The organism is Pseudomonas sp. JAI111 (assembly GCF_024809425.1).
GTDB lineage: Bacteria > Pseudomonadota > Gammaproteobacteria > Pseudomonadales > Pseudomonadaceae > Aquipseudomonas.
In genome coordinates this window covers 57672-115342 of the sequence record NZ_JANUCB010000005.1, presented here as the reverse complement: position 1 = coordinate 115342, position 57671 = coordinate 57672, and the positions used below count along the sequence as shown (strand labels likewise).

44 protein-coding genes and 2 pseudogenes (2 of these 46 cut by a window edge) are annotated in these 57671 nt (G+C 58.8%); 32 read left to right on the top strand and 14 right to left on the bottom strand.

All coding sequences use genetic code 11. The annotated features are described in order from the left end of the window. The 6 genes from HNR03_RS17295 to ppk2 form a co-directional block, all read left to right on the top strand. Positions 1–835: the 3' portion of a DUF1329 domain-containing protein gene (locus HNR03_RS17295; RefSeq protein WP_259154810.1), read on the top strand. 524 nt of this gene lie to the left of the window's left edge; 835 of the gene's 1359 nt are visible here — the last part of the coding sequence; its start codon lies beyond the left edge, outside the window; its stop codon occupies positions 833–835. A 68-nt stretch (positions 836–903) separates the two neighbouring features. Continuing rightward, positions 904–1974: a YCF48-related protein gene (locus tag HNR03_RS17290; protein ID WP_259154809.1), complete on the top strand. Its 1071-nt coding sequence runs from the start codon at positions 904–906 to the stop codon at positions 1972–1974. A gap of 31 nt (positions 1975–2005) precedes the next feature. Beyond that, a complete protein-coding gene (locus HNR03_RS17285) occupies positions 2006–4492 on the top strand; it encodes an RND family transporter (RefSeq protein WP_259154808.1) in 2487 nt (828 codons plus the stop codon). 66 nt (positions 4493–4558) lie between these two features. After that, positions 4559–6337, top strand: coding sequence for an acyl-CoA dehydrogenase C-terminal domain-containing protein (locus HNR03_RS17280; RefSeq protein ID WP_259154807.1), 1779 nt, complete (start codon positions 4559–4561; stop codon positions 6335–6337). A gap of 37 nt (positions 6338–6374) precedes the next feature. After that, positions 6375–8039: a fatty acid--CoA ligase gene (locus HNR03_RS17275; protein ID WP_259155164.1), complete on the top strand. Its 1665-nt coding sequence runs from the start codon at positions 6375–6377 to the stop codon at positions 8037–8039. A gap of 56 nt (positions 8040–8095) precedes the next feature. Then, positions 8096–8917, top strand: a complete 822-nt coding sequence (ppk2, locus tag HNR03_RS17270; RefSeq protein WP_259154806.1) for a polyphosphate kinase 2 — start codon at positions 8096–8098, stop codon at positions 8915–8917. Positions 8918–8927: 10 nt separating this feature from the next. Here the strand turns inward: ppk2 and HNR03_RS17265 are convergent, their stop codons facing one another. The 4 genes from HNR03_RS17265 to HNR03_RS17250 form a co-directional block, all read right to left on the bottom strand. Then, positions 8928–9575: an MliC family protein gene (locus HNR03_RS17265; RefSeq protein WP_259154805.1), complete on the bottom strand. Its 648-nt coding sequence runs from the start codon at positions 9573–9575 to the stop codon at positions 8928–8930. Positions 9576–9719: 144 nt separating this feature from the next. Beyond that, positions 9720–11057, bottom strand: coding sequence for an FAD-binding oxidoreductase (locus HNR03_RS17260; RefSeq protein WP_259154804.1), 1338 nt, complete (start codon positions 11055–11057; stop codon positions 9720–9722). Positions 11058–11132: 75 nt separating this feature from the next. Continuing rightward, positions 11133–12080 (bottom strand): dihydrodipicolinate synthase family protein, encoded by a 948-nt coding sequence (locus HNR03_RS17255; RefSeq protein WP_259154803.1) that lies wholly within the window; start codon positions 12078–12080, stop codon positions 11133–11135. Positions 12081–12140: 60 nt separating this feature from the next. Beyond that, positions 12141–13067, bottom strand: a complete 927-nt coding sequence (locus HNR03_RS17250; RefSeq protein ID WP_259154802.1) for a 4-hydroxyproline epimerase — start codon at positions 13065–13067, stop codon at positions 12141–12143. A 251-nt stretch (positions 13068–13318) separates the two neighbouring features. On the opposite strand from HNR03_RS17250, the gene HNR03_RS17245 reads away from it, so the two are divergent. The 5 genes from HNR03_RS17245 to HNR03_RS17225 all read left to right on the top strand — a co-directional run bounded on the left by HNR03_RS17245 (position 13319) and on the right by HNR03_RS17225 (position 18835). After that, entirely contained in the window at positions 13319–14122 is an 804-nt protein-coding gene (locus HNR03_RS17245) for an AraC family transcriptional regulator (RefSeq protein ID WP_259154801.1), read from the top strand. Between the two features lie 44 nt (positions 14123–14166). Continuing rightward, positions 14167–15093 (top strand): Gfo/Idh/MocA family protein, encoded by a 927-nt coding sequence (locus HNR03_RS17240; protein WP_259154800.1) that lies wholly within the window; start codon positions 14167–14169, stop codon positions 15091–15093. Positions 15094–15346: 253 nt separating this feature from the next. Next, positions 15347–16723, top strand: a complete 1377-nt coding sequence (locus HNR03_RS17235; RefSeq protein WP_259154799.1) for a cytochrome ubiquinol oxidase subunit I — start codon at positions 15347–15349, stop codon at positions 16721–16723. Between the two features lie 11 nt (positions 16724–16734). Next, a complete protein-coding gene (gene cydB / locus HNR03_RS17230; protein WP_259154798.1) occupies positions 16735–17736 on the top strand; it encodes a cytochrome d ubiquinol oxidase subunit II in 1002 nt (333 codons plus the stop codon). 70 nt (positions 17737–17806) lie between these two features. Then, the gene (locus tag HNR03_RS17225) at positions 17807–18835 is read left to right on the top strand and encodes a chemotaxis protein CheB (protein ID WP_259154797.1); all 1029 of its coding nucleotides are present in this window, start codon (positions 17807–17809) and stop codon (positions 18833–18835) included. Between the two features lie 90 nt (positions 18836–18925). Here the strand turns inward: HNR03_RS17225 and HNR03_RS17220 are convergent, their stop codons facing one another. Further along, positions 18926–20827, bottom strand: a complete 1902-nt coding sequence (locus HNR03_RS17220; RefSeq protein ID WP_259154795.1) for a sigma 54-interacting transcriptional regulator — start codon at positions 20825–20827, stop codon at positions 18926–18928. Between the two features lie 242 nt (positions 20828–21069). On the opposite strand from HNR03_RS17220, the gene HNR03_RS17215 reads away from it, so the two are divergent. From HNR03_RS17215 to HNR03_RS17185, 7 genes are all read left to right on the top strand, one after another. Beyond that, positions 21070–21552 carry an MSMEG_0572/Sll0783 family nitrogen starvation response protein gene (locus HNR03_RS17215; RefSeq protein ID WP_007969977.1) on the top strand — a complete coding sequence of 161 codons (483 nt, stop codon included), beginning with the start codon at positions 21070–21072 and terminating at the stop codon, positions 21550–21552. A gap of 137 nt (positions 21553–21689) precedes the next feature. Further along, a complete protein-coding gene (locus HNR03_RS17210; protein WP_259154794.1) occupies positions 21690–22667 on the top strand; it encodes a Nit6803 family nitrilase in 978 nt (325 codons plus the stop codon). Next, positions 22654–23736: an MSMEG_0568 family radical SAM protein gene (locus tag HNR03_RS17205; RefSeq protein WP_259154793.1), complete on the top strand. Its 1083-nt coding sequence runs from the start codon at positions 22654–22656 to the stop codon at positions 23734–23736. The genes HNR03_RS17210 and HNR03_RS17205 overlap by 14 nt, the downstream gene beginning before the upstream one ends. Before the next feature lie 14 nt (positions 23737–23750). Continuing rightward, positions 23751–24311 carry an MSMEG_0567/Sll0786 family nitrogen starvation N-acetyltransferase gene (locus tag HNR03_RS17200; protein WP_259154792.1) on the top strand — a complete coding sequence of 187 codons (561 nt, stop codon included), beginning with the start codon at positions 23751–23753 and terminating at the stop codon, positions 24309–24311. Then, positions 24304–25335, top strand: a complete 1032-nt coding sequence (locus tag HNR03_RS17195; RefSeq protein ID WP_259154791.1) for a sll0787 family AIR synthase-like protein — start codon at positions 24304–24306, stop codon at positions 25333–25335. The genes HNR03_RS17200 and HNR03_RS17195 overlap by 8 nt, the downstream gene beginning before the upstream one ends. A gap of 1 nt (position 25336) precedes the next feature. Then, positions 25337–25672 (top strand): MSMEG_0570 family nitrogen starvation response protein, encoded by a 336-nt coding sequence (locus HNR03_RS17190; protein ID WP_259154790.1) that lies wholly within the window; start codon positions 25337–25339, stop codon positions 25670–25672. A 52-nt stretch (positions 25673–25724) separates the two neighbouring features. Continuing rightward, entirely contained in the window at positions 25725–27026 is a 1302-nt protein-coding gene (locus HNR03_RS17185; RefSeq protein WP_259154789.1) for an MSMEG_0569 family flavin-dependent oxidoreductase, read from the top strand. 90 nt (positions 27027–27116) lie between these two features. On the opposite strand, the gene HNR03_RS17180 is transcribed toward HNR03_RS17185, so the two are convergent. Continuing rightward, positions 27117–28814, bottom strand: a complete 1698-nt coding sequence (locus HNR03_RS17180; RefSeq protein ID WP_259154788.1) for a sigma-54-dependent Fis family transcriptional regulator — start codon at positions 28812–28814, stop codon at positions 27117–27119. 456 nt (positions 28815–29270) lie between these two features. On the opposite strand from HNR03_RS17180, the gene HNR03_RS17175 reads away from it, so the two are divergent. The 10 genes from HNR03_RS17175 (at position 29271) to HNR03_RS17130 (ending at position 39656) form a co-directional block, all read left to right on the top strand. Further along, the gene (locus HNR03_RS17175; RefSeq protein ID WP_259154787.1) at positions 29271–29546 is read left to right on the top strand and encodes a phenol hydroxylase subunit; all 276 of its coding nucleotides are present in this window, start codon (positions 29271–29273) and stop codon (positions 29544–29546) included. A gap of 17 nt (positions 29547–29563) precedes the next feature. Next, positions 29564–30559 carry an aromatic/alkene monooxygenase hydroxylase subunit beta gene (locus tag HNR03_RS17170; protein ID WP_259154786.1) on the top strand — a complete coding sequence of 332 codons (996 nt, stop codon included), beginning with the start codon at positions 29564–29566 and terminating at the stop codon, positions 30557–30559. Further along, a complete protein-coding gene (locus HNR03_RS17165) occupies positions 30556–30828 on the top strand; it encodes an MmoB/DmpM family protein (protein WP_222586627.1) in 273 nt (90 codons plus the stop codon). Before HNR03_RS17170 ends, HNR03_RS17165 begins: the two co-directional genes overlap by 4 nt. 53 nt (positions 30829–30881) lie before the next feature. After that, entirely contained in the window at positions 30882–32438 is a 1557-nt protein-coding gene (locus HNR03_RS17160; protein ID WP_222586628.1) for an aromatic/alkene/methane monooxygenase hydroxylase/oxygenase subunit alpha, read from the top strand. A 66-nt stretch (positions 32439–32504) separates the two neighbouring features. Next, on the top strand, positions 32505–32864 hold the full coding sequence (locus HNR03_RS17155; RefSeq protein ID WP_090183821.1) for a phenol hydroxylase subunit P4: 360 nt from the start codon (positions 32505–32507) through the stop codon (positions 32862–32864). Between the two features lie 10 nt (positions 32865–32874). Next, positions 32875–33936, top strand: a complete 1062-nt coding sequence (locus HNR03_RS17150; protein WP_259154784.1) for an NADH:ubiquinone reductase (Na(+)-transporting) subunit F — start codon at positions 32875–32877, stop codon at positions 33934–33936. Between the two features lie 113 nt (positions 33937–34049). Next, positions 34050–34940, top strand: a complete 891-nt coding sequence (locus HNR03_RS17145) for a transporter (protein ID WP_405046059.1) — start codon at positions 34050–34052, stop codon at positions 34938–34940. Between the two features lie 279 nt (positions 34941–35219). After that, a complete protein-coding gene (locus HNR03_RS17140; RefSeq protein WP_259154781.1) occupies positions 35220–36941 on the top strand; it encodes a type I secretion system permease/ATPase in 1722 nt (573 codons plus the stop codon). Further along, complete coding sequence (locus tag HNR03_RS17135; protein WP_259154780.1) at positions 36934–38304, top strand: HlyD family type I secretion periplasmic adaptor subunit; 1371 nt, start codon at positions 36934–36936, stop codon at positions 38302–38304. The genes HNR03_RS17140 and HNR03_RS17135 overlap by 8 nt, the downstream gene beginning before the upstream one ends. Positions 38305–38306: 2 nt before the next feature. Next, positions 38307–39656, top strand: coding sequence for a TolC family outer membrane protein (locus tag HNR03_RS17130; protein ID WP_259154779.1), 1350 nt, complete (start codon positions 38307–38309; stop codon positions 39654–39656). A 421-nt stretch (positions 39657–40077) separates the two neighbouring features. Here HNR03_RS17130 and HNR03_RS17125 read toward each other — a convergent pair whose 3' ends face one another. Continuing rightward, positions 40078–45696 (bottom strand): putative Ig domain-containing protein, encoded by a 5619-nt coding sequence (locus HNR03_RS17125; RefSeq protein WP_259154778.1) that lies wholly within the window; start codon positions 45694–45696, stop codon positions 40078–40080. Between the two features lie 398 nt (positions 45697–46094). Next, positions 46095–47126 (bottom strand): hypothetical protein, encoded by a 1032-nt coding sequence (locus HNR03_RS17120; RefSeq protein WP_259154777.1) that lies wholly within the window; start codon positions 47124–47126, stop codon positions 46095–46097. A 1115-nt stretch (positions 47127–48241) separates the two neighbouring features. On the opposite strand from HNR03_RS17120, the pseudogene HNR03_RS17115 reads away from it, so the two are divergent. Both HNR03_RS17115 and HNR03_RS17110 read left to right on the top strand, forming a co-directional pair. Further along, positions 48242–48475, top strand: a pseudogene (locus tag HNR03_RS17115) (sulfatase-like hydrolase/transferase); the annotation flags it as partial. A 231-nt stretch (positions 48476–48706) separates the two neighbouring features. After that, on the top strand, positions 48707–49042 hold the full coding sequence (locus HNR03_RS17110; RefSeq protein ID WP_259154776.1) for a cytochrome c: 336 nt from the start codon (positions 48707–48709) through the stop codon (positions 49040–49042). A gap of 357 nt (positions 49043–49399) precedes the next feature. On the opposite strand, the gene HNR03_RS17105 is transcribed toward HNR03_RS17110, so the two are convergent. The 4 genes from HNR03_RS17105 to HNR03_RS17090 form a co-directional block, all read right to left on the bottom strand. Further along, on the bottom strand, positions 49400–50785 hold the full coding sequence (locus HNR03_RS17105; RefSeq protein WP_259154775.1) for a GntP family permease: 1386 nt from the start codon (positions 50783–50785) through the stop codon (positions 49400–49402). A gap of 296 nt (positions 50786–51081) precedes the next feature. Beyond that, positions 51082–51927 carry an amidohydrolase gene (locus tag HNR03_RS17100; RefSeq protein WP_259154774.1) on the bottom strand — a complete coding sequence of 282 codons (846 nt, stop codon included), beginning with the start codon at positions 51925–51927 and terminating at the stop codon, positions 51082–51084. A 28-nt stretch (positions 51928–51955) separates the two neighbouring features. Then, the gene (locus HNR03_RS17095; RefSeq protein ID WP_259154773.1) at positions 51956–53245 is read right to left on the bottom strand and encodes an MFS transporter; all 1290 of its coding nucleotides are present in this window, start codon (positions 53243–53245) and stop codon (positions 51956–51958) included. A gap of 134 nt (positions 53246–53379) precedes the next feature. Next, positions 53380–54111, bottom strand: a complete 732-nt coding sequence (locus HNR03_RS17090) for a GntR family transcriptional regulator (protein ID WP_259154772.1) — start codon at positions 54109–54111, stop codon at positions 53380–53382. 619 nt (positions 54112–54730) lie between these two features. Here HNR03_RS17090 and HNR03_RS17085 point away from each other — a divergent pair. Next, positions 54731–54829 (top strand): annotated as a pseudogene (locus tag HNR03_RS17085) (aldehyde dehydrogenase family protein); the annotation flags it as partial. Positions 54830–54894: 65 nt separating this feature from the next. On the opposite strand, the gene HNR03_RS17080 reads toward HNR03_RS17085, so the two are convergent. Together HNR03_RS17080 and HNR03_RS17075 are read right to left on the bottom strand one after the other, a co-directional pair. After that, positions 54895–55353, bottom strand: coding sequence for a MarR family winged helix-turn-helix transcriptional regulator (locus HNR03_RS17080; RefSeq protein ID WP_222586827.1), 459 nt, complete (start codon positions 55351–55353; stop codon positions 54895–54897). A 51-nt stretch (positions 55354–55404) separates the two neighbouring features. Further along, complete coding sequence (locus HNR03_RS17075; RefSeq protein WP_222586828.1) at positions 55405–56286, bottom strand: NmrA family NAD(P)-binding protein; 882 nt, start codon at positions 56284–56286, stop codon at positions 55405–55407. 485 nt (positions 56287–56771) lie between these two features. On the opposite strand from HNR03_RS17075, the gene HNR03_RS17070 reads away from it, so the two are divergent. Then, on the top strand, positions 56772–57671 hold the 5' portion of the coding sequence (locus HNR03_RS17070; protein WP_259154771.1) for a PAS domain-containing methyl-accepting chemotaxis protein. Its footprint extends 666 nt past the window's final position; the window shows 900 of its 1566 coding nt (coding positions 1–900); the start codon lies at positions 56772–56774; the stop codon falls past the right edge of the window.

The window sequence follows — 57671 nt, the reverse complement described above, 5'->3', positions numbered from 1 at the left end:
GGGCGTCAACATCAACTCCAAGTACGATTCCTGGAACGTCGATTCGGCCGGTGTGCCAAGCCTGGCCACCACGGGGCAGGCGTTCATTACCTACCCGATCTACGAAAACATGGCGCAGCCCATCAGCAGCGCCGACGTGTACTACCAGATGAAGCTGTATTACACCGGCCCGGCACGTCGTGCCGGCGAGGCGATCATGCTCAAGGACGCCGCCAACCCGCTGGCTCAGCCACGCCGCGCCTGGCAATACTTGCCGGGCCAGCGTCGCGTCAAACTGGCGCCGAACCTGGCCTACGACACGCCAAATCCGGGAACCGCGGGTGCGGGCACTTACGATGATGTGTTCGTGTTCAACGGCGCACTGGATCGCTACGACTGGAAGCTGGTCGGCAAGCAAGAAATGATCGTGCCATACAACACCTACAAACTGACCTACGCCCAGGATCCGAAAAGCCTGACCACCCCCAATCACCTGTCGCCGGACTTTGTGCGCTGGGAGAAACACCGCGTGTGGGTTGTGGAGGGAAACCTCAAGCCGGGGGCGCGTCACGTCTACCAGAAGCGTCGCTTCTACCTCGATGAAGACAGCTGGGCCGCGCTGGCCTCTGACCAATACGACGCCCGTGGTCAGCTCTACCGTGGTTCCTTCGCGTTCCTCAGCCAGAGCTATGACAAGCAGGTGCCGGACTCCACGCCGTTCATGATCTACGACCTGGTCGGCGGCTCCTACAACATCAACGGCGTGGTGGGCCCGTACGGCGGCATCCGTTACATCGACTCCCTGTCGAAGGCGCAATGGTCGCCGGAGTCCCTGGCGGGGGCCGGCATTCGCTAAAGCGCCGTGTTTCAACGCCGGGTTGCACACGATGTGCTCCCGGCGCAGCTTTTTCATGAGGACGCCGTATGTGTTCGTACAAAAAGTACCGGCAGTTGGCGCTGGGCATGGCCCTTGCCCTGTTGCACGGCTTCACCCAGGCAGCCAGCTACATCGACGTGCTGGACTTGCCGGCCAAGACCAGCGCCCTGGCAGTGCGCAGTCCGTTGCTGGGCGTGGCCCGCGCCGGGGCACGTCTGGTTGCTGTCGGACAGCGTGGCCACATTCTCTATTCCGATGATGGCGGCAAAGACTGGCAGCAGGCTGCCGTGCCGGTCAGTGCCGACCTCAATGCCGTGAGTTTTCCCACGGCGGCGCAAGGTTGGGCGGTCGGCAATGACGGTGTGGTGTTGCACACCAGTGATGCCGGCCGGACATGGAACAAACAACTGGACGGTCGCCAGATCGGCGCCTTGCTGGTCAAACACTACGGTGCGTTGGCCAGTGCCGAACCGGCCAATGAACAATGGGCCACCCGCGTCGAGGAGGGCCAGCGGCTGATCGAAGAGGGCGCCGATAAGCCGCTGCTCGACGTGTGGTTCGCCAATGAAAAAACCGGTTACGTGGTCGGCGCATTCAACCTGATTTTGCGCACCGACGACGGCGGCCAGCACTGGACACCGTTCCAGGACCGCACCGATAACCCGCAAAGCCTGCACCTCAATGCCATCGCGTCCACCGGCGATGCGCTTTACATCGTTGGCGAACAAGGGCTGCTGCTCAAGTGGAATGAATCCGCGCAGCGTTTCGTGGCGCTCGATTCGCCGTATCAGGGCAGCTTTTTCGGGGTGATCGGCAAGCCTGGCGAAGTGTTGGTCTACGGCCTGCGCGGGCATGTGTTCCGCAGCGTTGACGGTGGCGCGAGCTGGGCCGCGCTCAACACCGGTCTGCAGGTCAGCATCACGGCCGCCACGGTGGACGCCAAGGGTCGCTACCTGTTGTTTAGCCAGGCAGGACAAATGCTGGTTGATGCAGGCGATTCGCGACTGACGTCAATACCTCAGCAAAATCCGGCCCCGTCAGCCGGCGCCATCAGCACCTCCGACGGCACGCTGGTGTTGGTCGGCAGCCGTGGTGCCCGCGCACTGAACGTCAAATAAGAACTGGATTCATTAGAGCGAGTACCCTGACATGGGCAACCTCAAGCAAGACACCATGCCGGTGATCCGCCACATGCGTGACTTCGATCGGCGCTCGGGCAACCGGCTGGAGCGCTGGGTCTTCAATTACCGTCCGCTGTTCATGCTGTGCATGACCCTGGTCACGCTGCTGCTGGGCTATATGGCGGCCACCCGCCTGGAGCTGCGCCCCAGCTTCGAGAAGATGATTCCGCAGAGCCAGCCCTACATCCAGAATTTTCTGGAGAACCGTAAATCACTGCGTGGCCTGGGCAGTTCGGTGCGGGTGGTGGTGGAGAACACCCAAGGCGATATTTTCGACCCGGATTACCTGACCGTACTCAAGCAGGTCAACGACGACTTGTTTCTCTCCGAAGGCGTTGACCGGGCCTGGATGAAGTCGTTGTGGAGCCCGGCGGTGCGCTGGAACGAAGTGACCGAGGAGGGCTTCCAAGGTGGCCCGGTGATGCCCGATGCATACCGCGGCTCGCCCGAAGACATCGACCAGTTGCGCCAGAATATCAATCGCGCCGGCATCGTCGGCAGCCTGGTGGCCAGCGATTTCAAATCGAGCATGTTGATTGTGCCGTTGCTGGACAAGGCTTCGGCCACCGGTCAAGGCATCGATTACTACGCCTTCGCGCAGCGGCTCGAAACGCAACTGCGCGACAAGATCGAGTTTGCCGGTGACAGCCAGGCACGCAAGGCCGGGGAGGAGGGCAAGGGCAAGTACAAGGTCCGCGTGATCGGTTTCGCCAAGCTGATCGGCGACCTGATCGATGGCCTGATCCAGGTGATGATGTTTTTCGGCCTGGCGGTGGTGACCTCGCTCGTCATCATTTACCTCTACACCCGTTGCCTGCGCAGCACGCTGCTGGTGATTGTCTGTTCGCTGACGGCGGTGGTCTGGCAACTGGGCATCGTCGCCTGGCTGGGGTATGCCATCGATCCGTATTCGGTGCTGGTGCCGTTCCTGATCTTCGCGATCGGTGTGTCCCACGCGGCACAGAAAATGAACGGCATCATGCAGGACATCGCCCGTGGCACCCATAAACTGGTGGCGGCGCGGTACACCTTCCGGCGTCTGTTTATCGCGGGGGGCACGGCCTTGCTGGCGGATGCGGTGGGCTTTGCGGTGTTGATGCTGATCGACATTCCGGTGATCCAGGACCTGGCGATCACCGCCAGCATCGGCGTCGCCGTATTGATCTTCACCTCGCTATTGCTGATGCCGGTGGCGCTGTCGTACATCGGTGTCGGGGCGAAGGCGGCTGAACGGGCGCTGAAGATCGACACTCGCGCGGCGCAGAGCCGAGGCTTCGGCAAGCTCTGGGATTTTCTCGACCGCTTCACCACGCGCAAGTGGGCCACGGGCATCGTGCTCGGGGCCGTGGCGTTGGGCATTGCGGGCTTCATGGTCAGCCAGCAATTGCAAATCGGTGACCTCGACAGTGGCGCCCCGGAGCTGCGCGCGGACTCGCGTTACAACCGTGATAACGCCTACATCACCAGCCACTATGCGCTATCCAGCGACCTGTTCGCGGTGATGATCAAGACGCCGCCTGAAGGCTGCCTTAACTACCAGACACTGATCCTGGCCGATCGTCTGGCCTGGGAACTGCAGCAGTATCCGGGCGTGCAAGCGACTTCATCGCTGGTCAATGCCGTGCGCCAGATCACCGCCGGTTCGTTCGAAGGCAACCCCAAGCTCAACAGCATCCAGCGCAATCAGAACGTGCTGAACTACGCGGCACAACAGGCCTCGGTCAACGCGCCGGAACTGTTCAATACCGACTGTTCGGTGATGCCGGTCATTGCCTTTCTCAAGGACCACAAAGCCCAGACGCTGGACGCCGTGGTGGCCATCGCGGACAAGTTCGCCAAGGACAACAGCACGGCCGATCGCCAGTTTCTGCTGGCCGCTGGCACCGCCGGCATTGAAGCCGCCACCAACATCGTGGTGCGTGAAGCCAACCACACGATGCTGCTTTACGTGTATGCGGCGGTGACGCTGTTTTGCCTGATTACCTTCCGCAGCTGGCGTGCCACGCTGGTGGCTCTGCTGCCGCTGGTGCTGACCTCGATCCTGTGCGAGGCGTTGATGGTGATCATGGGGATTGGCGTGAAGGTGGCGACGTTGCCGGTGATCGCACTGGGGGTGGGGATCGGCGTCGATTACGCCTTGTATTTGCTCAGTGTGCAGCTGCATTACCAGCGCCAGGGCCTGCCATTGGCCCAGGCTTACCGCAACGCGGTGTCCTTCACCGGCCGCGTGGTGGGGCTGGTCGGCATCACCCTGGCGGCGGGCGTGGTGTGCTGGGCCTGGTCGCCGATCAAGTTCCAGGCCGACATGGGCATCCTGCTGACCTTCATGTTCCTCTGGAACATGCTCGGTGCGCTGATCCTGATCCCGGCGCTGTCGCATTTCCTGCTGCGCAACATTCTCCCCATTCCAACGATGTCTACCGAACGTACGGCGGAACTGATCGGCACTCCCTGAACCAGGGGCCACTTCCATTGACCAGGGCAGGTTCAATGCCCTGGCATTTGCCTGAGGATTTCAATCATGTCTGATTACAAAGCACCCTTGCGTGACATGCGTTTCGTACTCAACGAAGTGTTCAACGTTTCCCGATTGTGGTCCGCCATGCCGGGCCTGGCCGACGTGGTGGATGAAGACACCGCCAATGCAGTCCTTGAGGAAGCGGGCAAGATCAGCGCCGAGCTGATCGCACCGCTCAATCGCAGCGGCGACGAGCAGGGCTGTTCCTGGAACGACGGGGAGGTGATTACCCCAGACGGTTTCGGCGTCGCCTATCGGGCCTTTGCCGAAGGGGGCTGGGTTGGCGTGGGCGGTGATCCTGTCTATGGCGGCATGGGCATGCCCAAAGTGATCGGCGCCCAGGTCGAGGAGATGGTCAATGGCGCCAACCTGTCGTTCGGCCTGTACCCGATGTTGACCGCCGGCGCCTGCCTGGCGATCAACGCCCACGCCAGTGACGAACTGAAAGCCACGTACTTGCCCAACCTGTACGCCGGGCTCTGGACCGGTTCCATGTGCCTGACCGAGCCGCACGCCGGCACCGACCTTGGGCTCATTCGCACCAAGGCCGAACCTCAGGCCGACGGTTCCTACAAGGTCAGCGGCACCAAGATTTTCATCACCGGCGGCGAGCATGACCTGACCGAGAACATCATCCACCTGGTCCTGGCCAGGCTGCCCGACGCGCCCCCAGGTCCCAAGGGTATTTCGCTGTTCCTGGTGCCCAAAGTCATGGTCAATGCCGATGGCAGCCTCGGGCAGAAAAACGCACTGTCCTGCGGCTCCATTGAACACAAGATGGGGATCAAGGCCTCGGCCACCTGCGTGATGAACTTCGACGGCGCCACGGGCTGGATCGTCGATGCGCCGAACAAGGGCCTGGCGGCGATGTTCACCATGATGAACTACGAGCGTCTGGGCGTCGGTATTCAGGGCCTGGCCACCGCCGAGCGCTCTTATCAAAATGCGCTGGCCTACGCCCGTGACCGTTTGCAAAGTCGTTCGCCGAGCGGCCCGCAGGCCAGTGACAAGGTGGCTGATCCGATCATCGTCCACCCGGACGTGCGGCGCATGCTGCTGACCATGAAAGCCTGCAATGAAGGCGGCCGGGCCTTCTCCACGTACGTGGCAATGCAACTCGACATCGCCAAGTTCAGTGACAACCCGGACAAACGCAAGCGCGCCGAGGCGCTGGTGGCGTTGCTGACGCCAGTGGCCAAAGCGTTTCTGACCGATCTTGGGCTTGAATCCACCGTGCACGGCCAGCAAGTGTTTGGCGGCCACGGCTACATTCGCGAATGGGGCCAGGAACAACTGGTGCGCGATGTGCGGATCACCCAGATCTACGAAGGCACCAACGGGATTCAGGCGCTGGACCTTGTCGGACGCAAGATCGTCGGCAGCGGCGGGGCGCTCTACAAGCTGTTTACCGACGAGATTCGCCACTTCAGCGCAAACGCCTGTGCCGACCTCGCGCCATTCACCCAACCGCTCAATGCAGCCCTGGACAACCTCGACGAATTGACCGCCTGGGTGCTGGACCGCTGCACATCCAACCCCAATGAAATCGGCGCAGCGTCAGTCGAGTATCTGCACGCCTTCGGCTACACCGCTTATGCCTACATGTGGGCACGGATGGCCAAGGCTGCGATTGGCAAGGAGGCGCAGGACGATTTTTATGCGAGCAAGATGGGCACCGCGCGTTTCTATTTCGCGCGCCTGTTGCCACGCGTCCAGTCATTGGCCGCGTCGGTCAAGGCGGGCAGCGATTCGCTTTACCTGCTCGATGCAACGCAATTCTGACGTGGCCGCCACTCAACAGACTCAGGAAGACCTCACAGTGGTAACGACAAAAATAATCGCTCCCGCGCCAGACGCCTACGCCTATCCGTTGCTGATCAAGAGCCTGCTGCTCTCGGGGGCGCGGTACTCGCCGGATCAGGAGATCGTCTACGCGGACAAGCTGCGCTACAGCTACCGAACGCTGAATCAGCGCATCAAACAACTGGCCAATGCGCTGACCCAGGCGGGCGTCAAGGCCGGGGATACGGTGGCGCTGCTCGATTGGGACAGCCATCGGTACCTGGAGTGTTTTTTTGCCGTGCCGATGCTTGGCGCGGTGTTGCATACGGTCAATATCCGCCTTTCGGACGAGCAGATTCTCTACACCATGAACCATGCCGAGGATGACCTGGTGCTGGTTCATGATGATTTCCTGCCGTTGATGGAGCGGATTCACGATCAGCTGACGACGGTCAAAGGCTACCTTCAGCTGAGCGACGCCGACGTGCCAGCGACCACACTGCCGGTGCTGGGGGAATACGAAAACCTGTTGGCGCAGGTGGAGCCGCACTTCGAATTCCCGGACTTCGATGAACACTCGGTGGCGACCCTCTTCTACACCACTGGCACCACCGGAAATCCCAAGGGCGTTTACTTCAGTCACCGCCAGTTGGTGCTGCATACGCTCAATGCCGTCGGCACGTTGGGGGTGTATCAAGGCGCGCCGCTGTTACGTTCCGACGATGTCTACATGCCCATCACGCCGATGTTTCATGTGCATGCCTGGGGCGTGCCTTATGTCGCGACGCTGATGGGCATCAAGCAGGTGTATCCGGGACGCTACGAGCCCAATCAACTGGTCAGGCTGTACCGCGAAGAAAAGGTCAGTTTTTCCCATTGCGTGCCCACGATCCTGCAAATGATCCTGGGGTGCGACGACGCGACCAGGACCGACTTCAACGGCTGGAAAATGCTCCTGGGCGGCAGCGCCTTGACCCACGGGCTGGCGTCCCAGGCCACAGCGCGGGGCATGTGTGTCCATAGCGGCTACGGGATGTCGGAAACCTGTCCGTTGCTGTGCGTGACCCACCTGCGTGACGCCGAGATTGAACAGCCAGCGCAAGCGCAGGTAGCGTCACGCATCAAGACTGGCGTGGCGGTGCCGATGGTCGACCTGAAAATCATCGATGCCTGCGGCAATGACGCGCCTCAGGATGGCGAGGCATTGGGGGAAATCGTGGTGCGGGCCCCTTGGCTGACCCAAGGCTACCTCAAGGATCCAGAGCAGGGTGCGCAACTGTGGGAGGAGGGCTGGATGCATACCGGTGACATTGCCTCCATCGATGCCTTGGGCGTGATCGAGATCAAGGACCGGATCAAGGACGTCATCAAGACCGGCGGGGAGTGGGTCAGCTCACTGGAACTGGAAAACCTCCTCAGCGAGCATCCCGCCGTGACCTCGGTGGCGGTTGTCGGCATTCCTGATGCCCAGTGGGGTGAACGGCCAATGGCGCTGGTGGTGTGTGCGGCGGGAGAGCGTATTACCCCGGACATGCTGGTGGCGCATCTGCATCAGTACGTTGAGCGCGGCCATATCAACAAGTGGGCGATTCCCAAGCAGATCAGGGTCGTGGCCGATATTCCGAAAACCAGTGTCGGGAAAATCAACAAGCGCCTGATCCGTGAACACGAACTGAGCCAGCAAGCACTGGAAATTGGCTGATCTGGACTAGACTCATGCGAGTTAGCTCAGTGACTTACTCGCGTGAGGCCTTGGACATGGCAAAGGAAAAAAAGCGCAGCAAAAAAAGTGATGCCGACGAACACCCGAAGATGACTAACAAGCAGTACCTGGGTGAACTGCGACGACTGCACGTCGAGCTTGTGAAGTTGCAGGAATGGGTGCAGGACAAAGGCATCAAGGTTTGTATTGTCTTCGAAGGCCGCGATGGCGCCGGCAAGGGCGGGACCATCAAGGCACTGACCGAACGGGTCAGCCCGCGCGTCTTTCGGGTCGTGGCGTTGCCTGCACCGACCGACCGCGAAAAAAGCCAGATGTATGTTCAGCGTTACCTGCCGCATCTGCCTGCGGCGGGCGAAATAGTGATTTTCGACCGCAGTTGGTACAACCGCGCGGGCGTCGAGCGAGTCATGGGGTTTTGCACCAAGGAGCAGGCTGAAAGTTTCCTCAAGGCCATTCCCCTGGTGGAGCGCGCGATTGTCGATTCGGGGGTGATCCTGCTCAAGTATTGGCTGGAAGTGAGCCCCGAGGAGCAAACACGTCGGCTTGAAGAGCGCATCAACGACGGACGCAAAATCTGGAAGCTGTCGCCCATGGACCTGAAGTCTTACAGCCGCTGGTATGACTATTCGCGTGCCCGGGACGACATGTTCAAGGCGAGCGACACCGAACACGCCCCCTGGCTTGTGGCCAATTCCAACGACAAGCGCCGGGCGCGCCTGAACATCATTACCGACATGCTCAGCCGTATCCCGTACAAGAAGGTGCCGCGAGAGAAAGTCACGCTGCCCCCACGGCAGAAACCCGGCAACTATCGCGAACCGGATCATCCGTTGCGGCATGTGCCCGAGAAGTTCTGAGTACCTGCGATCAGCCGGCCGGTTCGGCCGTACAACTCATCGCCACTGAGCCAGGCTTCTGGAAAACTGCAGTATTGTCGGTTTGCCAGAAGCTGTAGCTTCCCAGCGCATCCTTGCCGATGTAACGGATTCCTACATCACTCTGCACCTGGTTCAGGGTGATCGAGGTGTTGGCCCATTTCAGGTACACAACACCGGGCTGGGTGATGAAAAAGGTGGCGGCAACCAACACGTTCAATCCGTTACATCGAAATGCCACGGGGCCTTCAGTCAGTCTATCCGGGTCCTTGGTCCGCACAATGGCCGAACCCTGGCGCAACTGGTACGCACGCTCGGCATAACTGCGGATGACGCACGATTTGGGCACTGGGTCGGAGGCACACCGATTGCGTGTATCGACCCAGAACTGCTGGTCGATGATGACGTTGTCTGGCGGCGGTACTGAACGCTCATCCGTGAGCGCCAGTCGATACAGGCGCATCAGTTCAACGTCCATCTGCGCCAGTAGCGGGTCGCGACAGATCAACTTTTCGACGGTTGCCTTTGCCGTGGCGCAATCGAAACTGGTTTTGAAGGACGCCGCGTTGGCACAGGTGCTCGTCGCCGCGCACAAGCTGGCAGCGAGCAGGCAGGTGAAAAGGGTCGCGACCGTTTTCATGTTGGCTTCACCCGAATCATTGCGTGATGCGCGGATTGCCGTGGGCCTCTCTGTCCGGTGAGCAGTCATTCGTTTGCATAGGGTGTATCGCAGTGTAAGCCAGTGCTCGAAACTTGCCACTCTCGCCCGCCGGCGGGTGTTTTTTCAGAATCGATCCAGCCTGTAGGGTTCAAGGGCCGGCAACCCTAGGGAAGGAGGCACCGTCTCAGGCAAGGCGATTTGCGCGATCAGTTCGGCGGTCACCGCCGCTTGCGTCAGCCCCAGGTGCTGGTGACCGAAAGCCAGCAGGACCTTGCCGTCGCACACCCGGTCGATGATCGGCAGGGAGTCAGGCAAGGAGGGGCGAAACCCCATCCAGGGCGTGGCCGCCTGCGCATTCAAGTCCCGGGTGAACAGGCCGGCACTCAACCGGTGCAATTGCCAGGCGCGCTCCATGGCCGCCGGCCGCTCGAGGCCGGCGAACTCGACGGTGCCGGCCAGTCTCAGTCCATCAGTCATCGGAGTCATGATGAACTTGCGCTCCAGCGAGGTGACGGCGAAAGGCAAACGCTCCTGCTCATGAGGCAACATCAGGTGATACCCGCGCTCGGTGTCGAGCGGCACCTGCTTGCCGGTCAGCGCTGCCGTCAGCTTTGCCGAGTGGGCGCCGCAGGCGATCAGTACGCGACGCGCCGTCAGCGGGCCTTGATCGGTGATCAGTGAGACGCCGTCCGCCTGGAGACGGGCGCTCAGGACCTGTTGCTTGAGGAAATGCACGCCGCTGGTTTTGGCAGCCTCTACCAGTTCACAGACAACCTGGTAGGGGTCGAGAAAATGACCCGTTTGCGGAAAAAACAGTCCGCCCTGAATACGCTCGCTGAGTTGCGGTGCCGTCTCGCGCACCGACGTGGCGGACCAGTAGTCGACTGGCACCTGTTGATGCTGCATCCGCGCCTGCAGCGATTCGATGGCCTGGCGCGAGTCGGGGCGTTCGAATACCAGTAATGAACCGTCCTGACGTAGCAGATCGGGGCGGGCAATGTCCTTCAGCAATCGATGCCAGGCGCCAAGGCTGCTTTCGTTGAGTGCGCGCAGGCCGGACACGGTCCTTTGGAAAGGAGCTGCGCGCAGATTCAATAGCAGGCGCGTGAACCAGGGCAGGGCGCGCGGCAGGTATCTCCAGTCCAGACGCAGCGGGCCCATCGGATCGATGAGCATGCCGGGCAGTCGTTTGAGGATGGACAGGTCGGCGATGGGAAACACCTGTTCGGTCGCCAGGTGCCCGGCATTGCCGAACGAGGCGCCCCGGCCAGGGTCTTGCTGGTCGATGACCACCACTCGCAGACCTTGGCGTGCCAGCCGAAGGGCACAGGCGACGCCGATGATGCCGGCGCCGACCACGGCAATGTCCGGGGGCTCTGTGGCGGGGCCGCTCGTCCGGATCGCTTGGTGGCGAGCGGAGTTGGCGTGCTCGCCGATCAACGTTTGGCCTGTCACAGTCATGGCGCTTTCCTGGCGATAAGGGTGGACCCGGCGGCGAAACCGGGTGCTGACGCAGTGGGCTCGGTCAGGTTGAAATCAGGCGACGTTGTGTTCTGCCGACCAGTGCTTGTACCACTGGCGGAACAACGCGTACTGGTTCTCGGCGTAGTGCCGTTGGGCATCGCTCAACACATCGGTTTCGTTGAAATGCAGGGTGTATTCCTTGTCGCCATTGAGCACCATCAGGTGCTTGTAATAGAGCACCAGGTCGCAGCCCTCGTCGAAGGACGACAGCACCGCCAGCGCCGATTCCAGTTCGGTAGCCAGGCGACGGGCCTTGGCGTCGCCCTTGGCCGCTTGCTTGCTCAGTGTCACCAGTTGCAGCACTTCACGCGGCAGCGCATTGCCGATGCCAGTGATCGCGCCAGTGGCGTTGCAGTTGACGAAACCATGGACCACCTGGGTGTCGACACCCACCATCAGGGTAACGTTGTCGTCCGCTGAGGTGATGTTCTCGGCGGCGTAGCGCAGGTCGGCGGCACCACCAAACTCTTTGAAGCCGATCAGGTTCGGGTGTTCGCGGCGCAATTCGAAGAACAGGTCAGCACGGGTGGCAAAGCCATAGTAAGGGCTGTTGTAGATCACCGCCGGCAACTGCGGGGCCGCCTGCAAAATAGCCGAAAAGTGCGCTTTTTGCGCGGCGGGTGAGGCCCCACGGGAGAGAACGCGTGGGATCACCATCAGGCCATGGGCGCCGACGCTGGCGGCATGGGCCGCGTGGGAAATCGCTTCGCGGCTGTTGACGGCGCCGGTGCCAACGATGGTCGGAACGCCTGCGGCGACCAGACGTGCCACGCCTTCCTGGCGCTCGGCTTCGGTCAGCAGCGGCCAATCACCCATGGACCCGCAATACACCACCGCACTCATGCCGATGTCGACCAGTTCGCGACCCTTGGCCACCAACGCATCGAAATCCGGTTTGCGTTCGGCGGTGCAGGGGGTCATCAGCGCAGGAATGCAGCCAGTGAAAATGCTATCGCTCATTTGTTCAGCTCCTTGACGCGTTTATTCAAATGACGGAAAGGTGAAGTGCCGCGTGGTCGCTCAAATGCCCCACGCGAAGGGATCCTGTTCGTCGATCAGCAGTGTGCTGTCGGCGGTCATGAAGGCCTGGCCGGTAATGAACGGGCGGATGCGCTCGCCTTCCCATTCGTAACTGCCGAAAAACTGACTGCCGGTGATGCTGGCCTGGACCCAACGCTCGCCGGCGGCGAGTTTTCCATCGGCGGCCAAGCAGGCCAGTTTGGCGCTGGTGCCGGTGCCGCAGGCCGAGCGGTCGTAGGCTTTGCCGGGGCACATGACGAAGTTGCGGCTGTCGGCGTGCTTGTCGTCGGCAAACAGTTCGACATGGTCGATCAGCGCGCCGCCTTCGCCATGAACACCTTGGGCCTCCAGCGCCTTGAGCATCGCCCAGGTGTATTCGGTGAGGGCTTCGACATTGTCCAGTTGCAACGCCTGGCCGTGGTCGGACACCAGGTAGAACCAGTTGCCACCCCAGGCGATGTCGCCGAACACGCGTCCGTATCCGGGAACATCGACCGGGACTTGTTTGCGGTAGCGGTAGGCGGGCACGTTGCGCAAAGTCACCGTGCCGTCTTCATGCAGCGTGGCGTCGACCGGGCCGACCGGCGTGTCAATCTTGTGCACACCCGGCGCAATGTGGCCCAGGTAGTGCAATGAGTTGACCAGGCCGATGGTGCCGTGACCGCACATGCCGAGGTAGCCGGCGTTGTTGAAGAAGATCACGCCACACGTGGCATCCGGCGAGACCGGTTCACAATACAGGGCGCCGACCAACACATCGTTGCCGCGGGGCTCCAGCAGGCAGGCCCGACGCCATTGGTCGTGGTGATCGCGCAGGGCATCACGCTTCTCGACCATGGTCTGGCCGGGCAGTTGCGCAAAGCCTTTCATCACCAGGCGGGTCGGTTCGCCGCCGGTGTGGGAATCGATGACGTGGATGCGTTTCATGAACGTGCCTTCGCCTGACATAGCGTCGCCTTTTTGTGGGTTGTTGGATCGGCAGGTGTGCATGCAATGGCCACAGCGTGAGCGTGTCAGGGCATTTGCGATTGATGTTTTGCGTGGGCACGGATGACGAAATCGGCACAATGCGCGTGCACAAGACGACCACATCGCGGACACCTCGACACGGCTCCCGCCTTGGGTCAATCTGCGCGAAGAAGGCTTTTGTCTATTCAGAGAAAGGGGGAACAGGATTCATGACGCAGCACGCCTTAGCGATCCTGTGCCAGGGGAACGAGCTGAATCGTCCCGACACCCTCGATGAATTGCTGGCGGGCGTGGCGTTTCTGTTACCGATGCTGGATGTGATCCCTAACGCCGCGATCTTTATCAAGGACCGTCAGGCGCGCTATGTCATGGCCAACCGCACGCTGGTCCAGCGCTGCGGATTGAAGCAGTTGCAACCGTTGCTGGGGAAAACCAGCGCCGAGGTGTTTCCAGCACAATTGGGGCCTGGTTATACCGAACAGGATCGTCGGGTACTGGAGCAAGGCTTGGTCCTGGAGGACCAGCTGGAATTGCACTTGTACGGCAGTCGGGAACCCGGTTGGTGCCTGACGCATAAACGACCGTTGTACAACCGCAACGGTGAAATCATTGGCCTGGCAGGCATTTCGGTCGACCTGCAGTCCACCAGCGATACCCACCCGGCGTACCAGCGACTGGCAGCGGTCGATCAATACATCCGCGCGCATTTCAATCGCCGTGTCACCTTGGGCGAACTCACGCGCATCGCCGGGATTTCAGTGGCGCAACTGGAAAGGTACTGCAAGCGAGTGTTCCACCTGACACCACGGCAAATGATCCAAAAGGTTCGCCTTGAGCACGCGCATCGTCTGTTGCACACCGATATCCCCATCACCGACGTGGCTTTGCAGTGCGGCTACACCGATCACAGCGCGTTCACCCGTCAATTCAAGGCATCCACCGGATTCACGCCGCGCCAGTATCGGCAGGCAACCCGGCACGTCAGCAATGACTTCCCCGCCGTACAAACGTAATCTTCCCAATCCGCGTCCCCTATAAGAAAAATCAGGAGTCATTGATGCAACCGATCCGTCTCGGTCTGGTGGGCTATGGCAAGATAGCCCAGGACCAACACGTTCCCGCCATCAACGCCAACCCCGCGTTCCAGTTGGTGTCTGTCGCAACCCAAGGGCAGCCCTGCGCCGGGGTCGAGAATTTCCGGTCCTTGAGCGAGCTGCTTGAAAACGGCCCGCAGGTCGATGCGATCGCCTTTTGCACCCCACCGCAAGGTCGATTCGCGCTGGTGCAACAAGCCCTGGCGGCCGGCAAACACGTGCTGGTAGAAAAACCGCCGTGCGCCACGTTGGGGGAAGCGATGGCGTTGGTGAGTCAGGCGCAGGAACAGGGCGTCAGCGGTTTGTTCGCCTGGCATTCACGTTATGCGCCCGGCATCGAAGCCGCCCGTAACTGGCTGGCCACCCGCACCCTGCAAAGCGTACAGATCGACTGGAAGGAAGACGTGCGCAAGTGGCACCCTGGCCAGGCATGGATCTGGCAGCCCGGCGGCCTGGGTGTCTTCGATCCCGGCATCAATGCCTTGTCGATCGCAACCCATCTGCTGGCGCTGCCGCTGTTTGTCGAGTCTGCCGAACTGCGCGTCCCGAGTAATTGCCAGTCGCCGATTGCCGCGTCCATCAAGATGTCTGACGCGCGTCACCTCGATATCCGTGCGGAGTTCGATTTCGACCACGGCCATGAAGAGCTCTGGAGTATCGAGGTTCGCTGCAGCGAAGGCACCTTGCGCCTGGACAACGGTGGCGCACTGTTGAGCATCGACGGCGTACCTCAAGCCGTATCGGAGGAGGGCGAGTACGCCGCGGTGTATCGACATTTTCAACAGCTGATAAGCGATCAAGCCAGTGACCTGGACCTGCAACCGTTGCGCCTGGTTGCCGACAGCTTTTTTGTGGGCAGCCGGGTTTCGGTCGAGCCGTTTTACGATTAGCGCTCGTTCAGGGGCAGTGTTGATGTCACACCGACCGGTCTGCGTGGCCGGTCATTCTCTGGCAGCAGCGACGAAACCTTGAAAGGCCCCCGCGATGTCTACGTGATGGGCACCCTGAGACGGATTGATTCAGTTGGAATGTTTTATTGCCAAGGGAGTCAACCGACCATCACGTTTGCGGAACAGTCCCATGTCTATTCCCGCTCAGACGGTCAAAAACCCATTCAGCGCGCAATGCCAAGAGCCTTAGCACATGAGTGCTATCGACTCGGCATTGATGGCTGCGCGTAGCCAGTTTGCGATCACCATCAGTTTTCACATCGTGCTGGCCGCGCTCACGATAGGGCTGGTCAATTTTCTGATGGTGCTGGAAGGTCTGTGGCTGTGGCGCGGCCGACAAATCTATCTGGATGTCTACCTTTACTGGCTCAAGGTGTTTGCCCTCAACGTGGCGGTCGGGACGGCGTCGGGTCTGATTCTGGAATACCAGTTCGGACTCAACTGGTCGCGACTGTCGACCCAGGCTGGCGATATTCTCGGTCCGTTGATGTTCTATGAAGTATTGGCTGCCTTTTTTCTAGAAGCAGGCTTTCTGGGCATCATGCTGTTCGGTCTGAAGAAGGTCGGCCCCCGCCTGCATTTTTTCGCCACTTGCGCGGTTGCCGTTGGCTCATTGATCAGCGCGTTCTGGATTCTTTCCGCCAATTCCTGGATGCAGACACCCGCCGGTTACGCCATTGGCGCTGACGGCCGTTTCATTGCCGAGAATTGGTGGGCGATCATATTCAATCCGTCGTTTACCTATCGGCTGGCCCACATGACGCTGGCGGCGTTTCTAGGCACGGCGACCCTGGTCGCCGGGACCAGCGCATGGCAACTCTTGCGCTCACCGCAGAACCCGCGAACCCGCCTGCAATTCTCCATGGCGCTGTGGCTGATTGTGGTGTTGGCACCAATGCAAATCCTTGTGGGTGACCTGCACGGTCAGCACAGCCTCAAGTTCCAGCCCCAGAAGATCGCGGCCATCGAAGGCTCATGGACACGTCCGCCACAAGGCGCGGGGGAACCGTTGCGCCTGTTTGCCATTCCCGACATGGCCGAACGACGCAACCATTGGGAAGTGGCGATTCCACGCGTTGCCTCTTTGTATTTGCGGCATGACCTGAACGGCACCATCGCCGCGCTCGATGAATTCCCTGCCGAAAACATCCCACCCGTGCCGATCGTGTTTTTCGCGTTTCGCTTCATGGTCGGGTTGGGGCTGCTGATGGTGGCCCAGGGGCTGACCAGCCTGGTGTTGCGATGGCGACAGCGTTTGTACGAGGCGCGCTGGATGCTGCGAGGCTGTGCGTTGATGGCCCCGGCGGGGTTCCTCGCGATGCTGTGCGGCTGGGTGGTGACCGAGGTCGGCCGCCAGCCTTTTACCGTCTATGGCTTGTTGCGCACAGCCGACAGCCTGTCATCGGTGTCGCGTGAGCAGGTAATCGGCTCAACCTGGACGATCCTGGTGTTTTACCTGCTGATCTTCGGCATCGGCCTTTGGGTGCTATTGCGAGTCTTGCGCGAGCCACCGCACAAGGATGAGGCCGGGCCGCAACCGACGCTGGCGGACGAGACAGGACAGGCCTGAGGAGATGATCGATGTTGGACACTGATTGGATCGTCCTGCTTTCTGCGGCGGCGCTGGCGTTCTCGGTGATGAATTATGTGTTGCTCGATGGCACTGATCTGGGCGTCGGGGTGCTGATGGGGTTGACCCGTAGCGGCGAGGATCGCCGGGCCATGGCGGTGACGATCCTGCCGATCTGGGATGCCAATGAAACGTGGCTCGTGCTCGGCGGTGGCGGCCTCCTGGCGCTGTTTCCGTTGGCCTATGCCATCCTGTTACCGGCGCTTTACGTGCCTTTTATCTTGATGTTCCTGGCATTGATTCTTCGAGCGATGACCTTGGAGTTTCGTGATTACGCACCTACCGATGCCATCAAGCGCGCGGTGGATGGCTTGTTGTTGTGCGGTTCACTGCTCGCCGGCGCAACACAGGGAATCGTGTTGGGGACTCTTGTCCAAGGTGTGCCGAATAACGCCGGGCAGTACAACGGAAATGGCCTGGAATGGCTCAACGTATTCCCACTGTTTTGCGGCGCAGTGCTCGCGCTGGGTTACACCTGGTTAGGGTCTTGCTGGCTCTATTGGCGCACGGTCGGCGAACTGCAGCGCCGATCCGCTCTGCAGGCCAAGACCCTGGGGCTGTTGACCGTGGCACTGTTGATCGTGTTGGTTACCTGGACGGCGACGCTGGACACTCGCTATGCGCAACGGCTTGCAGAACGGATTGTGTGGATGCCGGCGGTCATGCTGTTGATGACGCTGCTGATCGGCTTTGTTCTTGGCTTTCGAAGCCATCGTCAGTCCCTGCCACTGATCGGCGCCTTGGGCGTGTTCGTACTGGCGTTTGCCTTGATGATCGGGGTGCTCTTTCCAATGATCGTTCCGCCGCAACTGACGTTGCAGGCTGCTGCCTCCAGTCCCAACAGCCAGATGTTCATGCTGGTCGGCTTCGCAGTTCTGATCCCGGTAACGCTCATCTACAACACCTACGGCTTCAGCGTCTTTAGCGGGAAGGTTCGGGTGAATCATGACTGACTGGCAGGTACGCCAGTCTCGTCCCAGGGGTGACTGCCTCGACGAACTCAATTTCAACAGGAGGCGCCTTGTGACTGATCAACTTGATGCAGGTGTGCGAAACATTGTCGTGATCGGCACGTCGGCAGGTGGCGTTCAGGCGCTGATCGCCTTGTTTGAAAACCTACCCGCCGACCTGCCTGCGGCCTTTCTTGTCGTACTGCATATTCCCGCCCATGAACCCAGCGTCCTCCACAGCATTCTTGCAAGGGTGACGAGCATGCGGGTCGTGGCGGCCCAGGAGGGACAAAGGATTGAAGCGGGCACAGTCTATGTCGCCATTGCGGATCGGCATCTGATGATCACGGAGGACGGGATACGCCTGACCCGCGGGCCGAAGGAGTGTCGTGCTCGGCCCGCTGTCGATGTGCTGTTCCGTTCAGCCGCGGTCAATTACGGCGCTCGGGTCATTGGCGTCATTCTGTCCGGTGCATTGGATGACGGCACCGCAGGGATGTGGGCGATCAGGGATCGCGGCGGCTTGACCTACGTTCAGGACCCTGGCGAAGCCATGCTGAGCTCAATGCCCGAAAGCGCCATTGCGCATGTTGAGATCGATCTTGTCGGCCCGACGTCAGTGCTCGCCACCGCACTTTCCAAAGCGGTCGGCACCCCCATAGCTGATCAGCCGGCACACGAGGTAAAAATCCGTCATGTGATCGAGAGCGTTATCTCCTTGAAAGGAAACGGTCTCGAAGCCGGTGTCATGGGGTTAGGTAAGGTTTCCCAATTCACCTGTCCTGATTGCCACGGCGTCCTTGTGCAAATCGAAGAAGGCACCATCGTCAGATTTCGTTGCCACACGGGCCATGCCTTTTCGATGAAGTCCTTGATTTGCGAGGTCAACGAAGCCATCGACACGGGACTGTGGGACACATTGAGGGCGGTGGAGGAGAGGATCCTGCTGCTGCGTCAAATGGCTGAACAGGCGGCAACCGTAGGCGCTGCCAATGACGCCGCCGAATGCACTCGACAAGCTGATCTGGCTGAAAAACGCCTGAAGCCGTTGCGCGAATGGGTGCTTGATCCCAAGCTCTTTGGTCACGATGACGATAAATAGCGCTGGCAGCGTTTTTAATTTCTGGCCTGGTCCCGGGGGCGAGTATCAAGGTCAGGCGCCTTGAGTAACGGGCTGCGAGGACCGTTTCGATCATTCCTCCAGCTTGATTTCCAGCCGCTTGAACCTCGAAGCCAATGTCGTGGGTTTGAGGCCCAACAGTTCGGCGGCCCCCCCTTTGCCAAACAGTTTGCCGTCGGTGGCTTTGAGCGCAGCCTGCATGTTGTTGCGCTCGAGCTCGCGAATCTGCGCGTCCGTCATGATCACGGATGAGGGAGAGGGCTTTGGGATAACGCTGAGACTGGGTTCATCGGGCAGGTCGAGGTTCAAGTCGGCGCCGTTGGAGGTGATCAAGGCGCGCTCGATGACGTTTTGCAGTTCACGGATATTCCCCGGCCAGGAGTAACGTTGCAGCCGTTCGATATCGGTGTTGCGCAGGCGCCGCCCGGGCATGTTCAGGCGTTTGCCGGTCTGTTTGAGAAAGTGCGCCGCCAGCGGTGCAATATCCATCGGACGTTCACGCAGTGCCGGCGACTGGATCGGGAAAACGTTGAGGCGGAAATACAGGTCTTCACGAAAATGTTTCGCCGCGATTTCCTGGCGCAGGTCGCGGTTGGTCGCAGCGATGATCCGCACATCAACCTTGCGGGTGCGTTCTTCTCCGACCCGCTCGAACTGGCCCTCCTGCAATACCCGCAGCAGTTTGCTTTGCAGCTCTAGCGGGATTTCGCCGATTTCGTCGAGAAACAGCGTGCCGCCATCGGCCAGCTCGAAGCGGCCGACCCGGTCGCGGACGGCGCCGGTAAAGGCGCCGCGGATATGCCCGAAGAACTCGCTTTCAAACAGTTCGGTCGGAATCGCCGCGCAGTTGACCCGGATCAGCGGACTGGCGTTGCGGCGGCTGGCCTGATGGATCGCGCGGGCGATCAACTCCTTGCCAGTGCCAGATTCACCATTGATCAGCACACTGGCATCGGTGGGGGCGACTACGTCGATCTGCTTGATGATTTTCAGGATCGGTTCGCTCTGACCGACGATCTCGCGATAGTTGTGTTCGATATGAATCTCTTCCTGCAAGTAGGCGTTCTGCTCCTCCAGCCGTTCCTTGAGCACTTTGAGTTCATCGAGCGCATTTTGCAGCTGGGTTTCGGTGCTGCGTCGTTCGGTGATGTCGCGGAACACTACGACGGCACCCACGATACGGCCGTCCGATATCACCGGCGTGCTGGTGAACTCCACCGGAAACGAACTGCCATCGCGCCGCCAGAACACTTCCTGGCGCCCCTCATGGACCACGCCGTCACGCACCGCCTTGTAGATCGGGCAGTCTTCCACCGGGTAATGGCTGCCGTTGGCATGGGTGTGGTGGTGGATGCGGTGGATGTTCTTGCCGATCATGTCCTGCGGCTCCCAGCCCAGCATGCGCGCCCCGGCCGGGTTGACGAAGGTGGCCAGACCTTCGCTGTTGATGCTGTAGATGCCGTCGCCTACCGAACTGAGCAGAAGTTGATTGTCGCGCTCGGTCTCCTGGAACAGGTTGAGAATGTTGCGCCATTCGATCAGCCCGCCGCGCATGGTGCGCTCGGTATGAGCCTGGTCGCGCTGGTATTTCTCATGGCTCAGCTCGCGCAGCACCAGAATAAGATGCTGCTCACCCTTGATCGGCAAGGTCGTGGCGGAAATGGCCAGTTCGATACGCTCGCCGGTCTTGCAGTTGCAGCTCAGTTCTTCGGTCCAGCCGCGACCTTTGTCCATCACCGCTTGGGTAAACACGATCAGGTCCGCCAGTTGATGGCCGAACAACTTGCTTACCGGCAGCTCCAGCAACTCCTGGCGCGGGTAGCCGAGCAACTTGCAGGCCGCGATATTCAAGTCGCCCAGTCGATCGGAAAACGGATTGAGCAGCGCGATCGCCTCGGCGCAATGCTCGAACACCATGTGCCGTGACGAGTAAGCCAGGTCGGCCCAGCCGCTAAGGGAGTCTGCGTCGTTCATGATTACGAAATCTCGTGATTAGCCGCTACGAATATTCGTACTTCTACGGGAATGCGTGATTCCCCGATAGCCTCAGATGCATCAGAAAAAACCGGATCAGAAAAGTATTTGTAATTGAATCAATTACATAGCTTTTGGAGAAAAATAATTTCAAAGCCTGGCACGGCGTTCGCTCTATCTCCTGCAACCCGGCAGCCAACTCAGGCCGCCGTTAACGCACGAAAAAACTGGAGAGCGACGATATGCCAACCGTGGATATCCCCCATTACAAAGACGGCGACTTCCTGGTCAACTATGAAGAGAAAGTCTTCGAGGACATCAAAGCCGAGCCTGGCGAGAAAGTCCTGATCACCTTCCACACCATCGCCTTCGAGGGCTCTATCGGCCTGGTCAATATGCTTCAGGCCAAGCGTCTGCTGCGCAAGGGCTTCGAAACCAAGATCCTGCTCTATGGACCTGGCGTGCAATTGGGCGTGCAGCGGGGTTTCCCTACCCTGGGTGCCGAAGCCTTCCCCGGCCATCTGGCAGTCAACAAGCAGCTCATCCAGTTCATGGAAGAGGGCGGTGAGGTCTACGCCTGCCGCTTTGCCCTGCAAGCCCTGTACGGCCAGACCGAGAAGGCGCTGATCGAAGGCATTCGCCCGATCAACCCGCTGGACGTGATGGACCTGCGCCTGCTGATGCGCCGTGAGGGCGCGATGATTATCGACACCTGGACTGCCTGACCGAACAAACCCTTGTGGGAGCGAGCCTGCTCGCGATCGGTGTCAATGATGCACCGCGTCGTCCGCATCGCAGGCAAGCCCCGCTCCCACAGGATCGATGTCGATCTTCCGAGCACAACTTACTTCAGGACCCCCTCATGGCCATCATTCGCGCAGCCGCCGTACAGATCAGCCCGGTGCTTTACAGCCGCGAAGGCACCGTGGACAAGGTCTGCCAACAGATCATCGCCCTCGGTCGACAAGGCGTGCAGTTCGCCGTGTTCCCGGAAACGGTGGTGCCTTACTACCCCTATTTTTCATTTGTGCAGCCTGCCTTTGCCATGGGCGCACAACACCTCAGGTTGCTGGATCAATCCGTGACGGTTCCGTCCGCCGCGACCCTGGCGATTGGCGAAGCCTGCAAGCAAGCGGGAATGGTCGTCTCCATTGGCGTCAATGAGCGCGATGGCGGCACGATCTACAACGCCCAGTTGTTGTTCGATGCCGACGGCAGCCTGATTCAGCATCGACGCAAAATCACGCCGACCTACCACGAGCGCATGGTCTGGGGGCAGGGCGATGGCTCCGGCCTGCGTGCTATCGACAGCGCGGTCGGACGCATCGGCTCGCTGGCATGCTGGGAACACTACAACCCGCTGGCCCGTTACGCCTTGATGGCGGACGGCGAGCAGATTCATGCCGCGATGTTTCCCGGCTCTCTGGTGGGAGACATCTTTGCCGAGCAGATTGAAGTCACCATCCGTCATCACGCCCTGGAGTCCGGCTGTTTCGTGGTCAACGCCACAGCGTGGCTGGATGCTGATCAGCAGGGCCAGATCATGCAGGACACCGGTTGTGGCCTCGGCCCGATTTCGGGCGGCTGCTTCAGCGCGATCGTGTCGCCCGAGGGCAAGTTGCTCGGCGAACCGCTGCGTTCGGGGGAAGGCGTGGTGATTGCCGACCTCGATCTGGCCTTGATCGACAAGCGCAAGCGGATGATGGATTCGGTCGGTCATTACAGCCGTCCGGAACTGCTCAGCCTGTTGATCGACCGCACACCCGCGGCGCATGTGCATGAACGCAGCCCGCACCTGGCGGCGATTGTCACTGAGGAGTTTGATCATGCAAACCAGTGAATTGCTGGCCGAGCTGCAATGCCATGGCGTTCGCTGGCCTGCGGCGCAGAACGGCTTGTCACGGCAAGGTGGCGCGGGACCGTCGGACCACAAGGCTCTAAGTTTCGGTAGCCGGACCATGATGGTGCCGATCCTCAATCAGGCCTCGCAAGATTCGCCCTATCAAGCCCAACCCAGCGCCGACGGCAGCCAGGCGCTGATCTTTCGCGAAGGCCTGCAGGTCGGTCAGGTGCAAATGCCCGGTGTGCCGAAGTTCTACGGTTTGAGCACCGCCGACGGCATTCCCTATTGGAAAATCGCCACCCTGCACAGCAGTGATGTGCTCGCGACCACCGTGTTGCAGCACTGCATTCGCTTCAATGATCGTGGCAGTTCCTGCCAGTTCTGCGCGATCGGCCAGTCGCTGGCGGCGGGTAAAACCATCGCCCGCAAACGTCCGCAACAACTGGCGGAAGTGGCAAAAGCGGCAGTGGAACTTGATGGCGTCAAGCACATGGTGATGACCACAGGCACCCCGCAAACCCCGGACCGTGGCGCGGCGATTTTGTGTGAATCGGCAGCAGCAGTGACCCGCGCGGTCGATCTGCCGATTCAGGCCCAGTGTGAACCGCCTGACGATGATCGCTGGTTCCAGCGCCTGGCCGACAGCGGTGTGGTGTCGCTGGGCATGCACCTGGAAGCGGTCACCGATGAAGTTCGCCAACGGATCATGCCCGGCAAGGCCGAAGTGCCGCTGAGCCGTTATTTCGACGCCTTCAAGGCGGCGGTCGAAGTCTTCGGTCGGGGTCAGGTCAGCACTTACATCCTCGCCGGCCTGGGTGACACCGAAGCCGCCATCAGCGAGATGAGCGAACGTCTGTGCGCGATGGGCGTGTACCCGTTTGTGGTGCCGTTCGTGCCTATCGATGGCACACCCTTGGCTCATCACCCTAAACCGGACAGCGCGATGATGGCCCGACTGTATCCGCAGATCGGCGCAAGCCTGCGTCGTCACGGTTTGCACTCTGATCAGATCAACGCCGGTTGCGCCAAATGCGGCGCGTGCTCGGCCCTGAAAAGCTACGAATAAACCGGAGAACGCCCATGCCGAATCTCGCCTTTGCCTTGGTCGACAGCACTTTCGAACCGTTTCGCGCCGGTGAGTTGCTGGTTAAGCCCGCCAGTGAACCCTGGGAGAAACACGCTTATTTCGCCCTGCGACGTTCGGTGTTCTCCGATGAGCAACAACTGCTCGCGCAGGACAAGGACAGCCATGATTTCCAGGCAATCGCCATCGTCGCCCTGGCCAACAATTGCGGGATCTGCGATCAGGTGGTGGGCGCGGTACGCATTTATCAGCCGGAGCCGGGCCTGTGGTTTGGTGGGCGGTTGTGTGTGGCTCCGGTGTATCGGCGACACAGCATGATTGGCAAAGCGCTGGTCAACGAGGCGGTGTCGCGGGCCAAGGAACTGGGCTGCGAGGTGTTTCAGGCCACGGTGCAGGCGCAGAACGAAACCTATTTTCATGGCCTGCATTGGCAAACCCTCGACCAACTGGAGTTGCTCGGTCAGCCGCATTGCCTGATGCAGGCGGATTTGCCGAGTTATCCGTTGATGCCGCGCCAGGTTTCATTGCGTGCGCTGAAGGTGGCTCGTCATGAATAAAGCTCCTGATCTGGCGGTGCTGCTCGACACTTTGCGCAACACGCCGGCAATGCGTTCGAAACAGGCGATCCAGCAACCGGCGGCCGTGATCGGCAGTGCTGAACAGGCCCTGACTCGTGAGCAGCTTTACGCCTTGCCCGGCGATGACACGGCAGCGATTGCGTGTGGCGACCATTTTCAGTTGCTGGCCATCGAAGGCATGTTGCCGGATTTCGTCGAGGCGGCGCCGTGGTTTGCCGGATGGTCGGCGGTCATGGCCAATGTCAGCGACATCACCGCCATGGGCGGTCGCGCCACCGCCGTGGTCAACGCGTATTGGCATCACGACACCGCTGGCGCGCAGCAATTGCTGGCGGGCATTCGTGCTGCCTGCGAGGCCTATGGCTTGTTGCTGGCCGGTGGGCACACCAGCCTTGCGGCGGCTAATCCGACTGCGCTGGCCGTAGCGATTACCGGCATAGCGCAAACATTGTTGTCGACCCTGCATGTCGCCCCCGGCCAGATCATTGCCATGGCGGTGGACCTGGAAGGCAACTGGCACGCCGACAGCACCTATTGGAAAGCCTTCGAAGGCGTGCCGGCCGAGCGCCTGCGCAGCAAGCTTGAAGTGCTGCCACGCCTGGCTGAAGCGGCACTGCTGCATGCCGCCAAAGACATCAGCAACGCCGGGGTGCTCGGCAGTCTATTGATGCTGCTGGAAACAACCGGCTGTGGCGCGACCGTCGACCTGGCATCGCTGCCGTGCCCGCCGAATGCCGATCTCGCGCGTTGGCTGCAAGTGTTCCCCAGCTACGGTTTTTTGATGACGCTGGAGGAGCGTGACTGGGCGCAAGTACAGACGGCGTTTGCCTTCGAAGGTGTGCGCTGTGAACGCATTGGTCGGATCAACGACAGTGGCCTGCTGAATGTCCAGTCCGGTCAACAGCGCGGCGAATTCTGGAACCTGCGCGAGCAGCCATTTACCGGCTTCAACTATCACTCTCTCGATCTGACCCCTTTAAACCTCAAGCATCAGGAGCACTGACATGCCCGCCGTCAACTTCAAAATCCGTTGGCCTAATGGCCGCGAAGCTTCCGGTTATTCACCTTCGACGGTGATTTATGAATACCTGGAGGAGGGCGCCAGTTACCCGCTGGCGGACTTTCTGCAACGCATCGAAAACGCATTGAACAATGCTTCGGAGCGGGTCAAGCAGGTCAAAGGGTTCTATTGCAGTTCGGCGATGGACACCTTGAGTTCCCTCAAGGGCCAGGCCAGCTATCTGGTCGAGCCAAGCGATGCCGCCGGGCAAGTGGACATCCTCAGCATGCGCACCGAAGGCGCCGGTCAGGTGATCGGCACCGGCTGGAGTTCATTCTGATTCATCGGTTTTCCCCCTTAACCATTTTTGACACCGAGTACCGGAGTTCACCATGACCAGCCACCTCACCTCAATCAAACCCCCACACCACAGCGTGATCGTCGTCGGCGGCGGTCAGGCCGGGTTATCCGCAAGCTACTATTTGCAACAACAGGGCATCGATCATCTGGTCCTGGAAAAACACAGCCTGACCCACACCTGGCGCAACCAGCGCTGGGACGCCTTCAGCCTGGTGACGCCCAACTGGCAATGCGCATTGCCAGGCTACACCTACGTCGATGACTTCAACGGCAAAGATCCCCACGGGTTCATGAAGAAGGACGAGATCAATCAATACCTGGCCGGTTTCGTCAAATCGGTCAACGCCCCGGCCCGTGAAGGGGTCACAGTGCAGCGCGTGGTTCCCCGCAGCCTCGGTGGTTTCGAGGTGCACACCTCACAAGGCGAGTTCACTGCTGATCAAGTGATTGTCGCCTCGGGCGGTTATCACACGCCGATCATCCCGCGCCTTGCCGAACGCTTGCCGACAGACATTCATCAGATTCACTCCGAGCAATACCGTAATCCCCAGGCCTTGCCCGCGGGTAATGTGTTAGTGGTCGGTTCCGGGCAGTCGGGCGCGCAAATTGCCGAAGACTTGCACCTGGCCGGTCGCAAGGTCTATCTGGCGGTGGGTGATGCGCCGCGTTGTGCGCGTTTTTACCGGGGCAAAGACGTGGTCGACTGGCTGGCACAGATGGGCTACTACGAGATTGGCGTCGACACCCATCCGCTGCGTGAAGGCGTACGCGATAACACCAACCATTACGTCACCGGGCGCGACGGCGGACGTGACATTGACTTGCGCCATTTCGCTCGCGAAGGCATGGAATTGTTCGGTCGTCTGGACGGATTACAAGGCACTCGCTTGCAGTTTGCCAACAACCTGGGCGAAAACCTCGATAACGCCGATGCGGTGTACAACCGGATCAATACGTCGATCGACAAGTACATCGAACAGCACTCGATTGATGCCCCGGCTGGAACGCCTTACAACCCGGTCTGGGTGCCGGAGCAGGAGCGCAGTGAACTGGAACTTGAGGCGCAAGGAATCACCAGCATCATCTGGTGCATCGGCTTCAGCCCGGACTTTACCTGGGTCGAAGCCCCGGTTTTCAATGGCCGCGGTCACCCTGGTCACCAGCGCGGAATTACGGCGCAACCTGGTTTGTACTTCCTCGGGCTGCCATGGTTATACACCTGGGGGTCGGGACGTTTCTCAGGCGTAGCGCGAGACGCCGAGTATCTGGTGCAGCACATCATCGAAAGTGCGATTGAAGGCAGCTTGCCGCAACGACGTGTGGCGGCAGGGTAAGTGTTGCTGCCAACCCATCCGCTGGCACTGACAGGCGGGTGGGTTGCAATTTCTCATTTAAAAGTCGCCACCTCGCCAGGGCCGTTCAATTCAAGTGGAAAGCTGTTGCTCCGGCTTCTTCTTGAGCCTGTAGGCAAGCGCCGGCCGCGTCATGCCCAGCAGTCGCGCGGCTTCCGAGACATTTTGCCCGGCACGTTCCATGGCACCTTGCAGGAGTTGCTCTTCCATGTTTTCCAGGCTCACCCCGAGATCAAGCAATCGGCTCACCCACTCATCCGAGGGCTCCAACTTCTGGCTGATCAAATCACCTTCGCTCGACAGGCCAATGCTATAAGCCTCGTCGGACTGGTGCGGGAACAGGGCCTCGACAGAAATACTCTGGTTGTTATCGGTAATGATCACGCCACGCTCGATCAGATTCTCCAGTTCGCGGATATTGCCTGGCCAGTCGTAGCGCAAGCAGGCCTCAAGGGCACGATCGGAAAGGCCGAGGGTTTTTTTCTGATAGCTCAGATGCAGCTTTTCAAGGAAGTGCTCGATCAACAGCGGAATGTCTTCGCGACGATCGCGCAGGGCGGGAACCCGCACGGGGTAAACGTTTAATCGGTAGTAAAGGTCGGCACGAAAACGGCCTTCTTTCACCGCCTGGCCGAGGTCTTCGTGAGTCGCACCAATGACGCGCACATCGACCTTGCGTGTCTGGTTATCACCAACGCGTTCAAGCTCACCCTCCTGTAACACCCGCAGCAGACTGGCCTGGGCCCGCGGGGTCAGTTCGATGATTTCATCGAGAAACAACGTACCGCCATGTGCACGTTCAAAACGCCCCATGCGTGATTGCTGAGCTCCGGTGTAGGCACCTTTTTCGACGCCAAACAGCTCTGCTTCAATCAGGTCTGGAGAAATGGCTGCGCAGTTCAGGGCAATGAACGGGCCGCCGGCGCGCTCGCTCCGCAGGTGCAGACTGCGAGCGATGACTTCCTTGCCGACTCCGGTTTCACCCAGCAGCAACACCGAGGCTTTGCCCGGGGCAACCTTGTCGATCAGCTCGCAGGTCTTGCGGTAAACCGCCGAGCGACCGATGCCGTAAAACTGGCCAGCATCGAGCTGCAGACGCTGATTCATGTTCTCGACTTGAAGCTGCAAGGTGTGCAGTTCGTCGAGGATCGAATCACTCTGGAAGTAGCGCATGAACGCTTCCGCATCCTCCCATTCCTCAGCAGGTTTGCCGATGATCCGACAGATTTTGTCACCACATCCCCGGCAGCTCACTTCCTTGTAAATAATCTGCCGGCCAATGAAAAACGATGAATAGCTGATTGCGTAACCCAGGAGCATCCAGCAAATCGGCTGATCCGAATGCAGCTGTTCACTCTGGTGGTTTTCAACTTCAAAAGAGTCGATCCACTCGATGTCGGCGTAAAACTTTCCAGCCTCGATATCGATGTCCATTTTCAACGGACGGACATTGACCATGCCCTTGAGCGAGTGCAATTGAGGGCCGATCAGAAACATATCGATGTCACTGGCGTTGGGTCGTAGCTTTCGTGCCAGCTCTGCGTCTTTCAAGCCGGACTGATAGCCCAGCCGAAGGAAAAAGCCCTTGGCACGCTCTTCGCCGATCATCTCGATCAGTTCCCGACGAAACGATGCCATCGACGACACCTGCATCAGCAACATGCGTTGTTCATCAAGCCAGATCTTTCCTTCGCTGCCGAGGAAGTGAACTCGGTCGGTCAGGTCCTTGAGCTGCGCGGAATGCTCAGAGGCCCGGTATTTCATGGTCATGCAAACACACCCCTATGTTTTTTTGTTGGTGGGGATGACGGGGGCCTTGCGCCTAGGCTGGGGCGTAATCGAGGCACCGTGTCAGAACGCTCGCAGGGCTTGCTTGCGTTGAAAACTCCTATATAGAACGTCCCGAATTTCACCTGAAAGTCAATTGGATATTCAGCGGGTCTTTGCTGGATTCCCGGCAAAACGCTTGTGACGGATTGGGCGACGATCGGACGGTGCGTGGCTGATTGGTCATTTGCGTGATTCGCTCGTCCGGGATTGATCAAATGATCAAATCGTCGAAAGAGATCCCTCTGCAAAAAACGCCTGCCCCGGCCACTTCCTGGCGCCGACGGCTTTTTTAACCAATTGTTTTAATTGGTTTTTAAAAATTTAATCAGCTGTCCGTCCGGCGCTGGCACTCCTGTTGCTCTGTACCCCTGCATAACAACAGGGGAGTACCCGAGCATGAGTTCATCTGGCAGCACCTTCGATCAAATGCCGCGGTACGTGCGAGTCCGCAGTGAGCCAGACGACGCCTTTGTCGAATTCGATTTCGCCATCGGTTATCCCGAGCTGTATGTCGAGCTGGTTATGCCCCATCAAGCCTTCAAGCAGTTCTGTGAAGCCCACCACGTCCAGCACATGGACGCGCAAATGTCCCGGGCCCTCGACGCCGATGCGCAGAAGTGGCGTTACGGCGAAACCCGTGGTGCCGAAGCCGTACAAGACCCCCAACAATAATTACAGGAGTCCATGCCATGAGTGTCGAGATCAAGACGACAACCGTCGAGACGATCCGCAACACCTTCAGCCACACCCGTCGCCGGTTTGGCGACAAGGTTGCCAGCCGTTATCAGGAAGCCAGTTTCGACCTGGAGTCCGCGACCAATTTCCATTACCGGCCGCTCTGGCAGCCGGACAAACTGCTCAACGATGCGACGCGCACTGCGGTGGTCATGGCTGATTGGTACGCCGTCAGCGACCCGCGCCAGTACTACTACGGCGCCTATGTCCAGGCTCGGGCCAAGATGCAGGAAAACGCCGAGCATGATTACGCATTCTGCGAAAAGCGCGACATGCTCGCCGGCCTTGACGCCCGGAACGTAGAGTTGATCAGCAAGCTGTTGTTGCCGCTGCGCCACGCCGAGATGGGCGCCAACATGAACAACAGCAACATTGCCGCCGACGGCTTCGGTACCAGCGTCACGCAAATGCACATGTTCCATGCCATGGACCGGCTGGGCATCGCCCAGTACCTGTCGCGGATCGGTCTGATGCTCGATGACGGCGATGTCTTGCTGCTGGCCCAGGCAAAGCAACAGTGGTTGAACGACCCGGCATGGCAAGGCCTGCGCCGCTACGTCGAAGACACCCTGGTGGTACGCGACTGGTTCGAATTGACCGTCGCGCAGAACCTGGTCAGCGACGGCCTGGTGTACCCGCTGCTGTTCCACAAACTCGATGAGCAACTGTCGGCCAACGGTGCCGGTCAGGTCGGCATGCTGACCGAGTTCATGCGTCTGTGGTTCGCCGAAAGCCAGCGCTGGGTCGATGCCTTGCTCAAGACCGTGATCAACGAAAGCCCCGCCAACAAGGCCCTGGTGCAAGGGTGGGTCGATCAATGGAGTGCCCGTTCCGTGGAGGCGCTGCAGCCCTTGGCGGCAATGAGTCTTGATGCGTCGGCGCTGGATGCCGTCTGCACCGAATTCAGTGCCCGCCTGAAGAAAATCGGCCTGACAGGAGCCAACGCATGACTTCCCTCGTTTACATGAACCTGCAAGACACCGACTACGCGCGCTCGATCGTCGACGCGATTGTCCAGGACAACCCGCATGCCGAGATCCAGCACCAGCCGTCGATGATCCGCATCGAGGCCAAAGGCCGACTCGACATTCATCGCGAAACCGTCGAGCAACTGACCGGCAGCACTTGGGACATCCAGGAAATGCTGATGTACGTCATCACCCTCGGTGGCAACGTCGTGGAAGAGGACGACAGCTTCTCCCTCTACTGGAACAACTGATCGCCGGTTTCAAGCCAGGGTTTGATCCACTACAAGAATTCGGGAGCGCCATCATGGCCGTGAAAAAACGCCTTAATGCCAAAGAAAAATACCGCTGCATGACCCGTGACCTGGACTGGGAGCCGAGCTACCAGACCCACGAGGACATCTACCCGCACGAACGTTTTGAAGGGATCAAGATTACCGATTGGGACAAGTGGGAAGATCCGTTCCGCCTGACCATGGACACCTACTGGAAATACCAGGCCGAGAAAGAGAAAAAGCTCTACGCGATCTTCGATGCGTTCTCGCAAAACAACGGCCATACCACGCTGTCGGACGCCCGTTACGTCAACGCATTGAAGCTGTTCCTGTCGGGCGTTACGCCGCTGGAATATCAGGCTTATCAGGGCTTCGCCCGGGTCGGTCGGCAATTCAGCGGTGCTGGCGCACGCATTGCCTGCCAGATGCAGGCGATCGATGAGCTGCGCCATGTGCAGACGCAGATTCATGCGATGAGCCACTACAACAAGCACTTCAACGGCCTGCATGATTTCGCTCATATGCACGACCGCGTGTGGTTTCTCTCGGTGCCCAAGTCGTTCTTCGAAGATGCGCGTACGGCCGGTCCGTTCGAGTTCCTCACGGCGATCTCGTTTTCGTTCGAGTATGTGCTGACCAACTTGTTGTTCGTGCCGTTCATGTCCGGCGCAGCGTTCAATGGTGATATGGCCACGGTGACCTTTGGCTTCTCCGCGCAGTCCGACGAGGCCCGGCACATGACCCTGGGGCTGGAGGTGATCAAGTTCCTTCTGGAGCAGCACGAAGACAACGTGCCGATCATCCAACGCTGGATCGACAAGTGGTTCTGGCGCGGTTACCGCCTGCTGACGCTGGTCGGGATGATGATGGACTACATGCTGCCCAACAAAGTGATGTCCTGGTCCGAAGCCTGGGGCGTGTATTTCGAAGAGGCGGGCGGGGCGCTGTTCAAAGACCTGGAGCGCTACGGCATTCGTCCACCCAAGCATGTCGAAGAAGCCAATATCGCCAAGGATCATGTCAGTCATCAGGCCTGGTCGATTTTCTACCAGTACAGCCAGGCGACCAACTTCCACACCTGGATGCCGACCGACGAGGAGCTGGACTGGCTTTCGGAAAAATACCCGGACACCTTTGACAAGATCTACCGCCCGCGCTTCGAGCATTGGCGTGCGCTGCAAGAGAAGGGTGAGCGGTTCTACAACCCGACCCTGCCGATGCTGTGCCAGATCTGCCAGATCCCGCTGTCGTTCGGCGAGCCGGATGACCAGACCACGCTCAGCCATCGCAGTGTCGAGCACGAAGGCGAGCGCTATCACTTCTGCTCGCAGGGTTGCTGCGACATTTTCGAGTACGAGCCAACCAAGTACATCCAGGCCTGGTTGCCGGTGCACCAGATTCTGCAAGGCAACTGCGGTGGCGGCGATGTCGAGTCGGTGGTACGCGACTACTACAACATCAACCCCGGTCAGGACAACTTCGAATACCTGGGCTCCACCGAGCATCGACGCTGGCAGGACTGGCACCCGAACGATCGCAACAGCGCGCCTTCAACGCCCGTTGACCCGGACCTGCTCAAGACCGGCTGACGCCTTGTGCGCAAGCGGGCCCCTGTCGGTCCGCTTCAACCCCCACATTACAAGAAGGACAACATCATGCCCGTGACTTCCATCGGGGCCTATGAGGCCCAACCCCTGGATCGCCAGGAAAACTTTCATGGCCTGCAACTGGTGTACCTGTGCTGGGAAAAACACCTGATGTTTTGTGCGCCGTTTACCTTTCCGTTGCCACCTTCGATGCCGTTCGCTGACTTCATCGAACAGGTGGTCAAACCCTCGATTTCCCAGCACCCGGACGCATCGAAGGTTGATTTCAGCCAAGCGTTGTGGCGCCTGAACGATCAGCCGTTTGCTCCAGACAATAGCGCGAGCCTGATCGCCAACGGCATCGACCATAAGAGCTTGCTGCATCTCAATACCCCTGGCTTGAACGGCATTGCCGGCAGCTTCAACTGAGGACACGGCGATGAGCTACCAAGTAACCATCGAACCTACGGGCGAACAAATTGAAGTGGAGGAGGGCCAGACCATCCTCCAGGCGGCATTGCGCCAAGGCGTCTGGCTGCCCTTCGCCTGCGGTCACGGCACCTGCGCCACCTGCAAAGTCCAGGTTCTTGAAGGTGAGGCGGATCTGGGCGCGGCCTCGTCTTTTGCGCTGATGGACATCGAGCGTGACGAAGGCAAGGTTCTGGCGTGCTGTGCGATTCCGCAAAGCGACATGGTGATCGAGGCGGATATCGACGCCGACCCGGATTTTCTCGGGCATCCGGTCGAGGATTACCGCGCCGTGGTCAGTGCGCTGGTGGATTTGTCGCCCACTATCAAGGGCGTGCACCTCAAGCTTGATCGGCCGATGGCGTTCCAGGCCGGGCAGTACATCAATCTGCAATTACCCGGGGTTGAAGGCACGCGGGCATTTTCGCTGGCCAACCCGCCGAGCCGCGCCGATGAAGTCGAATTGCACGTGCGCCGGGTCGAGGGCGGACTGGCCACCGGCAAGATTCACGATGACTTGAAGGTCGGTGACGCGGTGGAGCTGTCCGGTCCGTATGGGCAGTTCTTCGTGCGCACCTCGCAAAGCGGCGATTTGATGTTCATCGCTGGCGGCTCCGGCTTGTCGAGCCCGCAATCGATGATTCTCGACCTGCTGGAGACAGGCGATACCCGCCAGATCGTGCTGTTCCAGGGCGCGCGCAACCGGGCCGAGCTCTATAACCATGAGCTGTTCGAGGCGTTGGCGCGCGACCACGCCAACTTCACGTATGTGCCCGCGCTCAGCCAAGCGGTGGAGGATGCCGAGTGGACCGGCTTCAAGGGCTACGTGCATGACGCTGCAAAACAGCATTTCGAGGGCCGCTTCAGCAGTCGTAAAGCCTACTTGTGTGGTCCGCCGATAATGATCGATTCGGCGATCACGTGCCTGATGCAAGGGCGACTGTTTGAGCGCGACATCTTCATGGAGCGTTTCTACAGCGCCGCCGATGGCGACAGCGAAACCACCCGTTCTGCGTTGTTCAAACGCATCTGAGTTCACCCGCAACACCCTGCCGACCCTGGCTGACCTCCCGACGGTCGGCAGGGTGTCGGCTGCCTAAAAAAACAACAAAAGGTCATCAACCTATGAAAGCTGTATCGCGAACAATGCGTGCGAATCATCTGTGCCATGCTGGATTGAGCCTGCTGGCAGCTGCCAGTGCTGGCGTGCATGCCACCGAAGGCGGTGGGTCTTCGTACCCGATGGGGGCAGAAAACTACATGTCCGGCGCCATGCCGCCACCGGGCTTGTATTCGCAGTTCTACGTCGGGCACTACGAAGCCGATTCACTGCGCGGCAATCATGGCGAGAAAGTGCCGGTGGACTTCAGGGTAAGGGCCAACTCAGTGGCACCCCGCTTGATCTGGGTCACCGAGCAGCAGGTGCTGGGAGGAAGCCTGGCCTTTCACGCCATCGTGCCGCTGGTGGACCTCAAGGTTGAACTCAACGGTCAGTCGCAGAGTAAACAGGGATTGGGCGACATCATCTTCGGGCCGGCGCTCGGCTACCATTACAGCGATAAGTTACACAGTATTTTTGCCCTGGATTTCATCGCGCCGTCGGGTGAATACAATCGCGGCGACCTGGCGAACATCGGACGCAATTACTGGGTCGTTGAGCCGGTGGCAGCCGTGTCCTACGTCGACCCGAACGGGCTCAACGTCGATGCCAAAATCATGTATGACTTCAACCAGCGCAATAACGCGACCGACTACCTTTCCGGTTCCGAGCTGCACGCCGATTACGCAGTCGGTTGGGGGTTGGGTAACGGCTGGGTGGTCGGCGTGGGGGGCTACGTGGATTACCAGACCACGGATGACCGACAAAACGGTGAAACGGTCAAAGACAACAAGGGCAGGGCGATAGCGATTGGTCCTTCGGTGAAATATACGAGCGATAAAGGCTGGTTTTTAACCGCCAAGTGGGAGCAGGAGACCCAGGTTCGTAACCGCGCGGAAGGTAATGCCTACTGGATGAAATTGACCGTCCCTTTTTAACCCTGTATGCCCAGCCCACCGGGCTGGGTACCTCAAACTCTTGAGCTGTTGAACGAGAAACAGGTAACCGTCTGTATTCCCGCCCGTCACCCCGCCTGAATACCCAGCCCGTAGAACCGGCACTTACCCGTAGATGCGTTGTCAGTTGTTGGCGCCTGTAGCGACGAGGATCGTCTCTGATAGCCGCACGTCAGACTGCATTCAGTGATTTCTCTTTTGGCAAAGCGCTCGCGATGGATTGCGTCCTGGACCGACTAATCCTTTTACGAGCGAGTTTCCATGGGTTTGCTTCTTGATCCGCGTCATGACATTGATGCCGCCTTACTCAGCTATCGCCGGGTGTTCTGGTCGTTGGCGCTGTTCAGCGGTGTGATCAACCTGCTGGTGCTGGTGCCTTCGCTCTACATGATGCAGGTGTACGACCGGGTTCTCACCAGCCGCAACGAAACCACCTTGTTCATGCTCACCCTGATCGCCCTCGGACTGTTCATGTTCAGCGCGCTGATCGAGTGGGTACGCGGCGAGGTGATGATCCGCATGAGCGCGGGGCTGGACGATGCCTTGGGCGAGCGGATTTTCGACGCTGCCTTCGCCCGTAGCCTGCGCGAGCACAACGCCAACCCGGCGCAGGTGCTGATCGATCTGGCGACGCTGCGGCAGTTGATCACCGGCCAGGGCCTGATTGCGTTGCTCGATGCGCCTTGGTTGCCGATCTTTCTGCTGGTGGCGTTCATTTTTCACCCCTGGTTCGGCGTGCTGACGCTGGTGCTGGCCCTGGTGCTGATCGGTCTGGCACTGTGGGGCGAGCTGGCGACCCGGACGCGTCTGGGCGAAGCCAATCGACTGAGCGTGCAGTCGTCGATTTACGTCAACAGCACGTTCCAGAATGCCGAAGTCATCCAGGCCTTGGGCATGCTCGGACCATTGCGCCAACGCTGGAGCCTGCTGCAGCAACGCATCGTCGGGGCCCAGGCGCATGCCAGCGACCGTAGCGCGCGTATCACTTCGGCGACCCGTTTCGTGCGCATTTCCGGGCAATCGCTGGCATTGGGCCTGGGCGCGTTGCTGGTGCTCGAAGGCCAGTTGTCAGCGGGCATGATGATCGCCATGTCGCTGCTGTTGGGGCGCGCCCTGGCCCCCGTGGAAATCGCCATTGGCTCGTGGAAGCAATTCAATTCTGGCCGCCAGAGTTATCAGCGCCTGAGCCAACTCCTTGCCCAGCACCCGCGCGACCGTCTGCGCATGCCGTTGCCGCCGCCCACCGGCGCGGTGCGTCTGGAGCAGGTACATGTTGGGCCGCCCGGAGCCGTGCAACCGATCCTGCGCGGAATCAACTTCAGTTTGGTCAAAGGTGACGTGCTCGCCGTCGTCGGCCCCAGCGCCAGCGGCAAATCCACGCTGGCTAGGGCGCTGGTCGGGGTCTGGCCGGCCATGGGCGGATCGGTGCGTCTCGACGACGCCGAGATCAGTCAATGGTCTCACGACGCCTTGGGCCCGTACCTCGGCTATCTGCCGCAGGACATCGAACTGTTCGACGGCAGTGTGGCCGACAATATTGCCCGCTTCGGTGAACAGGACGCCGACAAGATCATCGCCGCCGGCCGTCACGCGGGCATTCACGAAATGATCCTGAGATTTCCCAAGGGATACGACACGCCGCTCGGCCCCGGCGGGCTTGGATTGTCCGGCGGGCAGAAGCAGCGCCTCGGCCTGGCTCGCGCACTCTATGGACTCCCGTCGCTGATCGTGCTCGATGAGCCCAATTCCAATCTCGATGAAGCAGGCGAAGTGGCACTGGTTCAGGCCATCAGTGCGCTCAAGGCAGCTGGCAGCACCGTGGTGCTGATTACCCATCGGCCGAATGTGCTGGCGGTGGTCGATCACATCCTGGTACTCAAGGACGGCACTCAACACGCATTCGGTCCACGGGATCGGGTGCTCAAGGCGTTGATCCCGGGGCCCAAACCGGCAGCAGTCAAGGAGACTGGCGAAGATGCATGATCTGACCCCCGGTAAACCAACGTACAGCGAGCAGAGGCCAAGCGTACGTGGCAACGCAACACCGCCCGGCGCCAATACCGACGCGGTGAGTGCGGCACGTTATGGCGTGGGATTCCTGGTCCTGGCGCTCGGCGGGTTCCTGCTTTGGGCATGTCTGGCGCCGCTCGACCAAGGTGTCGTGGGCAGCGGCACCGTTGTGGTTGCGGGCGAACGCAAAGCGGTGCAGTCGCTGGTCGGCGGCGTGGTGGAAAAACTGCTGGTCAGCGACGGCGACCGCGTCACCCAAGGGCAGTTGCTGGTGCAGCTCAACACGGTGCAGGCGCAGTCACAACTGGACGTAACCCGGGGCAAGCTGCTCAACGATCGCAGCGTCGAGGCCCGGTTGATTGCCGAGCGCCTGGGTTCAGCCGATATCCAATGGCCCGCCGAACTGCTGGAACATGCCGAGGAACCGCGGGTCAAGGCCGCCATGGCATTGCAGAGCCAATTGTTTGTGACCCGTCGCGCTGAACTGGGCAGCCGCTTGCAGATCATCGAACACGAAGCCGCAGCGTTGCAGCAGCAATTGCTCGGCTACGAAGGCGTCAAACGCAACTACGACACGCAGATGCGCTTCCAGCAGCAGGAGCTGGAAGGCCTGCGTGATTTGGCACGTGAGGGCTACGTGCCGCGCAACAAACTCTTCGAGGCCGAGCGCAACGCCGCCCAATTGGCCGGGCAGATTGCCTCCGGGGTCGGCGATGTCGGCAGGACTCGCCAATCGATCAATGAAAGTCGGCTCAAAGCCTTGCAGGCGCAACAGGAGTTTCGCCGCGACGCCGAAGTTCAGCTCAGCGAAGTCTCTGCCGAGGCGTCAGGTTTTGCTGACCAGATCCATGCTTTTCAGTTTGAAGTCGACAACGGCGCGATCCGTGCGCCGGCGTCCGGACAGGTCATGGACGTAAGCATTCATACGGTCGGCGGCGTTGCGCAGGCCGGTCAAACCCTGATGCAGGTGGTGCCGCTGGATGCGCCGATGGCGATTACCGCGCGTTTCGAGCCGTTGATGGCCAACAAGTTGCGTCCGGGGCTGCCGGTGCATGTGCATTTCACGGCGCTGCAACGGGTGGATACCCCGACCGTCATCGGCACGGTCACCACAGTGTCGGCGGACCAGTTGATCAATGAACAGACTCACCAGCCGTACTTTTCCGCCAAGGTCGAAATTCCCGCCGACACCGTGGCCTCGCTACAGGCCGCTGGCCTGCTGGTGCGTCCCGGCATGCTGGCTGATGTGACGGTGGTCACCGGGGAACGCACCTTGATGAACTACCTGATGAAACCCTTACGCGAACGCTTGCTCGCAGCCTTCAAAGAGGAATGAGCATGACCGTACGGTTCCGTTATAGCGCACGCCTGTTGCTGAGTCTGTGTACCGGTTGGGGGGCGATCAGTTCTGCCGGGGCGACCCAGGAGGCGCTGAGCCTGACCGCCGCGTACGATGCCTCGCGCATCAACGACCCGACCGTACAATCGGCCGCTCATGCCTATGATGCGTCGACGCATGAAGAGGCGATTGGCCGCGGCGGCCTCTATCCGCAAGTGTCGCTGACGTCGCGCTATGGCTACGGCGGTCGTACCGATGGCGGCAGCGACACCAGCTATGTCAACAGTAACGATTACCAAGCGAACAACGTCACCCTGGCGGCGCAACAACCGCTTTACGACAAAGGGCGCTGGGCCGCGTATCAGGAGGGCAAGGCACGGGGGCAGTTGGGTACGCAGTTATTCGACGTTGCCGGCCAGACCTTGTACGACAGGGTTGCCAAAGGCTACTTCGATGTCGCCCGGGCCGAGAACGAGATCAAGTTGATCGCCCAGCAAAAGACCGCCATCAATGGGTTGGTGACGCAAAGCAAAAAACTTTACCAGGGCGGGCAGGGCGCGATCACCGACATTGATGAAGCCCAGGCGCGGCTCGATCTCGTCGAAGCCCAGGAGGCTGAAGCCCAGGCTCGCCGCGTGGCTGCGTTGCGGGCGTTGTCCGGTCGCGCCAGTGTTGCCATCGAAGACATCCAGTCGATGCGCGAAGAACTGCCCACCGGCAACCCGATTCCGCCGGAGCGGGATTTGCCGTACTGGACTGCAATTGCCCATGATGCCAACCCCGAGCTGGCAGCCCGGTTGGCCGCGGTGAAAGTCGCCGAAGCGCAGGCCGACAGCCAGCGCGCCGGGCATTATCCGACGTTGTCGCTGACCACCCAGCTCAGCCGCCGGGAAACCAGTCAGTATCAGGAGCAGGACCCGCGGCAGGACTCTTATTACGTGGGGGTTCAGCTGGACATTCCGCTGTATCGCGGCGGTTCGGTACGCGCCTCGGTGGCGAAGGCCGAAGCGCAAGTGGCCGGTGCCCAGTCCGACTACGACGTACAGCGCCAACAATTGGCCGAAGACATCGAGACCGACTATCTCGGCGTGGTGGCCGGATTCGCCAAAAGCAAGGCGATGCTGCGGGCGGTGGAGTCCAATCAGCGAGCGCTGACCTCTACGGAAAAGGGTTTCCAGGGGGGAGTGCGGTCAACGGTGGATATTCTTGATGCACAGCAGCGGGTGTTCCAGGCGCGCCGAGATTTGCTCAACACCAAGCTCGACATGCTGCAAAGCTATGTCAGCCTGCACACCCACACCGGCCAGATGAACCGTGCGGTACTGGAACAGGTGCAAAATCTGTTCTGAGGAATGAAGCGGGGGGAGAGATTGACGCCGGTCTGCGACCCTAATCCTCTGAAAACGGGCTTGCTCACGAAGACGGTGGGTCAGCTTGTATCCACGCTGGATGTGCCGCCGTCATCGCGAGCAGGCTCACTCCCACATTTTGATCTGTGGTTGTCCTCGATTTCCCGAGCGCAGCAAACCCCTGTGGGAGCGAGCCTGCTGGCGATAGCGGTGGGTCAGCTTGCATCCACGCTGGATGTGCCGCCGTCATCGCGAGCAGGCTCACTCCCACATTTTGATTTGTGGTTGTCTCCGATTTCCCGAGCGCAGCAAACCCCTGTGGGAGCGGGCTTGCTCGCGATAGCGGTGGGTCAGTCAGCATCCATGCTGGATAGGCCACCGTCATCGCGGGCCGGCTCGCTCCCTCCGGTTGTGGATTGACTCAGGCGGTGAAGTCGCTGGCGTGCAGATCCTTGACGCCTACCAGTTGAATTTCAAACTCGGGGGTGGCGTCGGCGTTGACGCTGCCGTAGAGAATGCCGTCGGCAAAGCGCAGTTGGCCGGTGGCGTTGGCAGGGTCGAAGGCGTTGCTGCCGATGAAGGTGAAGGCGTCAACAGCGGCGGTCAGCGGGTTGGCGTCCAGGCCGGTGAAATCCAGATGGTCGCCCTCGATGCTCTTGAAGCCGTTGATCACATCGCGTGAAGCACCGACGCCCATGTCCGACAGTGCACCAAATGCGTAGGTGTCCGCGCCAGTGCCGCCGGTGAGAGTGTCGGTGCCTGCACCGCCGATCAACCGGTCATCGCCCGAACCACCCACCAACGTATCGTTGCCCGCACCACCGTTCAGAACGTTCGCGGCGCTGTTGCCCAACAGATTGTCGGCGTAGGCACTTCCCGTCAGGTTTTCGAAGAACTTCAAGGTGTCGAGCCCGGAGCCCCCGGTGTCTTGTTGCGCTGACGTCGAGAGGCTGACGGTAACGCCAGACAGGGCGCGTTCAAAAGACACGGTGTCATTACCCTCGCGCCCGTCCAGCACATTGTTGCCGGCTCCGGCGAACAGCGTGTTGTCCAGCGCGTTGCCCGTGCCATTGGCGGCGCCGGCGCTATCGATGTACAGATTCTCGATGTTGGCGCCGAGGGTATAGGCCGCCAAGCTGCTGTGTACGCTGTCGATCCCTCCCGGCACTGCATTGCTGTTGGTCTCGATCACGGTGTCGTTGGCGTTGTCGACATAGTAAGTGTCGTTGCCATCGCCGCCACTCATGCTGTCGGCCCCTGCGGCACCATTGAGCACGTTGGCGGCGGCATTGCCGGTGATGAAGTTGCGCAGCTCATTGCCGGTGCCGTTGATGTCCGACACACCGGTGAGTACCAGATTTTCTAGATTGGCACCCAGGGTCCAGCTGACCGAGGCTTGCACCGTATCGATCTGCGAAGGCGAGGCGTTGGTTTCCACCACGCTGTCGGCCGCGTTGTCGACCACATAGATGTCGTTGCCATCGCCACCGGTCATGGAGTCGGCGCCCAGGTCGCCATCCAGTGTGTCGTTGCCCGAGCTGCCCACCAGGGTATCGGCCTGGTCGGTGCCGGAGATCATCCCGCCCTGGTTCTGAGCGTTGTCGAAAATATCCTGCACGCTGTTGTTGTCGTTGGCATTGCCTTGAAAACCAAGGTCACCGGCGATGTAGTCCGCCAGGCGCTGGCCAACGATTTCCGCCGATTCCTCGTGCAGGTGCCAGACGTCATCGGGATACACCAGCGGATCGACTTCATAGCGCAAGGGCAGGTCGGTGTAGTCCACCGCCAGCTTGACGTCGGTGCGCTCGGCGGCGATCTCCTCCTGGACGGCGCGGACATAGCCAACCCCTTCGACGATCGAAGCAATCTTTTCTGCCGAATAACCCCGGGCACTCGCCGCATCCTCTTGGTAGTGGCCGGTTTCCATCATGTACACGCTGAAGTTGCCGAACTGGGCATGCAGGTAATCAAACACGTTCATGGTCGCGGCCTTGTAGGCTGCGGCTGCCGCTGTTTTGTCCGTGGCGCGGCCGATCTCCTGGGCGGCTTCCTCGCCCTGGCCCCAGATGATGCCCATGGTGACGTTATCGATCGATTTCAGTTCGGTGAGCTGGTCCCCCAGCAACGCGACGGCACGCAACAGCGCAGGCCCGGGTTGGTTGGTGTCGGTCAACCACCAGCACAAACTGAGCTCCTCGGCGCCGAGGGTCGACAGGCCGTTGACCGTACTGCCACCCACCGCGATGTCGATGCCGTTACCGTCGGCATCGGTGAACTGGCTGCGTACGTCATAGGTGGTGTAGCGATCGAGGTCATTGACCAGCATCGATGTGCCGGACTGATTATCGTCCTCCGTCATGCGCAGCAGACGCGCATTGGATTGGCCGAGGGTGGGCAAGTAGAGGATGTCTTGTTGCGCGCGCTCGCCGAACACGAAGTCGCTGGCGGTCAGGGTGTTGAGGTAGTTGCCATTGAGGGCGATTTCAAAACGGTTGCCATCGGCATCCGCATCGGCTGACTTGACGTAGGTCTTGTCGCCGGCTGCGTTGAGGGTCATGTACAGCGTGTGATTGCTGCCATCGCCGAGGCCGAGAAAGCCCAGGCCCGACACATCGATTTTGTCGACGCCGGCGGTGAAGTCATAAATCGTGTCGGTGGCCGTGATGCCGCCGGCGTCGTAGTCGCGGTAGCTGTCGAGCGAGTTGCTGTAGCGGAAGGTATCGGCCCCGTCGCCGCCATACAGCGAATCGCGTCCGGCGCCGCCGTCGATGATGTCCGCGCCAGCGCCAGCCTTGATCGTGTCGTTACCACCAAGGCCGAGTATCAGGTCCGCATCTACCGTGCCGTTAAGGGTATCGGCGTTACTGGTGCCGGCAATGGTGTTGGCCGGCGCATCGGCCACCGCCAAGGCGAAACTGTCACTGACCGACTCCCCAGAAGGATCGGTGGCCTTGACCAATACGCTGTAATTGCCCGATGCCGTGCTGATTGGTGTACCGGTGAACGTCAGGCTGGTGGCGTTGAAACTCAGCCAGGCGGGCAGGGCGCTGCCGTCGGCAAGGGTCGCGGTGTAGACCAACACATCCTGATCGGCATCGGTGAAGCTGTCATGGGTCACCGTGTAATTGAACGCGGTGTTTTCGGTGGCGTTCTGATCGAGGAGGGGAATGGCCACCACGGGCGCGACATTGCTGGGCATGTTTTGGTGGGTGTCGAAGACAAAATGACTCGCCGTCAGGCTGCTCACCAAGTTGCCCGCCATCGACACTTCGAAGCGGTTGCCATTGGCGTCGGCGGTGAGGTCCTTGATGTAGGTGCGGTTGCTCGATGCGCTGTAAGTCACTTGCAGCGTGCCATTCAGGCCATTGCCCAGGCCGGTGTAGCCGAGCGTCGAGACATCGATCTTGTCCGCTGTCACGTCGAAATCGAGGATCTGGTCACTGACGCTGGCAGAGCTGGTGCGGTAACTGTCGAGTGTTGAGGTGTAGCGGAACACATCGGCACCCGCGCCGCCGGTGAGCTTATCCGCCCCGGCGCCACCGACCAGGATGTCGTTGCCCGCGCCGCCATTAAGCGTGTCGTTACCGGCGCCACCGAACAGTTGCTCGTTGGCCGCGGTGCCGGTCAGCGTGTCGTTGTTCGGCGTGCCATTGATCACCGTGGGTGAGGCGGGCACGTCCTGCACGGCAAGGGTAAAGCTGTCGCTGACCGTGGCGTTGCTACCGTCGCTCGCGGAGACCTGAATGGAGTAAGTGCCCGACGCGGTGTCGCTGGGTGTGCCGCTGAACGTGCGAGTGGCAGCATCGAATGTCAGCCAGCCGGGCAGGGCGCTGCCATCGGCCAGTTTGGCGGTGTAGCTGAGGCTGTCGTTATCCGGATCGGTGAAGCTGGTGGCCGGAACGACATAGCTGAACGGCGTACTTTCGGTCGCGTTCTGATCCAGCAGCGGCGTGGCCAGCACGGGAGCGTGGTTCGTAGCAGGCGTGGTGGCGAAGACGAAGTTGGCGTTGGTCAGTTTGTCCAGGTAGTTGCCGCTCAGCGTCACTTCGAAGCGATTGCCATCGGCGTCGGCATTCAGCGACTTGATGTACGTTTTGGTGCCGGCACTGTTGAGCGCCAGGTACACCGTGTTGTTCTTGCCATCTCCGAGGCCGGTAAAACCGATGGCCGAGAGGTCGATCTTGTCGGCGCTGATATCGAAATCGGTGATCACGTCACTAAGGTTGGCGCCGCCGGTGTTGTAATTGCGATAACTGTCCAGGCGACTGGAGAACACAAACGTGTCCGCTCCGGCGCCACCGGAAAGGCTGTCCATGCCGGCGCCGCCGTCGAGCTTGTCATCGCCGGCGCCACCACTGAGGCTGTCGTTACCTGCCAGGCCAAGCAACGTGTCGGCCGAATCGCTGCCCAGCAATGAGTCGCTGGCGCTGGTGCCGGTGACCACCCGATTGAAGATGAAGTTGCTGGCGGTCAGGGTGCTGGCGAGGTTGCCCGAGAGAATCAACTCGAAGCGATTGCCGCTGGCGTCGGCGTCGTAGTCCTTGATGTAGGTGCGATCGTTGCTGGCGCTGTAGCTGACCTGCAGGGTGCCGCCACGGCCATTGCCCAGGCCGGTGAAGCCGAGACCGGCGAGGTCGATCTTGTCCTGGGTGACGTCGAAGTCGGTCACGGTGTCATCGAAGCTTGCGGTTGCGTTGCGGTAGCTGTCGGACTGAGCGGCAAAACGGAACGTGTCGGCGCCGGTCCCACCGGTGAGTTTGTCGATGCCTGCACCGCCGACCAGAATATCGCTACCGGCCCCGCCATTGATCGTGTCGTTGCCGGCACCACCGTAGAAAATCTCGCTGTCGGCGCTGCCCAACAGGGTGTCATTGCCAGCCGTACCTTGCACGGTGATCATCGGCGCCGTGTCGCTGACGTAGCTGCCGTCGCCATAGACCAGCGTGGCACTCTTGCTGGTGTGACTGATGGTATTGCCGATGATGGCGTTGCGATCGGTGCCGTCTTCGTTGCGCTCTGCAACACCGTAGGTCGACAGGTTGCTGCCGCTGATGATGTTGCCCTGGATGGTGTTGTCGCTGCCGTTGAAGTACTTGCCGGACACGCCCAGGGTGTCGTCGTACGACTGGAGAATGATCTCCGGTACCGGGTTGCCCAGGGAGTTGTTGTTGAGCGTGTTGTCGATGATCTCGACGTGGTTACTGCCGTAGATGCGGACACCGGCGCTGGCATTGTCATGGATGTCGAGGCCGCTGACGGTCACATCGCTCGATAGTTTGACCAGCACCCCTTCGGCGCCGTTGCCGTACACCTCGCCACCGGTAATGGTGATGTTGCTGGGGGAGGGGATGTTCTCGCTGCCGCGCTGCACCACGATGCCATTGCCGCCGTTGTTGTAGGCGACGTTATTGGTCAGGGTGAAGTCATGGGTACTGGTAACAACGTTGAAACCATGCCGATCGTTGTCGTAGGCGACGTTGTTTTCAAAGGTGCTGTCGCTCAGGAAGTCAGCGACGAAGCCATCCAGGCCATTGCCGTGGGACACACTGTTTTTGATGACCATGTTGACGGTCTGCTCGTGGGGATCGAAACCATACCCGGAGCAATCCTTGATCTCGACACTGTCGAGGGTGACGTTGGAATCGTAGCCTTCTTTGCCGGGAATAAAGCCATTGAACCAACCGTCGATCTTGCCCGTGGTGCTATCGCGGTTGCCATCGATGGTGAGGTTGCTGATGCCGAAGTCGTGGGTTTCCTCGCCATAGGCGGAGCGGATAACCCCCGTGATCTTGGTGTCGGAGCCATCAGCCACTTTGACGTTGGTGGCACCCATGCCGTCGCCGTACAGGTAGACGTTGCTCTTGAGCATCAGGCAGCCATCGGAGGGTTCCACACCCCCTGAAACGATATACGTGCCAGTCGGCATATACACCTGTCCACCGCCTGCAGCGGCGGCCGCATCAATTGCACTTTGGATTGCCGCCGTGTCGTCGGTGAGGCCATCTCCTTTGGCGCCAAAATTTTGTACGTTAAAAATCATGAGCTTATCTCCGTATCAGGCTTTAATCGCAGAAGGTGCCAATATTCCATCGACGACCACTGTGTTATGACCCAGAGACACGCAAAAGTTTTGACCGTGCATCGGAGATACGTCAATAAACCGATATTACTGATCAGCGGTTGTGAAGAGTTTTTACGGATTTACGTTATTTTGACGCTCTTCCTGTAAGTGAAATGCGCTGAAAACGCGGACGATCGCTGGAGCTATGATTTGAGTTCGGCGGGGCTGTGAGGCCGTTTAAGAGGAGGGGGATGAATTTCTTGCTGGGAGTTAGAGGCGGGCTAAAAGTCGATGACAAGGCCTGAAGTTGGTTTACTTTGAAATATCTAGAGTAATAGCTCTACTAAATGAACGTTTAGTTGAGCTATTCTCATAGGTTATTTGCAGAGGAGGGGATCTGTTTCAGGAGTATAGGGAATATCAACCCAGAAACGATCATCCTCCATTGGTTCTATCAACAAGCCGGCTCTTTCAACCAAGTCATCAATGATGTCCGCAATTAGAGTAAAGCTGGCCTTATTTTCCCACTCACCATAGTCTTTCTCGACTTCGAGACAGGCAGCTTGTAAGCGCTCAAAATATGGTAAAAACCAATGACCTTTGAGCGTTGAGGCCGTTTTTTCAGAGTCCTGCCAACGAACCCCCAAACCTTTGAGGTTGCCCAAGTGGTAGGCAGCGAACTTTAGAACGTCGCCGTAGCAGCCGTATATCTCACCTAGAATCTGATCAACTGAACCATGCTCTCGGTAGTTCAAAATCAGTCTATTGGAGCGTTCGTCAGCTTGAGCTAAGTCGCTGATAAACGTATTTTCATAGGCTTCTGTCTGGCTTTCTCCAAAACCAGCAGTAATGGATGTGACCGCAAATTCGTCCCACACGGCAAGAATTACTTGCCACTGCATTTGTTCAAGAATCGACCCATTATTCTGCCTCAGTAGCACGTTAGGGAAGCAGCGGTCGAACGCATTAGTCACTTCAACATGCGCGCACTCATGGGCCAAAATATGGATTGCATGATCTCGACCTTCGGCGTCTTCCAAGTCAATAAGAGGCGAAATGTGGTTTGCATTTAGGACGATGTGCGACTTCAAAGTACCGTTGCGCAAAACGCCAGGCGTCATGGCTACTCCCACAACGTGCGAATTAGTAGCGGTCAGATTGTTGTTCGTTTCGTACCCGCGATCCAGATCGAGCAAAGCTTGGTTGTAGTCGACCGCAAGCGTTACGCCGTCGAGGCCGCTCAAATCGAATTTCCCACCCAGTGCGCGCACGGCTTCGCCAACGATTGTGGCAAGGCGTGTTGCCGTGTCGGCATCAGCAAAGCCTCTTGCTTGGATACCAAACTGTTCAGGCATCTTGGAAGTAGACTTCTTGGTGGGTTCAGCGGAAGTATCCTGCGGGTCGTCCATGATGATTTTTCTCAGGGAATGGGATGAGCGATGGTCGGCAAACCCATTATCGTCAAGGTGAGCGCGTGGTGTCGAGGCAGCGAGCCTAGGGGGCAGTGCTCCAACCTAATCTCGCAGGGTGCCAAAAAATGGAGAGGTTGAATTTTGTACGCCTGAACTCGACGTTTCACGAAGCTCGAACAGCAATGCGGAGCTTTGACATCCCAGGTGCGCTAAGTAAATCAAGGTTAACAGTCAGGTGCAGTACCATTCTGTAAGCCCGTTTTTTGACTTGTTAACTACGGTGGTTAACAAGTCAAAATTGTGGTTAACAACGGTACCGGACGAGCATTTCACTGAGCTTTTCATCTAACCAGATTTCGGCGAGCACAACGTGTGCATCGCCAAACCGTCAGGGTCTGCAAGCAAATAATGGGCGTTTGTGTTTTCCCCGTATGGCAATCTTGAAATCTGCGCATCAACTCCACGCTGAATGCTACAGATTTCGCACAGCGACGTATTTGCAGGTGGATCTGCGATGTAAGTAATGCCGTGAACGAACAAGCGTATCCAAAAAAGACTCGTTAAATCAGACGGATAGGCGATTTCGCATGCGGTGCGCGATGACGCCAATCGAAGGCAATGTTTTTGGATTCGCTGCGCATGACGTAAAATCAGGTATTACAGCGCCGGCAAAGGCCGCGCCAGAGCCTGTAGCGCTAAGATGTTTACCGATCAGGTGATCCGCAAGTAAAACCGTGAACGTGAGGCGAAGGCTCGGGTTGCTCGATTACAGCCAATTTTTTCACAATTGCTTCTTAGGATTTTCTTGGGGCTGGCTTGATCTCCAGCACAAGTATTTCTGCGCAATATTCGCATTCTATGTAGGAGATTCAGGAACAAGGAAAGTCGCATGGGCCGCACGGAATTGGCTCTGAAGCCTGCAGAAGTAAAGTCTTTTCCTGGCAGCGAAGCACCCACGCAAAGGATTTAGTTCTCAAAATGAAAAGAGATTACTTCCGAGAACTGAAGATCTGCGCGCAACCCTGGCCCAATTGGAAATATCTAGTTACGTGTAATGTATATTATGTTAAATGATGTGTCTGTGTAGAACCCTCTCGCTCCCTTCAGTGTGCGTGTTCACCGATTACGATGCGGAGAATAGTTGCACCGCAGGACGTTCTTTCTTCATCACCGGCCAGACGCCGTTGCGAACCGGACTGACCAAAATCGGCGCATCGGTTGGCATAAAGAAGCGCGACATCACATTCGCCCAGGCACTGAAATCCCAGGGTTACGCTACGGTCAATTCGGCAAGAACCATCTGGGCGACGACAAACAAGGATGAGTACTTGCCGACCAATCAAGGTAAGCATCGGACCGGCCGCTGCCTTTCGAGATCAACCGTTAAGGAGGCTGGCGAGTCGCTTATCGCAGTCCAACGGCAGATCAAGCTAATCCAGCACGCATGAGAAAGCAGTCCGGCCCAGCGTCTGGATTCACTACCGGAAGTCCTGTGTCCCATCGTCATTCGCTCCTGCTACGCTTTCGCTAGCGTCCCTAATCAGCTCACGTCATCGTTGGGTCGCCAGGAGCCTAAAATGAAATTCGCATTTCTGACGTTCATAGCCCTACTCACTTGCTCATCGGCAATGGCGTCACCGCCAGATGGAGAAACGCTTTTTCAAGATAACTGCATGGTTTGTCACGGACCCCGAGGCACGGGAGGATCGGCACCTAAGCTGGCCGGAGATGCGAGTGAGTGGAAACCAAAAGTTTTTGAGAGGGCTGTGTTGAGCGGTATCGACGACCATGGAAAGCCTCTGAAAGCGCCAATGCCACATTGGGCTAACGCTAGCTTCAAATCTGACAATGGGGTAAAGCCAAGCAAACTTGAAATCGATGCAATTCAGAAATACCTGCATAAGCAAAAGTAGTGTGTTTGCATTCGACTGAATGCGTTGGTTTCTGCGACATGCTTTTCACGCAGTGTCACAGAATGGAGCGTAGAGCCCCCCTGCCCCTTTGAAAGATTCCCATTTGAAAAAGAGTGAACTGCCCATGAAGGCGTGGTTTCGACGACTTCGCCGGTGTGAGGGTTTTTATAGACCTTAAGCATGTGTAGCTTACGGGTGCCGACACTTTAGGATTAGAGCCGAGTAAAACGCTCCATGCTTACCACCGAACACTGAGCATTCAAGTTCGATGGTAAAGCACCCTGTGGAACGTAACTCTATCTCCCACCTTCGGCTAACTCGTTCGGGCAGGGTTGCTCCCTGCGAACAGATCCTGACTCAAGTCACCGTGACAGCGGCATTCAACATCAACACCACAATCAAACCGACCACGGCTACGATGGATTGAACCACCGAAATGGTCTTGGTGGCTTCGCCCATAGTCATGCCGAAGGATTCCTTCACCATCCAGAAGCCCGCATGGTTTGCATAGTTGAAGAACAGCGAGCCGCAGCCTATGGACAAGGCAAGCAAAGGCAGGTTGAGGCTGGGATCAGCACCTGCAAGCGGCGCCAGCAAGCCAGCAGCACCAACGATGCCTACAGTGGCAGAACCGGTAGATACCGAGAGCAACATCGCGATCAACCAACCCAAGATCAGCGGAGGGAACGCAGACTGCTGAGTCAGGTGCACAATGGCATCGCCCACCTTGGCGCTGGTCAGCAGCTCTTGAAAGGCACCACCGCCGGCGATGATCATGATGATTGAGGCGATTGGCTTGAGGCTCTTGCCCAGGGAGTCGCGCAATTGCCCCGCATCGCCGCCCCGCGCGAGTACCAGACTTGCCCCTGCGAACAGCACGCCCAGGAGCATGGCGATCAGGGGGTTACCCAAGAAACCAGCCATGTTCAGGATCGCATTACCCTTGGGTAATACCATCTCAGCGACGGCATGAATCAGCATCAGAATCGCCGGTAGCAAGGCTGCCAGCACGCCAAGGGATACGCTGGTGCGTGGTTGATCGTCGGCTTTTTCAGCCAGGGTGAACTGATCCAGCAAAACCTGATCGGGCCGAGTGCTCATGCGCGGCGAAATGAATGCGCCATAAAGCGGGCCGCCTAAAATCATTGCAGGAATAGCCGCAAGGAAGCCATAGAGCATTGTGGGCCCAACCGAGGTTTTGAGCGCGGCGATGGCCGTCAAGGGGCCAGGGTGCGGCGGTACCATCCCGTGCATGGCTGCAAGTGCCGCAATCACCGGAACACCCACATACACATACGCTGAACCTTTGAAGCGAGCCTGGCTTTCCAGCTTTCGCGCCACGCTGAATATCAGCGGCAGCATGATCACCAAGCCCACCTCGAAAAACATGGGAATGCCAATTACAAATGCGACCATCATCATGGCCCAAGGTATCATCCGATCAGATGTTCGCTTGAGGATGACCTCGGCGATCTGCTCTGTGACGCCTGCGTCAGCAAGAATTTTGCCTAGCATCGCTCCAAGCGCGATTACGACCCCTACTGCCCCCAGTGTCTTACCGGCGCCGGTGATCAAGTGGGAGACGATGGTTTCTGGCTCCATACTGGTTGCAAAGCCAACGCCAACGGAAACTACTAGCAGGGCCAGGAGCGGGTGCATTTTGAGACGCGATACGATGAGTCCCACCAGCACCAGGACGCTCACCAATGCGGTCAGTAAGAGGTCTATATCTAAGGGAGTCATGAAAGGATCTCGGTTGGGCTGGCGCTCAAACTGCACTCAGATTTGACAGAGAAGTTTGAAACCGTAACGCCTGTCGGTGCACGCGATAAACCAAACTTCGTTTGGGGGCTTTTAACTTCGGCATTGGATGACGTGTTCATGGAAACCACTCTCTTGTAATTGGAATAGCTGCTATTACGCAGAACTTCTCGATGAGGCACGATAGGTTTTACTGCAACGGTCGCACTTCGAACGTTCTGTATGTATTCGTTTAAATGGGTGAGATGTATGGTCATCGGCAAATGCAGACGTAAGTTTCAGCTTTCGCCTTTTGCAAAACCGAATAACCTTCGAGGGGCTTGCACCAGCAACGAATAGCTAACCTGCGTCGAACACTCCAGGGCTTGCAACTGATCGACTACGGTGCTGAAACCGATGCTTTGCTCATGCTGCGTATGCGGCCAGTCGCTGCCCCACACCAACTGGCGAAGGCCGAAACTTTGTTCCAGCAGCGGTAATGCCATTCGAGCGAAATTGATGTTCTGTTGCGGCGTACCTCCCAAACGATAGATTCCCGATACCTTCATCCAGATCGAACCTTTCGATCCCAACTCCAGTAACTCGCAAAACCCGGGCTGTTCGACGCCCGAATTGGCATCCGGCCGACCAAAGTGATCAATCACCAACTTCAAACCAAACGGCGTCAATTGATGGATCAGTCCTGGCAGATCCTTTACCTCCCGATGCAACTCGACATGCCAGTCAAGATCAGCAATGTGGCTGAAAAACTCTCTCCAGGCACTGGTACGAAAATCAGGTAACGCCTTACCCATCAGGTTCAAGCGAACGCCGACCACGCCCATCTGATCCATGTCATTCAACATGGCGCGACTGACGCCTGGCTCCAGCACAACCACGCCTCGCAACTGCTGCGGCGCTTGCCTCAACGCCGCCAGCAAGTAGCTATTGTCGGTACCGAGAAAGCTCGGTTGCACCAATACGCCATGACTCAGACCATGAGCGTGCAAGTGCGTCAGATACTGCTCAAGCGTGGCGTCGTAATCGGGGGTATAGCGCCGTGCACCGACCAGACATAGATCACGGCTAAACACATGAGCATGGGAGTCGATGCCGGTGATCGGCGTAGAACAGGTGTCAGTCATAGCGTTCATCTATAGAAGGTAAAGGGCATCAGGCCCGCGCACTCTCGTTGCCGTTGACCGTTACTGGCACCGATGCACTCGAAGCTTCGAGGCTGCGTCCACGGGTTTCCGGCAGACAAAGTGCCGCGATCACCGCCACGCCATAGGCAATCCCGGCGTCGATACCAATCGCAGACCCAAGCGACATGGAGTCGCTCATGTGACCGACCAGGAACGGGAACACCGCGGAAAGCACTCGGCCAAAGTTGTAGCAGAAGCCGACGCCGGCGCCGCGTACGTCTGCCGGGTACAGCTCGTTGAACAACGCGCCGAGGCTCGCTGGAATACCGGCCGCGAAGAAGCCGAGCGGGAACCCCAGGAAGAGCATCTGGGTATTGGTCAGTGGCAGAAACACATAACACTGCACCGTGACCACGCAACACAGCGCGAACAAAACGATATTTTTGCGACGGCCAATCCGGTCGATCAAAAATCCGCTGACAACGCAGCCGCTCCAGAAGGCCAGGATAATCACCGCCAGGTAACCGCCCGAGTTCAGCACGGACAAGTTGCGCTCGGTCTTGAGGAACGTCGGCAGCCAGGTCATCACCGCGTGATAGCCACCGTGTGCACCGAGCCCCAACAGACCGCCAAACAACGTCACGCGGATCAGCTCGGGACGAAAAATACCGGCCAGGGATTTGAAGAAACTCTGCGGGATGGCGTTTTCTTTTTGCAGACGCTGGAAGCTGTCCGGTTCCTCGACGTTGCGACGAACCCAGATGATCAGGAACGACGGCAGCAACCCGACCAGGAACATCACACGCCAGGCCATGTCCTGGGGCACGAAGGTGTAAATCAGCGTAAACACCCCGACCGCCAGCCCCCAACCCACGGCCCAAGCGCTTTGGACAGTGCCCATCACTTTGCCGCGATACTGCGGATTGATGGTTTCGGCCATCAATACCGCACCGGCTGCCCACTCGCCGCCGATGCCGAAACCCTGGAGCGCCTTGACGATCAAGAGCTGGTTAAAGCCGGTGACAAACGCGGAGAGAAAGGTAAAAAAGGAGAACCACAAAATCATCCACTGCAGCGTACGCACCCGGCCGTAGCGGTCGGACAACGTCCCCCCTACCCAGCCACCGATAGCTGAAGTGACCAGAGTCACTCCGCTGATCAGCCCCGCGTCGCCCTTGGTCAAGGCGAACGCGGCGATCAACGCTGGAATCGCCAGGCCGAACATTTGTACTTCCAGCGCGTCGAGCGACCATCCGCCGAAGCAGGCCCAAAACGTTTTGCGCTCCCGAGGAGTGACTTGGCGATACCAGCTAAACATGATTCTTATCCTTATAAGTGGAACGTGAGGCAGCCGAGAACAAACCGCGCCGCTACGGGCCAGTCGTGGTAATCAAAACAATGAAATCAGCAACGACCGAGTCGTCGCTGAGCGATCGCTATCCAGGCAAGGGCTTAGCGGATATCCACGCTGTAGCGGAAATGCTCGGCATGTCCGCGAGATCGTCGCCACTCCAGCGGCGTTCCGGCGTAATCACGCGCCAGGCGCTCAATCACTACTACAGGGCTGTTGATCGGGACTTGCAGCAATCGCGCGTGCACCTCATTCACCGATTCGGCGGTGAGCGTTTCTTCGGCAGACGCGACGACCTGGCCGCAGACTTCTTCGTAGATCGGATAAAGCAGTGGCCCTTTGCGGCTCAGGTCGATCTCCAGCAGCGGCTGGAAGCGGTTGCGCGGCAGCCAGATTTCTTCGGCGAGTACCGGCTTAACATCCAGCAGACGCACGCGAACTATGCGGATGACCGGTGCGTCGGCAGGCAGCCCTAACGCTTGGGCCACCGCCGAGGGCGCAGCCACCGGTTCGATCGACAGAATGCGACTCTCCGGCACCTGACGTTCGCCGGCAGCGGTCTGAAAACGGAAGAAGCGAAACAGCGAAGATTGAAACTGCGGCCGGCGAATGAAAGTGCCTCGGCCCTGCTGACGCTCAAGGATGCCCTCACTGACCAGCGCGTCGACCGCTTTGCGCACAGTGCCAGTGGACAGTTGGTACTCCGCTGAAAGCGTGGCTTCGGTGGGAATGGCTTCTCCCGGACGCCAGCGATTGTTGGCGATTTGCTCTGCCAAGTGGTCACGCAGGCGTTGGTAAAGCGGCAGGCGAACATCACTGGATAGAGAATTCATCGACTTTATTCACCTTGTTGTCTAGTCATCTATATGAATCTTGTGACGAGTATTTCCCCAGACGACTTGGCTGTCAAGAAGAGGCACGGCCTCTTGCTGACGAATGGTGAGCCATCGCCCAGGGAAGCCTACGTCAAGCCAGCTCTGTGATTCGCAATGTCGACTGTCCCAATCCCTTCAAAATCCCAAGCAGATTTTCCTGGCCCAATACTGCATAACCTCGATCACATGGTTCTTTATGACTTGGTTCCCTATCTACCTGGCCAAGGAGCGCGAGGCGGCTTGAGGGGCCCCGCCTGCACAAGCACTACGCCAAAAGGGGGGCGAGCTGTAACCCGCATTAATATCCCCTCCTCCCAAGGTCACATTACGTATCACGCAAGTGATCAAGTCGTTCGTACTGTTCTCGACTAGCCCCGCAGGCAGCAATCGCGCTGAGCAAGCGTCGTCGTGGATTCCAAATCGTCAAACACCAACCGCTGCGCCACTCCTCTCCTAAACTGAAGTACTCGCTCCATGGCTCAAAAACAGGAGTGACGTCTATGTGAAGACGCTCCGCCCTAATGCCCTCAATCCAGTTGAACACCACAAGATCATCCCGATCTTCAAGTCCAAGCACTTCGAGCCAACGGTGCTGGCCGACGCGCAGCATGACGACGAGATCGTACGCCGCGAAGTATTCGGCCCCGAGGTTGCGGTGACCAAATTCACCGATGAAGGCTAGGCGCTGGATTGGGGACTTGCACCGCTAAGACACGGGATACCTGGTCACCCAGAAGCATCTCACTCATCCGAAATTCCTCTCACATCACCGACTTTCACTTGAGCCAGATCCTGCCGGAGCGAAGCCACGTTTTCAGTGCCATTCAATTGCTCGAACTGACGCTGGGCTTCTTGCCAGAGAGGAGCGGTTCGTTTGAACAAGCTCCTGCCCTCCTCGGTTAGCTCTGCCAGGCGACTTCTGCCGTCCGTGGGTGAGGGTCTCACCAAAATTAATCCGCCCTTCTCCAGAAAACCCGCCATTTTCCCCATTGCCGTGCGCTCGATATCGAGACGCTCAGCAAGGGTATTGATGGATGCGCTCCCCATCTCATGGAGAGCGGCCAAGGTCAGGTACTGGGTGATGCGCAGACCTGATGGCTCAAGCTGTGCATCGTAAAAACGAGTGATCTGCCGGCTGGCTTTCCTTATCGCGGAACAATTGCACTGGTCGATCCCTAACGATTGGCTAACCGGCAGCATGTGTGTATTTCCTCGTGACCACTGATAATTATTTCAAGTGCCCGGGGCTGGTTACGCATAGGCGTCCCGGTACTTTTCGACGAAGGCCTGCACGGACAAGGCAGGTGTACCGGTAATCTTTTCAACGACGTCATTCACACCGGCGAAAACGCCAACCTGGTAATCCTGAGCGACCTCAACCAGATGTTGTGTCAAAGCGGCCGGGAACTGGTACTCGTGCGTCATTTTACGCTCGAACTCTGAAATCGATATCGGCGCGTACTCGATTTTCTCACCCAGCACTTCACTCATGGCCGCCGCGATTTCGTTTTGATTCATCTCGACCGGGCCATGGAGAGTGTAAATCTTACCCTCATGCCCTGCGGGTTTGGCCAGGATATGGGCGATCACACGTCCCTGATCATCCGAAGCGATGGGTGCGTGACGACCATTTCCAAAGGGGAACTCGATTTTTTTACTGGCCCGGATTTCCTTGGCGAAATGAGGGTACGCGAGCCAATCGGCGAAAAACGTAGGACGCAAATGAGTGGTTGGCACACCCGACCAGTCGAAGACACGCTCAGATATCCAGTGATCCTGCGCCAGATGACTCTTGGACTCGCGTCGCGCGGAAATCTGCGACATGTTCACGATCGCATCTACCCCGGCCTCTTTCGCGGCCTGAGCAAAATACGCCGCCCCTTGGATGATTCCCGATGCCAACGGATAAAGGAAATAGGCCGAACGGATACCCTCCATCGCAGAGCGAATGTCATCGATATTGGTGAAATCGCCGATGGCAATTTCAACGCCACGCGCCCTTAGAGCGGCGGCTCGATCATCGTCCTTGCGCACATAAGCGCGGACACGTTTACCCAACTTCAGCAGCTCATCGATGGTAGCTCCACCGGTACGCCCCGTTGCACCACTAACAAGAATTTCAGCTGCGCTCATGATCTTGGCTCTCTCGGTTAGCTGGAGCTAATGCTCCTTGGAAAATCCAATATAAGAGCATATGCCCCTATGTGATTTAATTTAAGAGCACATGCTCGTATTGTCAACGAATGTAGATGACCGTCCAGCAGATCGAAAATCTCCCGCAATAAACCGAGCCGCTGGCACTGCATCGCGAACTCCGGGCTAACGCCACGAATGGCTTTACTGCTGTCCACAAGGACGTTGGCAGGAGAAGGGAGACGCCTGCCTAACGGCGCGCCGTTTCGTTACGGACTTCGAAAGGGCCAAAAAAAGCGTTCTGACACTCCAAAAGCTGCTTATCTAATACATAAAAAGAATATAGAAAAGGCCAAAATCGGATCGATCAAAACCAAAAAAAGCTCAATACAACTCATTGTTATTAATAGATTTTTTTGAAACACCTACTAACCTTTTCCTGGCATCTGCCGATGGCTTTTAACAGGACACAAGGAGCAGTAGGAATGAGAAACAATCAACCAGTAACGCAGCGCGAAATTGCGCTAGCACCTCAACAAAAACTCATCTCAACAACAGATGCTCGAGGAGTAATTACTTATTGCAATGATGACTTTGTCGAGATCAGCGGTTTCGACCGAGCTGATCTGATCGGAGCTCCTCAAAACATTGTCCGCCATCCTGACGTCCCATCCGCCGTATTTGCCCATATGTGGGGCGCTCTAAAGCAAGGCACCCCTTGGATGGGGATCGTCAAAAACCGCTCCAGGAATGGCGATCACTATTGGGTCAACGCTTACGTAACACCGATTTTTGAAGGCCGCCAAGTGGTTGGCTTTGAATCGGTCAGGGTCAAACCAACCGCTGAGCAGATCCGACGCGCGGAATCCCTCTACAGGCGCATCAGTCAGGGAAAACCTGCCATTCCCACTCGTGACAAGTGGCTGCCTTCTCTGCTGGACTGCTTGCCGTACGTTGTCATGGGCCTGGTGGGCACCTTGAGTGGCCTGACTCTCAATTCATCCATAGCTATTGTCGCCACAGTAGGTATATCCGTTCCGCTCGGACTGATGACCTCTCGCTGGCAAAAGCAAGGAACCATGCGTTTGTTGGGGATGGCTGAGCCCTCCACTTCTGATCAGTTGATTGCACAGATGTACAGTGATGCGCGTGGGCCTCAGGCGCGTTTGGAAACTGCCTTTGTGAGCCAGGCCGCGCGCCTGAAAACCTGCCTTACACGCCTGCAAGACACCGCAGAGCAACTCAGTGGGCTAGCCGGGAGATCCGACATACTGGCCTCCGAGAGTTCAACTGGACTTGATCGCCAGCGCGTCGAGACCGAGCAAGTGTCCGCTGCGGTCAATCAGATGGCGGCGACCACGCAAGAAGTTGCGAGCCACGTCCAG

Bases quoted from the DNA above. Each gene is read 5' to 3' on its own strand.
- HNR03_RS17290 (WP_259154809.1), top strand. From the start codon at position 904: ATGTGTTCGTACAAAAAGTACCGGCAGTTGGCGCTGGGCATGGCCCTT.
- HNR03_RS17285 (WP_259154808.1), top strand. From the start codon at position 2,006: ATGGGCAACCTCAAGCAAGACACCATGCCGGTGATCCGCCACATGCGT.
- HNR03_RS17280 (WP_259154807.1), top strand. From the start codon at position 4,559: ATGTCTGATTACAAAGCACCCTTGCGTGACATGCGTTTCGTACTCAAC.
- ppk2 (WP_259154806.1), top strand. From the start codon at position 8,096: ATGGCAAAGGAAAAAAAGCGCAGCAAAAAAAGTGATGCCGACGAACAC.
- HNR03_RS17265 (WP_259154805.1), bottom strand. From the start codon at position 9,575: ATGAAAACGGTCGCGACCCTTTTCACCTGCCTGCTCGCTGCCAGCTTG.
- HNR03_RS17260 (WP_259154804.1), bottom strand. From the start codon at position 11,057: ATGACTGTGACAGGCCAAACGTTGATCGGCGAGCACGCCAACTCCGCT.
- HNR03_RS17255 (WP_259154803.1), bottom strand. From the start codon at position 12,080: ATGAGCGATAGCATTTTCACTGGCTGCATTCCTGCGCTGATGACCCCC.
- HNR03_RS17250 (WP_259154802.1), bottom strand. From the start codon at position 13,067: ATGAAACGCATCCACGTCATCGATTCCCACACCGGCGGCGAACCGACC.
- HNR03_RS17245 (WP_259154801.1), top strand. From the start codon at position 13,319: ATGACGCAGCACGCCTTAGCGATCCTGTGCCAGGGGAACGAGCTGAAT.
- HNR03_RS17240 (WP_259154800.1), top strand. From the start codon at position 14,167: ATGCAACCGATCCGTCTCGGTCTGGTGGGCTATGGCAAGATAGCCCAG.
- HNR03_RS17235 (WP_259154799.1), top strand. From the start codon at position 15,347: ATGAGTGCTATCGACTCGGCATTGATGGCTGCGCGTAGCCAGTTTGCG.
- cydB (WP_259154798.1), top strand. From the start codon at position 16,735: ATGTTGGACACTGATTGGATCGTCCTGCTTTCTGCGGCGGCGCTGGCG.
- HNR03_RS17220 (WP_259154795.1), bottom strand. From the start codon at position 20,827: ATGAACGACGCAGACTCCCTTAGCGGCTGGGCCGACCTGGCTTACTCG.
- HNR03_RS17215 (WP_007969977.1), top strand. From the start codon at position 21,070: ATGCCAACCGTGGATATCCCCCATTACAAAGACGGCGACTTCCTGGTC.
- HNR03_RS17210 (WP_259154794.1), top strand. From the start codon at position 21,690: ATGGCCATCATTCGCGCAGCCGCCGTACAGATCAGCCCGGTGCTTTAC.
- HNR03_RS17205 (WP_259154793.1), top strand. From the start codon at position 22,654: ATGCAAACCAGTGAATTGCTGGCCGAGCTGCAATGCCATGGCGTTCGC.
- HNR03_RS17200 (WP_259154792.1), top strand. From the start codon at position 23,751: ATGCCGAATCTCGCCTTTGCCTTGGTCGACAGCACTTTCGAACCGTTT.
- HNR03_RS17195 (WP_259154791.1), top strand. From the start codon at position 24,304: ATGAATAAAGCTCCTGATCTGGCGGTGCTGCTCGACACTTTGCGCAAC.
- HNR03_RS17190 (WP_259154790.1), top strand. From the start codon at position 25,337: ATGCCCGCCGTCAACTTCAAAATCCGTTGGCCTAATGGCCGCGAAGCT.
- HNR03_RS17185 (WP_259154789.1), top strand. From the start codon at position 25,725: ATGACCAGCCACCTCACCTCAATCAAACCCCCACACCACAGCGTGATC.
- HNR03_RS17180 (WP_259154788.1), bottom strand. From the start codon at position 28,814: ATGACCATGAAATACCGGGCCTCTGAGCATTCCGCGCAGCTCAAGGAC.
- HNR03_RS17175 (WP_259154787.1), top strand. From the start codon at position 29,271: ATGAGTTCATCTGGCAGCACCTTCGATCAAATGCCGCGGTACGTGCGA.
- HNR03_RS17170 (WP_259154786.1), top strand. From the start codon at position 29,564: ATGAGTGTCGAGATCAAGACGACAACCGTCGAGACGATCCGCAACACC.
- HNR03_RS17165 (WP_222586627.1), top strand. From the start codon at position 30,556: ATGACTTCCCTCGTTTACATGAACCTGCAAGACACCGACTACGCGCGC.
- HNR03_RS17160 (WP_222586628.1), top strand. From the start codon at position 30,882: ATGGCCGTGAAAAAACGCCTTAATGCCAAAGAAAAATACCGCTGCATG.
- HNR03_RS17155 (WP_090183821.1), top strand. From the start codon at position 32,505: ATGCCCGTGACTTCCATCGGGGCCTATGAGGCCCAACCCCTGGATCGC.
- HNR03_RS17150 (WP_259154784.1), top strand. From the start codon at position 32,875: ATGAGCTACCAAGTAACCATCGAACCTACGGGCGAACAAATTGAAGTG.
- HNR03_RS17145 (WP_405046059.1), top strand. From the start codon at position 34,050: ATGCGTGCGAATCATCTGTGCCATGCTGGATTGAGCCTGCTGGCAGCT.
- HNR03_RS17140 (WP_259154781.1), top strand. From the start codon at position 35,220: ATGGGTTTGCTTCTTGATCCGCGTCATGACATTGATGCCGCCTTACTC.
- HNR03_RS17135 (WP_259154780.1), top strand. From the start codon at position 36,934: ATGCATGATCTGACCCCCGGTAAACCAACGTACAGCGAGCAGAGGCCA.
- HNR03_RS17130 (WP_259154779.1), top strand. From the start codon at position 38,307: ATGACCGTACGGTTCCGTTATAGCGCACGCCTGTTGCTGAGTCTGTGT.
- HNR03_RS17125 (WP_259154778.1), bottom strand. From the start codon at position 45,696: ATGATTTTTAACGTACAAAATTTTGGCGCCAAAGGAGATGGCCTCACC.
- HNR03_RS17120 (WP_259154777.1), bottom strand. From the start codon at position 47,126: ATGGACGACCCGCAGGATACTTCCGCTGAACCCACCAAGAAGTCTACT.
- HNR03_RS17110 (WP_259154776.1), top strand. From the start codon at position 48,707: ATGAAATTCGCATTTCTGACGTTCATAGCCCTACTCACTTGCTCATCG.
- HNR03_RS17105 (WP_259154775.1), bottom strand. From the start codon at position 50,785: ATGACTCCCTTAGATATAGACCTCTTACTGACCGCATTGGTGAGCGTC.
- HNR03_RS17100 (WP_259154774.1), bottom strand. From the start codon at position 51,927: ATGACTGACACCTGTTCTACGCCGATCACCGGCATCGACTCCCATGCT.
- HNR03_RS17095 (WP_259154773.1), bottom strand. From the start codon at position 53,245: ATGTTTAGCTGGTATCGCCAAGTCACTCCTCGGGAGCGCAAAACGTTT.
- HNR03_RS17090 (WP_259154772.1), bottom strand. From the start codon at position 54,111: ATGAATTCTCTATCCAGTGATGTTCGCCTGCCGCTTTACCAACGCCTG.
- HNR03_RS17080 (WP_222586827.1), bottom strand. From the start codon at position 55,353: ATGCTGCCGGTTAGCCAATCGTTAGGGATCGACCAGTGCAATTGTTCC.
- HNR03_RS17075 (WP_222586828.1), bottom strand. From the start codon at position 56,286: ATGAGCGCAGCTGAAATTCTTGTTAGTGGTGCAACGGGGCGTACCGGT.